This is a genomic window from Nocardia sp. NPDC001965 (assembly GCF_053594175.1).
In genome coordinates this window covers 1-57,671 of the sequence record NZ_JBSFDZ010000023.1, presented here as the reverse complement: position 1 = coordinate 57,671, position 57,671 = coordinate 1, and the positions used below count along the sequence as shown (strand labels likewise).

Here is a 57,671-nt window from a genome sequence, read left to right as displayed (position 1 = left end):
GAGACCGGTATATCCACCGCGGCGGTGATCTCCCGGACGCGACCGAGTACGTCGGCGAAGGCCATCCCCTCCCGGTCGGCTTTGCCGACCGAGTTGGCGAGCGGATGGCTGCCGACGGTGAGCGCCGGAAAACCGGCCTGCCGCACCAGATCCGCCGACCAGGCGTCCCATACCGTGGGCAGGATCACCGGGTCGCCGGGGCGATGGAGTTCGAGGAATGCGGTGGCCTTCTCGGGCAATGTGGTCACCACACCGATCCTGCCGCACCCGGGCGCGAGTTCGTACCCCCTTGTCGCGTGTCGCCGTGGCGCGCGCTCCCACCGGCGGCAATATGGGCAGGTGTGAACGTGCGCACCGGCTCGGCGGGTCACGGCGGTGCGGTGGATATCACCGCCCGGGTCTGCCATCTCGTGATCGCCCTCGTCATCACCGCCGCGTTGGTGACGCAACTGGCACTGCTGTTCACCGGTGGCGCGGACGCGAATTCCGGACGCGCGGACCCGGACACCGGTATCGCGACGAGACTCGTACGGCTCTTCAGCTACTTCACCATCCAGAGCAACCTGTTCGTACTGGTGGTTTCGGCCGGACTGGCGAGGCGGCCCGATCGGGACGGCCGGCTCTGGCGGGTGCTGCGGTTGGATGCCCTGCTGGGGATCGTGATCACCGGTCTGGTCTTCGCGCTGATACTCGCCGACGAGGTACATCTCACCGGCGCGGCATGGTGGGCGAATCTCGGCTTCCACTACCTCGCACCCTGGGCGACCCTCGCGGTGTGGCTGGTGTTCGGACCCCGGCCGCGGATCGATCGGGATACAGTCGCCGCGGCGTTCGTCTGGCCGGTGGCGTGGATCGGATACACATTCGCCCACGGCGCCGTGACCGACTGGTATCCGTATCCGTTCCTGGACGCCGCCCGGAAGGGATACGCGACCGCGCTGTTCAACACCCTGCTGGTGGTCGTTGTCGCGGTGGTGCTCGTCGCCGTGTTCGCGCTGCTCGACCGGCTCCCCACCGCCACCGGCCGGCCGGAGCCGGGCCGGGAGATCAGGCCGGGGTCGCCAAGGCGAACGGAAGAACGGCCGGAGCACCCGCCCGGCGCAGCGCCCACGCCGCGACGGTGAACGTCCAGCCGGTATCGGTGAGGGTGTCCACCAGCAGGATCGGACCGTCCGAGCCGCCGAGATCGGGGATCTCCCACGCATCGTGCAGGGCGGCGACCCGGTGGGCGGAATTGACGGCGGATACCGGCGGCCGGTCGGGGCGGGTGTGCAGGGTGCCGAGGTTACGGAGCCGGCCGATTCCGGCGAGACGCTCGGCCAGCGAACCCGTGAGCACCGGGTGGGTGGGCGATTCCAGCGCCAGCACCGCGGTGGGCCGCACGGCCCAGTCCCATTCCCGCAGTACCGGAATACAGGCGTCGACCACTTCGTCCGGCACCGGAGCGTCGGGACCGTCGAGGATCGGGCGCAACCGCCGACCCCAGCCGAGCGAGTTCAGCCGGCCCAGGACCCGGCCGGTCTCGGCGCCCGCGGAGATCTTGCCCGACAGCGATACCCCGAGTTTCGCCATCCCGGTCGGCCATTGCTTACGGGGCGCGAGATCGATACCGGGACGGTCGAGCCGGGCCCGCGTGGCATCCACGGCGGCGGTGTCGACGGTGGTGTCGCGGTGCTCGCCGGTGCAGTTGTCGCAGCGGCCGCAGGCACCGGTACCGGGTGCCGCGGCGTGCAGCGCCGGATCGTCGAGTTGCCGCCGCAGGAATTCCATCCGGCAGTCGGTGGTGCGCTGGTAATCGAGCATCGCCTGCTGTTCGGCGGTGCGCGCGGCATCGAGCCGTTCGTAACGGTCGGCATCGTAGGCCCAGGGCTCGCCGGTACCCAGCCAGCCGCCGCGGACCCGGCGGACCGCGCCGTCGACATCGAGCACCTTCAGGACCATGTCGAGGCGAGAGCGGTTGAGCTCGACCAGGGGCTCCAGCGCCGCGGTGGACTGTGGGCGCTCCCGGTCGAGCGCTTCCAGAACGGAACGGACCACATGTTCGCGGGGGAACGCCACCGAAGCGAAGTAACTCCAGATCCGGGTGTCCTCGGGCCCGGGCAGCAATACGACCTCGGCGCGTTCGGTGGCTCGCCCGGCCCGGCCGACCTGCTGATAGTAGGAGATGGGCGACGACGGGGCGCCCACGTGGACCACGAACCCCAGATCGGGTTTGTCGAATCCCATCCCCAGCGCGGAGGTGGCTATCAGTGCTTTGACATCGTTGTTCAGCAGGGCCGTTTCGAGTGCCTCCCGTTCGGCCGGATCGGTCTGCCCCGTATAGGCGGCGACCTTGTGACCGTGCGAATTCAGCACATCGGCGAGATCGTGGGCTCCGGCGACGGTCAGCGTGTACACGATCCCCGATCCCGGCAACCGGTCCAGATGACCGCTGAGCCAGGTGGTGCGTTCCACCGCGTCGTCGAACCGGACCACCGACAGATGCAGGGAGGCGCGATCGAGGTCGCCGCGCAGAACCAGGGTGTCGGTACCGATCTGCCCGGCCACATCGGTCACCACCCGGTCGTTGGCGGTGGCGGTGGTGGCCAGCACCGGCACCTCGCTGCCCAGGTCGGCGATGAGGGTCCGGATCCGGCGGTAGTCGGGACGGAAATCGTGCCCCCAGTCGGAGACACAGTGCGCTTCGTCGATGACCACCAGACCGGCGTCGGCGGCGAGCCGGGGCAGCACCTGATCCCGGAAATCGGGGTTGTTCAGCCGTTCGGGACTGACCAGCAGTACATCCACCGAACCGGCCGCGACCTGCTGATGGATCTCGTCCCATTCCGTGACGTTGCCGGAGTTGATGGTCGCCGCCACCACCCCGGCGCGCTGGGCGGACGCGACCTGGTTGCGCATGAGGGCCAGCAGCGGCGACACGATGACGGTGGGTCCGCGCCCCTGGGCGCGCAGCAGCTTCGCCGCGATGAAGTACACCGCCGATTTACCCCACCCGGTGCGCTGCACCACCAGTGCGCGGCGTTTACCGACCACCAGCGCTTCGATCGCGGTCCACTGGTCGTCCCGCAATCGCGCGTCCGGCCCGGCGAGCTCCCGCAGGAGCGCTTCGGCGTGCTCGCGTAGTCCGCCGGCGACTTCGCCGGCCCCGCCCATGGTGCTGCCCGGTGCTGTCGTCATGGCGCCCATCCTGCCGCAGGCCACCGACACCGGCAGCACGCAGGCAGGACACCTCCAGCGAACCCGCGGCGCCCGGGCCGGGCCGGTGGCTAACCGAGCAATTCGTCGACGTAGCACCAGCGCCACGCTTCGCCGGGTTCCACACTCCGCATCACCGGATGGCCGGTCGACGAGTAGTGCCCGGCCGCGTGGTTACCCGGCGAGGAATCACAGCAACCGATATTGCCGCAGGTCAGGCACATGCGCAGATGGACCCAGGTCAGGCCCTCCACCAGACATTGCGCGCACACATCCGGCCGGTCCGATTCGCATACCAGCGGGGACGACCGCAGATGTGCGCAGTCCTCGGCCGAACCGCCCGGCACCGCCAGCGTCTCGACCCGGTCCTCGTCGTCGCCCTCGTCGAACCGGTCGATCATCGACTCCTCCAGGTCCAGCCGGGCCAGCACATGCTGGAGGATCTCGTAGTCCACGCCCCCGGCGTCGCGGACCCGCAGCACCGTCTCCCGTTCGGCACGCAACATCTCCAGCCGCAGCCGCCGGTACTCGGCGGTCGGGGTCGCCAGTTCGGATTCCGGGCGGCCGAGCCGCTCCCAGGCCGCGTTGGTCCGCCAGGTGACCCGGTCACGCAGCGAGCGCACCACATCTTCCGGGGTATCGGGGCCGACTGCCGCGTCGAGCGCGGCCAGTCCCGCATTCGACGCCTGGGTCAGCAGATTCGCCTTCTGCAACGCGTCCTCGGCGCGACTCGGCCCGCGCAGGCGCAAGCGCCGCACCAGCCACGACAGCGAGGTGCCCTGGAGCAGCAGCGTGCCCGCGACGACGACCAGCGCCAGTAGTTTCAGCACCGGCAGTTGTGGGGTGTCGGCGGGGAGCAGCAGGACCGCCGCCAGGGTCACCACCCCGCGCATCCCGGCCCAGGAGACCACTGTCGGATGGGCCAGCGGTTCCGGGGCGCGGCCGAACGCGCGCTCCAGGAAGGTCCAGCCGAACACCCACACCGGTCGCGCCAGCATCACCGCCAGCAGCACCGCGATCGCGGCCACGATCAGGGTGCCGTGATCCAATCCGCTCGCCCAGGCGTCTCCGACGATCGTGTTCACCTGCAAACCGATGATCAGGAAGACCGCGCTCTCCAGGATGAACTGCACCGTGCCCCAGTTGATGCGTTCGGCGGTCCGAGAGGCTGCGCTCTGCCAGACCGGTGCACCGTGCCCCAGGATCATGCCGCAGGTGACCACCGCGATGACGCCGGAGGCGTGGATCTCCTCGGCGGGCAGATAGGCCAGGAACGGCGCCAGGAAGGACAGGGTGGTGTCCAGGACCGGATCGGTGATCCGGCGGCGCAGCAGGGCCAGGGCATAGGCGACCACGATCCCCACTACCGCGCCACCACCGGCCGCGAGCAGGAAATCCCCGCCGGCATTCCACACCGATACCGCTCCGGCCGAGGCGGCGATCGCGGTACGCAGTGCCACCAGCGCGGTCGCGTCGTTGAACAGCGATTCGGCTTCCAGGATCGAGACGATGCGCCGTGGCATCCCGATCCGCCGCGCCACCGCGGTCGCGGCCACCGCGTCCGGTGGCGCGACCACCGCGCCCAGGGCGACGGCCACCGCGAACGGCACCGGCAGCAGCCACCAGACGACCGCGGCGACCGCGAACGTGCTGAACAGCACCAACCCCACCGACAGTGAGGCGATCGCACCGATATTGGCCCGGAAATCGACCAGTGAGGTGCGGATGGCCGCGGTGTACAGCAGCGGTGGCAGCAACCCGAGCAGCACCACTTCCGGCTCCAGATGCACCTCGGGTACGAACGGCAGATACGAGGCGGCGATACCGGCCAGCGTCAGTGCCAGCGGCTCGGAGATTCCGGCCCGGCGCGCCAGTGCCGCCACCGCCGCCGCCGACGCCACCAGGACAACCAGGCCGATCGCGATGTGCATCCGGGCATTGTCGCAGGTGAGCCGTGACCGTCGGCGAGCACCGGAGCCAGGTGCCCGGCCGGCGCCGCCCGGCCCGCCGGTCGGCCGCGCTCAGGAGGCCGGTAACCCGGTGCTCAGCCGGCGACACCCATGGGCAGCACGTCCGCGCCCAGGACGATCGCGGACCACGAGTCGATATCCAGTCCGGCGGTCAGGGCGCGGGTCAGGATCGCGGCGCAGGCGCCGGCCGAACCGGCGTCGAAATCCGCCGGGGCGGGCGCGCCCGCCCGATCCAGATCGCGCAGGATGCGGTCCAGTGCGACCGTCTTGTCGAAGGAGCGGCACGGCGTCCGGGCGTAGAGGCCGTCGGCGAGAGTCCGGGCGGCTTCGGCGCTGTCGGCGCCGGTGTAGGCGCGGGAGATGGCCTCGGCACGACGCTTCTCGGGGAAGTAGATCGCCAGTTCCCGCAGGACATCGGCCGGATCACCCGGGAGATGGACGGGGTCGAGTACCGCATTGCGCTGCCCGAGCAGATGACGCAATTGGCCCGGCCGCCGCTCGCGCGGGTCGTCCGGACCGGCGGCCCGGGCCAACCGGACCGGCGCGGGCTGCTCGCCGTCGGGCCCGGATACCACCAGCAGCATCGCTTCCGAGATCCCGGCCAGCAGATCGGTGAGCCGGCGCCGCTCCGGGGAGACGTCGTTCCAGCTGTAGCGCCACAGTGCGCGGATCAGATGACGGTCGAGTCGCACGGCGGCCGCGTCCACCACCCGGAAACCGTTTCCGGACAGCCATTTCAACGTAGGATCCACCGCCCGCGAGACGATCCCGCCCGGGGTGAGCAGTAGGAGCGAATGGCGGGTCGCGAAGCCCGCCGGATCGATCCGCATCCGCCGCAACTGTTCGACGCTTTCCAGCACATAACTGTCGTCGAGATAGGCGGCGGCCTTGTCCGGTGCCGGAGCGAGCGCACTCAGCAACTCCGGCAGCGGGAGGGGTGCCGCCGCGGGTCGCGCGGATTCGAGATCGGTCATACATTCCACCTCATTACGGGCCCACCCCCGACAACACCGTCACCGTACCCGCGGAACCGTCCACCCGGATCCGCATCCCGGTCCGCAATTTCGCGGTGGCCTCGGGGACCCGCACCACTGTGGGCACCCCGAGTTCGCGGGCGACGGTCGCCACGGCGGTGAGCGGGCCACCGTGTTCGATCACCAGGGCGGAGGCCGACGGCAGTGCGGCCACCAGGCCCGGGTCCGCGCTCTCGGTGACGAGAATCCCGGGAGTCGTATCAGGTAGCCGCCGTATCACCACCGCCGGACCCTCGACCACTCCCGCGGCGGACGCCGTCCCGGTGAGCGAATCACCGGTGCGGGCCGTCGCGATATCCGCGCGGGCCGCCCAACCCTGTTCGGCCAGTTCCATATCGGATACTTCCGCGCCCTCGGTGCTGAAACGCACCGGGGCGCACAGGCCTTCGGTGGCGGCCTGCGCATCCTTACGCGCCGCGATCGGAATCCGCAGATCCGGCATCGGGACCCGGTCGTAGCAACCACGTAGTTCCCCGGCGGTCAGATAGTCGATATCGCCCGGAGCGCGCAGGATTGCACGTGCGGCGAGATCGTCGCCCATCACCCGGATCATCGACTCGAGGATCGCGGCGGCGCGGGTCCGGCTCGACCGGACGAGTTCGCGGTGCGCGGCACAGCGGGCCGCGCGCACCCGCACCAGGTCGTACCAGCGGCGGCGGATACCGCCGAGCGTCTCGTCGAGGTAGGCGTCCGGATCGAATCCGGCGGCGTCCGGTCGCCCGGGCGGCGCGACGGCGGATCCGAGCGCCGCACTCGGCCGCACCGCGGCGTACCGGAACGGCCGCGGCGCCTGCGGCAGATAGGACTCGGTCAACGCCACTACGGCCCCCATGAGCGTGAGCTCCACGGCATCCAGCACCGCCAGCGGACCCCACAGCAGCACCAGTTCCCGGTCCAGCCGCCGATACTCCGCGTAGGCGTGTTCGCCGTGGACGTATTCGGTGGCCTCGTACCGGCGGCAGACGCGATCGAATTCGCCGCGGTACTCCCGCATCATCGTCTCGATCCGCAGCGCGCGGCGCAGGAAGGCACCGGTCGTCCGGATCCGCGACCGGATCCGGCGGGCCCGGGAATCGAAAGTGAAGGGCGACAGCGATTCCGCGACTTCCACCGGGACCGGATCGGTCGCGCCCAGCGCCACTTCGAGCGCTCTGCGGCTGAGCCGGTATCCCGGCGCGATACCCGCCAGCCGATACCAGTGCAGCAGGTTGCCGTACACCCGGCCGTGAAAACTGCCCAGCAGGTGGGGCGTCCACGAATCAGTCTGGTTCACTTGATCGTCGGGCACCCCGAGGGACCGGGCGTATTCCCGGCACATCCGCCCGAATATTCCGGCGGCGAGGGTGAAGGCCAACGGCGAGGTGATCCCGGGAAAGAGCTGCGCCACCGCGGCGTCGTCCCAGATCCGCGGCTCGCCCGGCGCTACCGGTTCGCCGGCGCCGCGGATCACGGCGGTCACGATGCCCCACTTCCCCCGGGCCGGAGCGGTTTCGCGCCCGGCTCCGGGCACCGCGCCGAACTCCGGGCGCCGGGAGCTGTTTGTCCCGGTAGTCGTCGCCCCGCGCCCGGCACGCACCGCGCATGGCCCCTGCCGCCGCACCGCGCCGCGATTCCCGTCTCGGTATCGTCAATCCCGAGCACCCGCAAGAACCGACCTCCAACCCGTTCACCGGAACAGGACACCGTTGTCCGTTCCGGACGAGTAAACCCGAGAAAGGCCTCGTCCACCGCGTATTCGGGGTTTGTGTCAGGCGAGAGAGAACCGGGTCCGCGCAGTGCCCGAGGTCAGGGCACTGCGAAGCAACCGATAGTCTGAGGTGGCCCGCGCAGGTTTCGGTGAGGATGTGATCCCGCGTGAGTTGGAGCCTGACCCCCGACGAGTTCGCGCATGTATGGCGCCGAGCCGACCTGGACCGGATCCCCTATCCGCTGCGGGTACTCGAAACGCCGCGCACCGAGCGCGATGCCCGGCTCCTGCGCGCCGAACTCACCCAGCGGTTCCCGGCCGACCCCGATCTCGAGGCCTGCCTGCGTATCCTCGCGCTCCCACATACCCGGGTCATCGCCATCGGCGGCCCCGCGGAACCGGGCCGGGAGCTGCGGATCTTGGGCTGTGTCGTCCACGACAGGGCGGTTCTGGCCGTCCAGGCGCCCGGACGTACCCGGGAATTCGGTGGACCGGTCCAGCTCTCCATCGGGCACAGCGGCAAACTCGGCGCCCGGCTGGCGGCGCTGCTGCCGAAGGCACCCGCCGGTCGTTATCCGGCCCGGACCGCCTCGGCCGCGGCGGTCCGCGATACCGAAACCGTCATTCAGGAGGAACGGGCCGCGCCGCTGATCCGGAAACTGCTGTACGCCCCGCACGCCGCCGACGGGCACATCCGGATCGAAGCGCATCTGGATCGGCCGAATCCGCCGCCGCCGCTGCACTACACCTGGCTCGATGTCGAGAACGACGGACGCTATCTGCTCAAGGCCGACGAGAACGTGCACATGGTGCCGGCCTCCGCCGAACAGCTCGCCGCGCATCTGCAGAAACGTATTCCCGTCTGATCCACGATCGCCCCGGACCGGCTGCCCGGACCACCGGTTGCGGCTACGCTGGGCGTGACCGACGGAGGGGTACGCCAGTCATGAAGATCGAAGACAGTCGAGCCGAGATCGTCCGGTTCCGCCAGGCAGCCCATGCGGGAACGGTCAAGTTCGATCCGGAAGCCGCACGCCGTTGCGCGGAACTCTACGACCGCCAGGCCGACCGGCTCATCCATCTCCGGCAACGGCTGGCGGATGCGTCCGATCCGCACGGGTTCGGCGGTCTGATCTCCGCGGCGCAGTTGCAGGCCGGATTCGGGCACAAGGCCCGCGACGCCGCGGCCCTGCTTGACCATTACATCGAAGCGGCCTACCGCATGAAAGAAGCGTTTCTGGTCAGTGGCGGGCTCTACGACGAAGCCGACGCGGCGAACGCCGCCGCGGTACGCGCTGTCGAAACAAGGCTCGAACGCTGATGCGATTCTGCGCTACCCCCGTCTTCGCTACGGCCGCCGCGGGCCCCATGTCATCTGCGTCGAGGGAGGTTCGGTGAACGGCACGGATCCCGATTACATCAGCGCCATGGAGCATTTCGAAGCCATGCGCCACGAGGACATCCACCGGGCCACGCAGCAGATCGATGCCGGTGAGATCCTGCGGATCTCGGGTACCTGGATCCACGCCGCGACCACCCTGCAGACCTCGCTCCCGCTGACCCGGGCGGGCGCGGACCGGGTGATGAACGCGATGGAATGGGACGGCGAGGCCGCCGACGCGGCGTTCGCCAGCACCCGGAGTTTCGCCGATTCGGTGGAGGAACTGGCCGGGGTACTCGGTCAAGTAGGGCTACGCCTGGGCGCGGTGGCCGCGGCCGCGGAGGCGGTGAAGATCGCGGTGGTTCCACCCGGCGATTCCGGCCCGGTCGGCGCACTCGCCCGGTTGCTGGAGGCGGCCAAGGTGATCGATGCGCAGATGGTGCAGGAGGTACTGCGCCAGGAAGCGATCCTCACCATGAACATGGTCTACAAACCCGCCTATCTCGCCGCGGGCACCGCGGTGCCCGCGCTTCCGGTACCGCCGGAGGCGCCCGGTCCGCTGCCGCCGCTCGGCCCGCCACCCGCACCCCGGGCGCAGGTCGACTCCGCCGTCGGTGTGGATTCGGCGCCCACACCGGACGGTTCGGATTCCGCGTCGCCCCGGCCCGACGAGAGCGCTCCCGATTCCGGTGCCCCGGCCGATCCACCCGCACCGCAGCACGGTTCCGGCCCGGCGGCGCCCTCGGTCCCGCCGGCTCCGGAGAACTCCCCCGCGCCGCCCCCGGAGCCGCCACGACCGCCCGTGCCGGAGGTCCCGGAACCGACCGACCGCTCCTCCCCGCCACCTGCACCGGCCGAGCCCGCACCTGCGCCACCTGCCCGGCCGCCCGCGGCCGAGCAACCACTGGCTCCGCCCACGGCACCGGCGCCACCGGAACCCCCGGCAGCCTCCGAACCCCCGGCGCCACCCGCGCCGAACCCGACCGCGGTGCCGCTCTCGGATCCGGCCGGCCAGCCCGGTATCACCGGCCCGGTACCCGGTCAGCGCGCGCCGGACCAGCCCGGTGTCATCCCACCGCCGCGCCCATGAACACGGCCTATCGGCCCGGATAGTCCTGTACCCAGTGGAACCGGGGACCGTTCAGCGGAAAGCCGCCGGGATCGGTGGCCCGCAGGCTTACGATCACCGGTCGGCCGTTCAACTGCCCGTCCAAGCGCAGCACATCGGGTTCCGGCCGGGCGACGGTGAAGTTCGCGATCGTCGTGCTCGCCGCGCCCGGGGCCGGTGGGCCGGTGACGGTGAGGCTGTGCGCCGGACCGTCGAACTGCGCCGGCGCCGATATCAGCGTCCCGTCCATCCGCTGCCAGGTCACGACGCCCTCGGTCTCGAAGATCAGCCGCTGCCAACGGGTCTCGTCGGTGAGCAACGGCGGTACCGGTCGCCCGTCCATACGGAACTCGGTAACCTCCCAGAGCCCGTACAGCTCCGGTTTCCGGGCCCCGCCGCCGTAATCCTGCCAGCTGAACCAGCCGAGTACCGCCACACCCACGACCAGCCACAGACCGATCGCGGCCTGGGCGAATCCGGCGATCCGCGCGGCTCGGCGATTCGTGAACAACGGCGGCGCAACCGCGGGGTCGGCGCGCCGGGCGAGCAGGAAGAAATCCGCGAAACGACGGGCCTGCGGGGCCAGCAGGATCAGCGAGAAGACCAGCAGATGGAACGACAGGATCTTGACCGGCACATCGAAGGTCATATTCAGCACGAAGACCTGCGCCATGCTCACCACAGCGAGCATGGCCCCGAGGGTGGCGGTACGCGGTACCAGCAGTAGTAGACCGGCGGCCAGTTCTGCCACTCCGAGCAGGATCTCGTAGACCGGGGCGCTGCCCACCTGTAGCCACAGCACCGTCATCGGCGTGAACTGCCCGTAGGGCTGGACGAGCGCCGAGAACGGGGGTGGCGGCATCTGGGTGGGTACCGCTTTGGCGATCCCGTAGAACAGCATCTGCCCGGCGAGGCACAGCCGGAGTCCGGTCAGACACCACGCGGCCGCTCGTGGGTAGGCGGCCCGCCGACGGTCGAGCACCGACCAGAGCACTGCCGCGACGGCCGCCACGACCAGCACGCCGAAAACCATCAGCCAGATGATCGCCTGGTCACCGCTGCCGGAGTTCCGGTGGAGTTCGGCGTCGATACCGAATACCGACTGCCCCAGCCATTTCAGCAGCGGTTCGGCCGCGATCAGCGGCCACATCGGTGCGGTGTCGGGCAGGAATCGGTGGGCGAATCCGGTGAAGACGAACAGGATCTGTCCGATCATCACGCCGAACAGCAGGCAGTAGACCACGCCGAACCGGAAAGCGAACCGGGCCGCGAACGGCCAGCGCGCGGTCGCCTCGGGTTCGGCTTCGACGGGTGTCCGCCCGGATCCGGCCACCGTTTGCACCGCGTTCACACCCGCACCTCACTGTCCGACTGGTCGATACCCGGCCGGCCGAGCCGCCCCTTGTCCTCGAACCTAGAGCAGCACCCCGACACTGCGCCTCCGTGACAACCCCGATTCCGCTGTCCTCCCTACGCACGACTCCGGTACCGAGGCGATGGGTATTTCGGACTACGCCACAGCGGACCGGGACTTTCCGTCGCTGGTTCGCGACGTACCGCCCATGCCGCGCGGCCGGCGGCTGCCTACAGTGGATCGGTGACCACGCCCGCGCCGGAGCCGCCACCGGAAGCCACCCCGATCGCCCGGATCGTGCTCGAGCTGCTCGGCGACGATCTGCTCGGCCTGTATCTCCACGGATCCGCGGTATCCGGAGGTCTGCAGTACGACAGTGACCTGGATTTCCTGGCGGTCACCGCCGCGCATCTCGATCCGGCGGTTCGAGATCGCCTGTCCGGCAGCCTTCTCCAGTGCTCGGGGCGTTGGCCGCGGTCGGGTCCGGATCGCCCGGTCGAACTGACGGTGGTCGTGCGCGACGATATCGTTCCGTGGCGTTTTCCGCCGCGGGCGGAGTTCGTCTACGGCGAATGGCTGCGGGCGGAGTTCGAGCGAGGCGATATTCCCGCCGCCACCGCCGATCCCGACTTGGCAATCCTGCTCACCGCCGTGCGTTCCTGGTCGCTGACCCTGGCCGGGTCCCCGGCCCACCGGATACTGGATCCGGTGCCGCCGGACGACCTGATCCGGGCGATCGCGCAGAGCCTGCCCACGCTGACCGGCAGTGTGGCGGGCGACGAGCGCAATGTCGTGCTCACTCTCGCGCGGATGTGGATCACCGCGGACACCGGGACGCTGGTGTCCAAAGCCGTAGCGGCACAGCGCCTCGCGCCCCGGCTGCCGGCCGAGCACGCCGAGGTGCTGCGCCACGCCCGGGACGGCTATCTCGGTGTCGAGGCGGACGACTGGGCCCGGCACACCGAGGCAGTCGAATCCTTCGTCCGCCACGCTAGGTCTGCGATCACGGCTGCCTGCGCCGCGGCGCGACCCCGGGACCGTTAGCGCGTCGATGCCTCGGCCGGGGATCCAGCTCCGGATACCCGCCCCCGGCTACTCCTACCAGGCGATGGGGCCGTTCGCACCGACGAAGGCCCCGTCGGCGGGCGTATCCGCCGCCTCCGCCGCCGCGAGAACGACAGCAGCGGCCTGCTCCGGTGTGGTCGGCGCGTCGGCCGCCGCCGGGGCCAGTTCGGTCGCGACGAAGCCGGGGCATACCGAGATCACCCGGACGGCGGTATCGGCCAGGGTTTTCGCCAGCCCCACCGTGATGCTGTTCAGGGCCGCTTTCGAGGCCTGGTAGCCCGGCACCACCATCGAGTAGTACGCCGAGTCCGGGTTGCGCTGTTCGGTGAGCGAACCCATCTCGGTGGAGATATTGACGATCCGTCCCGCCGGAGCCCGGCGCACCAGTGGCAGCAATGCCTCGATCACATTGGCGGGACCGAAGGTGTTGGTCATCAGCGTCTCGGTGAACGCGCCGGGGTGCGCGAAGTTCACCGTGCCCGTCGCGGTCGCCTCGGGCAGGATGCCTGCATTGTTGACGAGCACATCGATGTGCTCGTACCGATCGGCGATCGAATCGCGTAGGCACCGCGCACTGTCCACCGAGCACACGTCGAGGAGTTCGCCCTCGGCCGCGAGTCCCTCGGCCCGCAGTTCTTCCACAACTGCCGCCACGGCCCGGTCGCGGCGCCCGGTGACGATCACCCGGTGACCTTTCCGGGCGAACGCCGTCGCGGTGGCACGTCCGATTCCGCGGGTCGCCCCGGTGACCACCACGATCTTCTCCGACATATCGATCCTTTCGCGATTCCGCTGTTACTCCATGAGCATCCGTGAGCGCACCCCGGGCGTGCTGGCAGAAAATCGCCGTCGCGTTCGCCGTCACCGCACCACGGGATGAGCCGGACGTAGGTCCAGTTCACCGGCGGGATAGCATGACCGCGGCCGCTCTGCGGTCGCGGCGCGGTGAGGGAACCCGGTGGGAATCCGGGACTGGCGCGCAACGGTGACACCTGTGCGGTGAAGTCCGATCACTCACCCGCCGAGCTCGGTTCCGGCCTCGCGCACAGGCCCAGACGCAAGGAGTCCACGCCGTGACGCGGTCCATTCCACTGACGGTGACAACCATCGTCTGCACGCTCCTACTGGCCGGATGCGCCGGTACGAACAGCTCCGGCGATACGGCGGAATCCGCCGGTGGCGCCGGTTATCCGATGCGGATCGGCAACTGTGGGACCGAGGTGACCGTGGACGCGCCGCCGCAGCGGGCCGTGGCGCTCAACCAGGGCTCGGCCGAGATCCTGCTCTCACTCGGCCTGGCAGACCGGATGGTGGGCACCGCCACCTGGACCGACCCCGTACGCGCGGATCTCGCCGCCGACAACGCGCGGGTGCCGCGGCTGGCCGAGAACAAACCCTCGTTCGAAGTAGTGCTCGACAAGGAACCGGACTTCGTCTCGGCATCGTTCGGCGGCACCCTCGGTCCCGGCGGGGTGGCCGAACGTGAGCAGTTCGCCGAGCTGGGGGTCCCCACCTATCTGTCGCCGACCGACTGTGCCGGCAAATCCGATCTCAGTGTGAACGCCGACGGGGCCCGCACCGAACCGCTGACCATGGATTCGATCTACCGCGAGATCCGCGAACTGGCCGCGATCTTCGATGTGCGCGAGCGCGGCGAACAGTTGGTCACCGGCCTGCGTGACCGCTACGACACCGCGGCCGGGCGAATCGCGGCGACAGGGGTGTCGCTGGCGTACTGGTTCGCCGATACCTCCACACCGTATGTGGCGGGCTGCTGCGGCTCCTCTGGGATCATCACCGACGCGGTAGGCGCGAAGAACATCTTCGACGACACCACCGACGAATGGCCGCAGGTCAGCTGGGAGACCGTTCTCGACCGCGACCCGACCGCCCTGGTGCTGGCCGATCTGAGCCGCCGCAGTCTCGCCGGGGACGCACTGGACAGCAAGATCTCGTTCCTGGAATCGGATCCGGTGACCGCGAAACTGTCCGCGGTACGCGATCGCCGCTACATCGTGGTCAGCGGAGCCGACCTGAACCCGTCGATCCGGACGATCGACGGTATCGAGAAGGTGGCGGACGCCCTGGAGCGGTGGGGCCACGGCTCGTGAGCCGGGCAGAGCCGGCACTCACCACGGCCCGGGCGGTTCGCGTACCGGCGACAGCCGCGCTGGTCATGTCCGGGCTGGTCGTGCTGGTCGCGTCGATGGCCTTCACGATCACCGTCGGACCGGCGGACCTTTCGGTGGGCGAGGTGTACGCCGTGGTGTTCGAGAAGCTGGGGGTCGGCACCGCCGGCGTATCACCCATCCGGGAGGGCATCGTCTGGCAGTTACGACTGCCGCGCACGCTGCTGGCCGCGATCTGCGGGGCCGGCCTGGCGGTCTGCGGGGTGGTCATGCAATCACTGCTGCGCAACCCGCTCGCCGACCCGTTCGTGCTCGGTATCTCCTCCGGTGCGTCCACCGGCGCGGTGATCGTTGCCGTACTGGGTGTGGGCGGGGGCCTGGTCTCGCTGTCCACAGGGGCGTTCGTCGGCGCCCTCGTATCGTTCGTACTGGTACTGGTGCTGGCCGCGGGCGCCGGCGGCGGCACCGCGAAAGTGGTGCTGGCCGGTGTGGCCGGGACACAGTTGTTCTCCGCGCTCACCTCGTTCATCGTGCTGTCCTCGGCGGATGCCGAGCGCACCCGCGGAATCCTGTTCTGGCTGCTGGGCTCGCTGGCGGGCGCCGGTTGGACCGACGCGGGTACCACCGCCGCGGTCTGCGCCGCCGGGACGGCGCTGTGCTGGTGGTACGCCTCGGCGCTGGACGCGTTCACCTTCGGCTCGTCGGCGGCCGCCACGCTCGGTGTCGCGGTCGGCCGGACCCGGCTGCTCCTCCTCGTGACCACCGCTCTCATGACCGCGGTACTGGTCAGTGCCGCCGGCGCGATCGGTTTCGTCGGCTTGGTACTCCCGCACGCCGCGCGCTTTCTCGTCGGCCCCCGGCACAGCCGGTTGCTCCCGGTTTCCGCGGTACTGGGCGCGGTTCTGCTGGTCTGGGTCGATGCGCTGGCGCGTACGGTTTTCGCGCCGCAGGAGGTCCCGGTCGGTGTCGTCACGGCACTCATCGGGGTGCCGGCGTTCGCGCTTCTGCTGTTCCGCACCCGGAGTACGCCGTGACGGGAACACGTGACGACCGTCCCGCGGCGCCTGCCGGAGTACGCGTGGAGCATTCGTCGACACTGAACGCACAGCACCTGTGCTGGTCCCGCGGCGGCAACCTCGTCGTGGACGATGTGACCGTTCGCCCCGAACCCGGGCAGACAGTCGGTCTGCTCGGGCCGAACGGATCGGGCAAATCGTCGTTGCTCCGGCTGCTGGCCGGTATCTCGCGGCCGGACCGGGGCAGTGTCACGCTCGACGGTACCCCCCTGCACCGACTGGGCCGGCGGCCGCTGGCCCGCCGGGTCGCGATGGTCGGCCAGCACGCACACACCGATATCGATATCACCGTGCGCGATGTGGTGCGCCTCGGGCGCATTCCGCACCGCGATCTGTTCGGCCAGGACACGGACGAGGATCCGGCGATCGAGCGGGCGCTGCGTGCCACCGATCTCATCGGCCACGCACGGCGCCCGTGGAGCACCCTGTCCGGCGGCGAACGGCAGCGGGCCCAGATCGCGCGAGCCCTGGCGCAGGAACCCGGCGAGCTACTGCTCGACGAGCCCACCAATCATCTCGATATCGCCCACCAGCTCGATCTTCTCGAACTGGTCACGCGGCTGCCGGTGACCACGGTCGTCGCCCTGCACGATCTCAATCTCGCCGCCATGTTCTGCGACCACGTCCTGGTCCTGGACCGGGGCCGGGTCGCCGCCCACGGCACGCCCGCCGAAACGCTCACCGAGCAGCTCGTCCGGCAGGTGTACGGCGTGCCCGCGACCATCACGATCGACGACGGTGTCCCGGTCGTTCGCTATCGGCGGTCGGCACCGGACCCTCGCGTCACTCCCTGACCGAGCCGGCCCCGGGGCGCGCCGGCCCGGTGTCGACCGGAAAACACGGGGCCACAGTGGTTTCCCGCGCGCGGGATCACAGCCCCGAGAAACCCGGATGACTGACCGGCGCGCTCAGCAGGCCCGCGCACGCGTCGGTGAGGAAATAGCCGAGCGCCGTCCACTGTGCGGGTTCGGTTCCGGCGCCGACCCGCGCCTCGTACTCGGCACAGATATCGGTGACCATCCGGGCGACGATCCGTTCCCGTCCGGACTGGACCGTCGGCGGAACGGCCGACAGCAATTCGTCGATTCGCGCGATGATCTGCTCGGAAACCCGGTCGGAGCGGGCGGATTCGGCGAGCATGCCGGCGGTGGACGGTGTGGTGGCCAGCTGCCGCTGGAACCTGGCCCGCCAGGTCGGGCCGGGCAGCTCGGCGATATGGCCGGTGACCGGCAGGATCAGACATTGCAGATATTCCGCCAGACCGGGTTCGGGCGGCAGTTCGGCGAACAGTCGCGCGCGGATCCGGCCCACCGGTTCCCGGTAGCGCTCGACCAGCGCGCGGAGCAGTTCGTCGCGGCCGCCGAAATGGTAGGCGACAGCGGAATGGTTGGACTGCCCGGCGTGTTCGGCGATGCGCCGGTTCGACACCGAGTCGATGCCGTGGGTCGCGAACAGTTCCTCGGCCGCATCCAGTAGCGCCTGTCGCGCCAGCTCACCACGCCGTCCCACTGTGTCTCCTCGTGCCGTCGAGCCGTCCATATCTTCCGATATCCGCCTGCGAGCAGTATCACAGCACACCGATCGGACCATTTTAAGTCAAGTGGCGTAAATTGGGCCACATCCCCGGTGAGCGGTGTGCGGGCATCGATGACGCCACCCCGCCGCTCCACGCCACCGCACCGGTCCGGACCGCCGGCCCGGACCGGCCACAACAAGGAGTACGTCGGTGACCGCTGCCCCGACCGAGACCGCGAGTCCGAACACGGACCCGGACCGACCGGAGAAAGACCGGCTCGCCCGGGAGAAGAAGGAGAAGATCGGCCGCGTCGTCGGCATGTTCGTCTTCCCGTTCCTGATGGTCTCCATGATGATCACCGGCTATCTGGCCGCCATGCACGCGCCGGCGCCGAATGATATGCCGGTCGCCGTGGCCGGACCGGGAGCCGCCGAATTCGCCACCGCGCTCGAACGGGATCAGGGTGCGGCCGTGGACGTCCGGGTCGCCCGCAGCGCCGAGGAAGCCCGCGCGCTGGTATTCGATCGCGAGGTCACCGGCGCGACTGTCCTGCCCGACGCCGGAACGAACACAGCGGTGATCTACACGGCGAGCGCCGCCGGCGCCTCCCAGGCGTCCACCGTCGGGCAGGTGCTCTCCGCGCAGATCATCACCGGCGAACTACAGCCCCGCACCGAGGATCTCGCACCGTTGCCCGGGCACGACACCGCCGGCATGTCCGTCATGTTCATGACCACGGCACTCATGTTGGCCGGATACATGCCGCTGAGCCTGATGTTGTCCTCGGCCCCCGAACTGTTGCGCTTCCGGCGTTTCGTCCCGCTGCTGGCGGGCTGGGCGGCACTCATGGCGGGGCTGGTCTGGACGGTGGCCGGTCCGATTCTCGGTGCGGTCGAGGGACATACCGCGGAGATACTCGGAATCGGCTGGCTCGCGGTGTTCGCCGTGGGATCGGTGCAGTTCTTCCTCACCCGGATCCTCGGACCGCTGGCCGTCCTGGTCGGCATGCTGTTCCTGATGGTCTTGGGTGTCCCCGCGTCCAACCTGGGCATGTCGGTGTTCACCCTGCCCGGGCTCTACCCGCTGCTGCACGGATTCCTGCCCACGCCCGCGACGGGTGAGGCGTTGCGTTCGGTGGTCTATTTCGGGGGTAACGGATCGGCCGGTCATCTGATCGTCCTGGCCGTGGGCGCGGGCCTGGCACTGACGGCGACGCTGGGTATCGACGCGTTGCGGCGGCGCCGCGATCCCGCGGCCGCGCTACCCGACCGGACCGTCGAATCCCTGCTCCCCGGGCCCCGGCCGCGCACCCGGGTGCACTACGCGCTGCTGGCGTTCTTCCCGTTGGCGATGGTCGGAATGATGCTGACCACCATGCTCGGTGCCATGTATCAACCGGCGCCCGAGAAGATGCCGGTCGCGGTGGTGGCCGCCACTCCGCAGCTGGCCGACCAGGTAGTCGGCGGCCTCGAACAGAACATGACCGGGCTGTTCGAGTTCCGCGCGCTGACCGATACCGCGCAAGCTCGCGAACTGGTTCGCGATCGCACGGTCTCCGCCGCGTATGTGCTGCCCTCGGCGGGTAGTCCGCACGCCACGCTGATCACCAACGAGGCCGCGGGAATTAGCCAGCAACAGGTCGTTCGGACCGTATTCGGCCAGGTGGCGGCGGGTCAGCAGGTACCGCTGGAAACCGAGAACGTGGCCGTCCTCGCCGATACCGACACCATGGGCACGGTGAGTATGTATCTGGCGATGGGCTGGATCATGGCCGGGTTCATGATCATCGTCGTCGGCTCGACCGCGGCACCGATGGTGATGGGTCTGCGCACCCTGCTGCCGATCCTGGCCGGCTGGGCACTGGCGATGTCGGCCGTGGTCTGGGTCATCGCGGGACCGATCGTCGGCGCGATCGAAGGACATTTCCTCGCGCTCACCGGAATCGGCGCGGCGGCGATATTCAGTACCGCGCTGTTCACGACGATTTTCGTCCGTGTTCTCGGCATGCTCGCGGTATTGCCGGTGATCGCGGTACTGATGTTCCTGGGCGTACCGGCCTCCAACGGCGCGATGTCGATCTACCTGGAACCGCAGCTGTTCCGGATGCTGCACGAGGTACTGCCGATGCCCGCTGCGGTCGAATCGGCCCGCTCCATCCTGTACTTCGACGCGGATATCGTGGGCACCCATCTCACGACCTTCGCAGTCTGGGGCGTGATCTCCCTGGTCGTCGTGGCATTGATCGACCGATTCCGGCCACGGCCGGCGCTCGCGCCGGCCGCGGCCGAATCCTGAACCGCGCAACCGCCGCCCGGCGGCGAGTTGCGCCGCGATCGCCCGGCGGTGGGCGCGGGCCTGCCGCCGCCGGGCACATGTGGCCGGGAAACCGGTTCGGGCGATGGCGCACAAACGCCACCGCCGGTGTGCGAGTCGGAGTTGCCCTCCGATTGCCGATATCATCGCAGGCGCCCGATCGAATCCTGAAGTACAGGTAGTACCGATGACACGCCAGCCGCACACTGTATCCCCCGATATACCGAAGGTCGTCGAGGGGCCGGACGCGGTGGCCGACCCGGGCACGACGCCGGTCCGGAACTATTTCCCGCCACCACGCGAACTGCGCGGCAATCTGAACGGCTGGACCTATCCGGCGGTGTTCCTGGTGGCCGTCCTCGCCACTTTCCTCCTGGCCCAGGCGGCACTGGCCCTGGATTCCGGCCAGCCGCTGCAACCGGCCATCCATATCGCCGCGGCCGCCTGGATCGCCTCCTATCTGCCGATGCTCTCGGCGACCTCACGCGGCCGGTCACGGATCCGGATCGAGGGCGCGCGGTTCGGATGCGACCAGGACGCCCTGGTCGTCCGCCGTTCTCTCGGATACGAGGTCGCGCTGGTGGTCTGTTTCCTCAGCCTGGCTGCCCTGTGCGCGATCTTCGGGATCGGCACCTGGACCGGCACACTCACCCTGAACCCACAGCCACCGGTTCCGCCGTGGGCGGCGTCGGCCGCCGCCGGCGCGGTCCTGCTCTACCTCTGCCTGTACGCCCGGCGACCGGAGATCCGCCGCCTGGTGCTCACACCGATGCATATCGTGCTGCCCACCAAGACATCGGTCGCGAACATGGTCAGCTGGACCTCGATCGAGAAAATCGAGGTGGTCTCCCGCAACAACTCCAAGGGCACGATCCGGATCTCGCGCCCCGGCCGGAAGCCGGGCCGCAGCGTCACGAAACGGATCCACGCGGAGAAACTCTCGATCGGTTCGGCGGCCACCTACTGGCTGATCCGCTTTTACCACGAGAACCCGGACCTACGCGTCGAACTCACCGACGAGCGGGCCGCCGAACGGTTGCGCACCTACGCGGTAGTTCCCGAATTCGGAAGCTGAAGCTCGAGGCCCGAGCATCCGGATGGATCGCCGGCGGTGCCGGGCCCGATAGGCTTCGAGCATGGTGCGGGTGCGGCAGATGCACGAGTGGGCGGTGAGCGAGGACGAGGCCGTCGCAGTCCAGCGGCGGCTGCGGGATCTGGTCCAGGTGGGTGACGACCACGGCCCGGTCCGGTGGGCGGCCGGACTGGATGTGGCCTATCGCGATCCCGATATCGCGATAGGGGTGGTCACCGTACTCGATGTAGAGTCCCTCACCGTCGTGGACCAGGCGGTTGTCCGGGAACGTATCGAATTCCCCTACATCTCTGGACTTTTCGCCTTTCGCGAGATCCCCCCGCTGACCCGCGCACTGGAATCACTGCGAATCGAACCGGATGTGCTGGTCTGCGACGGTCACGGCCTGGCCCATCCGCGCCGCTTCGGACTCGCGGCCCATCTCGGCGTACTCACCGACCTGCCCAGTATCGGCGTCGCCAAGAAACCCTTCGGCGACCACACCGAACCCGGCCCGGCGCGCGGTGATTCGAGCCCGGTCACCTCCGACGGTGAGACGGTCGGCCGGGCCCTGCGCACCCAGCCCGGAGTCAAACCACTGTTCGTCTCGGTCGGACATCGCTTCACCCTGGCATCCGCCTGCGCGCTGGTATTACGGCTCGCCCCGCGCTACCGCCTGCCGGAAACCACCCGCACCGCCGACCATCTGGGCCGCATCGCCTGAGCCCGCGCGGTTACCGGACGGCTCCGGCGTCACCGAGCTACCGGAGAACGCGCCGTCAGACCCGTACCAGATCGTCGGCGTGGATCACCGGGCGCTGCATACCGTCCGGCAGTTCCCGGGTGGACCGGCCCAGCACGGTGGCGAGCTCGGCGGCGTCGTATTCCACGACACCACGGGCCACGACCGTCCGATCCGGGCCCACCAGATCCACCACGTCTCCGCCGTGGAAACGCCCCCGGACTCCGACTATTCCCGCCGCGAGCAGGGACCGCCGGGCACCGGCCACCGCTTCGACAGCACCCGAGTCGATGAGGATCGCGCCCCGGCTGTCGGCGGCGTGCCGCACCCAGAACCGGCGGGCCGACAACCGCACCGAGCGGGCCGCGAAGGCGGTTCCGACCGAACCGGTTCCGAGCGCTTCGGCCGCCTCGGCGGCCGCGGCCAGCAGTACCGGCACTCCGGCGTCGGCCGCCAGCCTGGCCGCCGATAATTTGGAGGCCATCCCACCGGTCCCGAGTACCCCGCCGCTACCGGCGATCACCCCGTCGAGATCGGCGCTGCTGCGCACTTCGCCGATGAAATTCGCACTGCCTTTACGCGGATCACCGTCGTAGAGACCCGCCACATCGGAGAGCAGGAACAGCGCGTCGGCACCCACCAGATGCGCCACCAGCGCGGCGAGCCGGTCGTTGTCGCCGAATCGGATCTCCTCGGTGGCGACGGTGTCGTTCTCGTTCACCACCGCGACCGCACCGAGCGACCGCAACCGGTCGAGGGTCCGCTGCGCGTTGCGATGGTGTTCCCGGCGGGCGAAATCGTCGGCACTGAGCAGAATCTGGCCGACAGTGCGGTCGTAGCGGGCGAACGAGGTGCCCCAGGCATGGACGAGCGCGAGCTGCCCCACACTGGCCGCGGCCTGTTTCGTGGCGAGGTCACGCGGGCGACGCGCCAATCCGAGCGGAGCCAGGCCCGCACCGATCGCACCGGACGATACGACGACCACATCGGATCCGGAGCGCATCCGGGCCTCGATCGCATCGGCGAGCCGGTCCAGGCGGGCGATATCGAGTCCGCCGGACAGACTGGTGAGGGCCGAGGAGCCGATCTTCACCACTACGCGCCGGGCGCCGGCAATCGAACGCCGCGCCTCACTGAGTTCTGCCGGAACCAAGGTCACGGCCGTGCCCCTGCCCCGCGGTTACCCTGGTTCACCTGCCTACTCCTCGCCTTCCTCGTCCACCAGTCCGCGCCGCACCCGCGACGCGTGCTTACGTTCGGCCGCACTCACACGGTCGGTCTGTTCGAGCCGGATATCGGTCCCCCGGCCGGTGGGCACCATATCGGTGCCCGCGGCGATCTGCGGTTCCCAGTCGAAGGTCACCTCGCCGATGGTCACCGGCGCGCCCGGCTCGGCCCCGAGTCGCACCAGTTCGTCCTCGACTCCGAGACGAGCCAGCCGGTCGGCGAGATATCCGACGGCCTCGTCGTTGTCGAACTGGGTCTGGCGCACCCAGCGTTCGGGGCGGGTACCGCGCACGATGAAACCGCCCGGCTCGTCCGGATCGGCCCGGACGGTGAATCCGGAATCGTCCACCGGTACCGGCCGGATCACCGGCCGCTTGGGCTCGGCGGCGGGATGCGCGTCCCGATAGGCCTGCACCAGTTCGGCGAGCGCGAAGGTCAGTTGTCGTAGCCCGGAGTGCGCGACGGCGGAGATCCGGAACACCGGCCAGCCGCGTTCCTTCAGCTCGGGCGTCACCAGATCGGCGAGGTCCTCGGCATCGGGCACATCGACCTTGTTGAGGATCACCACGCGAGGCCGGTCGGCGAGATCGCCGAGGCTCACATCACCACGCAGGGCCGGTTTGTAGGCGGCCAGTTCGGCCTCGAGGGCGTCGATATCGGAGAGCGGGTCGCGACCCGGCTCCAGGGTCGCGAGATCGACCACATGTGCCAGCACCGCGCAACGTTCCAGATGGCGGAGAAAGTCCAGCCCCAGACCGCGACCGTCACTGGCACCCGGGATCAGGCCGGGCACATCGGCGACCGTGAAGGTGGTATCGCCCGCGCTCACGACACCGAGATTGGGCACCAGGGTGGTGAAAGGATAGTCGGCGATCTTCGGTTTGGCGGCGGACAGCACCGAGACCAGCGAAGACTTTCCCGCGGAGGGGAACCCGACCAGCCCCACATCGGCGACGGATTTGAGTTCGAGCACCACATCGTGGGCCGCGCCCTCCTCGCCGAGCAGCGCGAACCCGGGCGCCTTCCGGGCACGGGAGACCAGGGCCGCGTTCCCCAGCCCGCCCCGACCACCCTTGGCCACGACGAACCGGTTACCGTCGCCCACCAGATCCATCAGGACCTCGCCGTCGGCATCCAGGACCACGGTCCCGTCCGGAACCTTCAGCAGCAGCTCCCCGCCCTTCTTCCCGTCCCGGTTCCCGCCCTCACCGGGTTTACCGTTACCGGCCTTGGCGTGCGGATGGAAGTGGAAGTCCAGCAGAGTGTGCACATTGGCGTCCACCTCGAGGATCACGTCCCCGCCGTTACCGCCGTTACCGCCGTCGGGCCCACCCAGCGGTTTGAACTTCTCCCGGTGCACCGACGCACAGCCGTGCCCGCCGTTACCGGCACGGACATGAAGAACGACACGGTCGATGAACTTGGCCATGGCCGGATCATCCTCCTCAGGGGGATCGGGGGGTGGAAACGCGAAAAGCGGGCCGAGGGTTTGTCACCCTGACCCGCTCGCTGTGGTGGAGTCGTCAGCCGGTCAGGCTTCGACCGGCTCCGGAACCACGATGTTGACGGTCTTACGACCCCGCTTGCTACCGAACTCGACGGCACCCGCCTCGAGCGCGAACAGGGTGTCGTCACCGCCGCGGCCGACATTGACGCCGGGGTGGAAGTGGGTGCCGCGCTGCCGCACCAGGATCTCGCCGGCCTTGACCGACTGCCCGCCGAAACGCTTCACGCCGAGCCGCTTGGCATTGGAATCGCGGCCGTTCCGGGAGCTGGATGCGCCCTTCTTATGTGCCATTGCTGATACTCCTTCAGCGCGGGACTGTGCAGCCCTGCGGGGGTGGTTACTTGATGCCGGTGACCTTCAGGACCGTCAGCGGCTGACGGTGGCCCTGGCGCTTGTGGTAGCCGGTCTTGTTCTTGAACTTGTGGATGCGGATCTTCGGGCCCTTGGTCTGCTCGACCACCTCGGCCGACACCGAAACCTTCGCGAGCTTGTCGGCTGCGGTGGTGAGCTCGGCGCCATCGACGACGAGCACCGGCGACAGTGCCACGGAGGTGCCCGGCGCACCCTCGATCTTCTCGACCTTCACCAGGTCACCGACCGCGACCTTGTACTGCTTTCCGCCGGTCTTGACGATCGCGTACGTTGCCATCGGTCGGCTGCCCTTCTTCCTTTAGTGCTCGGCACTCGTTCACACGGTAGTACCTCGGTTTCGCACCGGGGTTCACCGCACGACTGGTCTGATAATCCGCCGCCTCGGCCACTGGTGGCTCTCGGTATCGGGAACCGGCCACGGAACAGCACATGCTGTCGCCGGGCAGCGACTGCCAAGATTACAGGATGCCGGTACATGCGACCAAACCGGTCCCCTGCTACCCCCCGGCCGGACCGCCGTACCGCGGGAACCGATGTGGCGCGGCCACCGGGCCGGGCTCGGCAGCACCCTGCCGTACCCCGACGCGCGAGTGCCCGGCCCGCATTCCGCGGGCCGGGCACTCGGCGCCCGAATCAGTTCTGCTCGTCGACCGGCGGCCCGGACGGACGTCCCGCGGCCCGCCGGCGCACCCGGCGCACCGGGACCTCGGGCTCGGGCACATCGGCCACGAAATCGGCGGCCGGCGCGGCGGGCTGATCGGCCGCGGACAGGACGAATACCGCTCCCGCGCTGTCGGCGGCCGGAGCCGAGGTCGAGCGGGCGACGCGACGCCGCCTGGTCCGGCTCTCCGGAACACCGTCACCGGCCGTTTCCGGTACACCGGTATCCGCGTCGACCGGCGCCGCGGCGGGCTCCGCCGGGTGGGCAGTACCGTTCGACGCCGCGGCCAGACCGTTGCGCTCGGCGACGGGTGCGATCTCATCGGCCGCCGCACCCGCTGCGGGGCGCTCCGCCGCTGCGGACGCCGCGTCCTCGGCGGCCTCCGGCTCGGGAGCGGTCGGCCCGCTCTCGGCGACGGTCACCGCCGGTTCGCCGACGGCGGATTCCTTCGTAGCGGACTCGGCCACCGCGGACTCCGCGGTGGCGGGCTCGGTGACAGCGGACTCGGCGGCTGCCGGCTCGGCACCCTCGGCCCCGCCCGCACCACTGCCGTTCAGTTCCGCGGCCGACGTCCGGCCGGCCGCGCCGGCCGACCGCCGGACCCGGCTCCGGCGGCGACGCGGTTCGGGCGCCGCCTCGGCGTCCTTGTCGCCGCCGGGCGCGGTCTCGGCCGATTCGGCCGCCGACTCGGCACCCTCGGCTTCGGCCCGCGAAGCCTTCTTCGCGGAATCCGGCTTCCGGGTCTCGGCCGGTGCCTCCTGGGTCTCGTCGCCCTCCGGATGATGAGCGGCCATCGCCAGCGCCACGGGATGGGCGCGTTTGGCCGCCGCCTCCTCCTCCGAGAGCTCCGGCGCGGCGGTCTGCTGCTGGGCAGCGGGTGCCGCGGCGGCCGGCTTGTCCCGGTTGCGGCGACGCCGCGAACCCGATTCACGGCCACGGCCGGATCCCTCGTCCGAACCCGACGGCTCCACGGGATAGCTGTGCACCAGGATGCCGCGGCCGTGGCAATGCTCACAGGTCGAGGAGAACGCCTCCACCAGCCCGGTCCCGAGCTTCTTGCGGGTCATCTGGACCAGGCCCAGCGAGGTCACCTCGGAGACCTGATGGCGAGTGCGGTCGCGGCCCAGTGCCTCGGTGAGACGGCGCAGCACCAGGTCGCGGTTGGACTCGAGCACCATATCGATGAAGTCGACCACGATCATGCCGCCGATATCGCGCAGCCGCATCTGGCGGACGATCTCCTCGGCCGCCTCCAGATTGTTCCTGGTGACCGTTTCCTCCAGGTTGCCGCCGCCGGAGCCGGTGAACTTGCCGGTGTTGACGTCGACCACTGTCATCGCCTCGGTGCGGTCGATCACCAGGGTGCCGCCCGAGGGCAGCCACACCTTGCGGTCGAGTGCCTTGGCCAGCTGTTCGTCGATCCGGAAGGTCTCGAACACGTCGGCGCCGGTGCTCTCGTGCCGGGAGACCCGGGCGAGCAGATCCGGTGCGACGGTCCCGATGTAGTTCTCGACGGTGTTCCACGAGCGCTCGCCCTCGATCACCAGCTTCGAGAAGTCTTCGTTGAACAGATCCCGCACGACCTTGACCAGCAGGTCCGGCTCTTCGTAGAGGGTCTTCGGCGCGCCCGACTCGTTCTCGGCCGCCGCGGTGATCTTGCGCCACGCCGTCTGCAGCCGTTCCACGTCGCGGGTGAGCTCGGCTTCGCTCACACCCTCGGATGCGGTCCGGATGATGACTCCGGCGTCGGCCGGGACGATCTCCCGCAGGATCTCCTTGAGCCGTTTGCGCTCGGTATCGGGCAGTTTGCGGCTGATCCCGGTGGAGGTGCCGCCGGGCACGTACACGAGGAAGCGCCCGGCCAGGCTGATCTGTGTGGTGAGCCGGGCGCCCTTGTGGCCGACCGGATCCTTGCTCACCTGGACCAGCACCTGGTCACCGGGTTTGAGAGCCTGTTCGATCTTGCGTTCCCGACCGCCCAGCCCGGCGGCCTCCCAATTGACCTCACCGGCGTAGAGCACACCGTTGCGGCCCCGGCCGATATCGACGAACGCGGCCTCCATACTCGGCAGCACGTTCTGCACCTTGCCCAGGTAGACATTGCCCACCATGGATGCCGAGCCGGTACTGGTGACGAAATGCTCGACCAGGATGTTGTCCTCGAGCACAGCGACCTGGGTGGCGGCCGGATGTCCCGGGAACTCCTTCTCGCGGACGACCATCACCCGGTCCACGGCCTCACGCCGGGCCAGGAACTCCGATTCGGTGAGGATCGGCGGGCGGCGGCGACCGGCCTCGCGGCCGTCGCGCCGACGCTGCCGCTTGGCCTCGAGCCGGGTGGAACCGGTGATGCCCTGGACTTCGTCCACGGCCGGACGAGAACGGGTCTTGTTCCGCGGTTCCCGCTCGTGGACGACCGTATTGGGCGGATCGTCCTCGGACGGCTCGCTCTCCCCGGACTCGCCGCCGACTTTACGGCGGCGCCGCCGCCGGCGCCGCCGGCTGGCACCGCTCTCGGAGTCCTCCCCCGCACCGCCGGACTCCTCGGCACCGGATTCGTCGCTCTCACCGGCTTCGGCGGTCGTCTCGCCGGTTTCGGTGGACTCGTCGGAGTCGGTGCTCGCGTCGTCCTCGGTATCGGTGTCATCGGAGTCGGACTGCTGCTCGCCCCGGCCCCGGCCGCGGCCGCGGCGGCCACGACGGCGACGCCGCGGCTGGTCGTCGGAATCACCCTGATCGGACTGGTCGTCGGAATCGGCACCGGTGTCGGTATCCGATTCGGTACCCGATTCGGATTCAGGCTGCGGTTCCGGTTCGGGCTTACGCCGGCGGCGCGGCTGTTCGGCCGCGGCGGCGTCAGGGGACAGGAACAGCGGTGCCGCGACGAAGGCGGACTCGAAGACGACAGGTTCGACCGAGGCGGGTTCGTCGGGAACCGGGCTGGCGAACAGGTTGAACGCCGCAGTGAAGGCGGGCGGCGGTGTGATCGGCGCGGCGGGGGTAGTGGCCGGGGTCTCCGCCGGCTCGGCCGACGCCGTAACGGGCGTCGCGGCCTCCCCGGCTTCCGCGGCGGCAGCCGGGGGCTGCTCGGGCGTGGCGGTGGCGGTGGTATCCGAGCCCGCGGCGACACCCGCGGCCGCGGGTGTCGCGGCAGCCGGTGACACGGCCGGTTGCGTCTCGATGCCAGGGGTTTGCCCGGCACCGGCGCCCGACTGCGCGGCCGGGGTCTGTTCCGGCTCCTCGGCCAGCGGGGCGGGCGGCACTGCGCCCGCTGCGGCAGGCACAGCGCCTCCGGCGGTATCCGGGCCCGCCGTCGTACCGGTGGGCTCGAACAGACCGGGTTCGGCGGGGGTGAGTTCGGGCGGAGCGGTCAGTGATTCGCGCACCGACTCCGCGACGGCCCGGTCCACGCTCGATTGCGGGCTACGGGCCTCGGTCCCGAGTTCGCTGAGTTTGGCCAGGATGCGCTTACTGGTCACGCCGAGCCGTTTGGCCAGGGCATGTACTCGGATTCGCTCCGGCAAGTGATCGTCGTCCTGTGATGTTGTGTCCAGCGGCTCTTGATCGGCCACGAAGTCTCCTCGGGCCCCCGGGCGCGTTCCTCAACGAGTGACGCGGCCGTCGCGGGGACGCTTTCCGTCCGCCTCGCGCGGTTGGCACGAGGTCAATGGTCTCGCCCCGCGTGCCCGGTTATCTCCACTATCGAACGTCGGTCGGGCTAACTGGCCACGCGGCGCCTGGCATCTGGCTGAACTCCGCGGTACGAGCCCTCGCCCAGCGCGCCGGGCAGACGCAGCCCAGAAATCCGGCTGTACGTCCGCGGCAGCGGTGGCGGCATCGTTCCGCAGTGTGTCATCCGGCCGCGCCCACTCTGAGCGCAACCGAGTACCAGTATCCCATACCGTGCGCCAGGTGTTCGCCGTGGCGCCGTGCGAGGTACTCGCGCGGCTCCGGTCGGCCCGACGCCGGACAGTGATCAGAGCGGGAATTCGGGGAACCAGAGGGAGATTTCGCGCTTGGCGGACTCGGGCGAGTCCGACCCGTGCACCAGGTTGTACTGGGTCTCGAGACCCAGGTCGCCACGGATACTGCCGGGCGCGGCCTTCTCCACCGGGTCGGTGCCGCCGGCCAGCTGCCGGAAGGCGGCGATGGCGCGCGGCCCTTCCAGAACGGCCGCGACCACCGGGCCGGAGGTGATGAACTCGATCAGCGAGCCGTAGAACGGCTTCTCCGCGTGCTCGGCGTAGTGGGCGCCGGCCAGTTCCTCGGTCACCTGTTTGAGCTCGAGGGCCGCGATGGTCAGACCCTTGCGCTCGATACGGTTCAGCACTTCGCCGACGTAGCCACGGGCCACACCGTCCGGTTTGATCAGAATCAATGTCTGCTCTGTCACGCGGTCAGCCTAATGGGCGACGGCAGGCGGGGCCCAACCGCAGTCCGCACCCGGCGGCTACGCCGATCGCGGCCCGCCTGACCGGGCACCTCCCCGGCCGGCCCGCACCCGTCGCGAGATACGTACCGGATGCCCGGTCAGGAACCGCCGGGAGCCTGCTGGCTGGGCAGCGTGCCGGCCTCCAGCCGCCGTTTCACATCCGCGCGCAACAGCAGAATGCCCGCCCAGACCGCGAGGAAGACCACACCGATGACCGCGATCGAGAGATGGAACACCCCGGCGATCAGCACCAGCACCTGCAGGCCCAGGTTGAACGGGATCGCCCAGGAACGGCGCTGCAGCCCCGCCCCCGCGATCATCAACAGCGCCAGCACCACGAGATAGGTGCCCGATACCCAGGTGACACCACCGGCGATATCGGCGACGACGGGCAGCGCCAGCAGCACCGTGATCGCCTCGAGCACCAGGGCGCCGGCCATCACACCCCGCAGCCCCTTCCAAGGGTCGGGCGGGGCCGGGGCGGCCGCCGCCGCGGGGCCGGGCGTTTCGGGCTCACTCATGCTGTTCCTTGTCGTCGGCGTCGCCTCGGGCGGCGCGGGGCCGGGGCAGCCGCGCGCTCGGGCCTCGCGGGGTCCGCTCCCCGGCCGCGATCGGGCCGGAAGCCGGGATCGGCACGGGCACCGGGTGGCATATCGCACGGCCACCGATCACCCGGGCGGCCGGTGACCCCGGCCGTGACCCGAACCCGGGTCCGGGCGAACCGGGACGGTCCGCTCGGTCACCGGTCGGCGACATCACGCCGGTTCCTTCCCGAACAGCGCTCGCGCGGCTCCTGCCGTCACCACCGACCCGGTGACCACCACACCCGCGCCGGACACCATCTCCCCCGCCTCACCGACCTCCTCGGCGAGCGCGACGGCGGTTTCCAGCGCATCGGGTAGCGAGTTCGCGGTGACCACGCGTTCGTCGCCGAATCGCTGGACGGCCAGGTCGGCCAGCTGGTCCACCGGCAGCGCGCGCGGGGACCCGTTGGTGGTCACCACGATCTCGTCGAACACCGGTTCGAGGGCACCGAGGATTCCGGCGACATCCTTGTCCGCCAGGACCGCGACGACCCCGACCAGTTTGCGGAAATCGAACTCGGAGGTCAGCGTCGCGGCGAGGGCCGCGGCACCGGCCGGATTATGGGCGGCGTCGATGAAGAGGGTGGGTGCGTTGCGCATCCGCTCGAGGCGACCGGGGCCGGTGACGTCGGCGAAACCCGCGCGGACCGCGTCGATATCCAGCTGCCGTTGCGCCCCGGCACCGAAGAACGCCTCCACCGCGGCCAGCGCCAGGGCCGCGTTGTGGGCCTGGTGCTCACCGTGCAGGGGCAGGAAGATCTCGTCGTACACCCCGCCCAACCCCTGCAGTTCCAGCTGCTGCCCACCCACGGCGATCCGCCGCCCCAGCACCTGGAACTCCGAACCGGCCCGCGCCACCGCGGCGTCGACCTCGACGGCCCGGCGCAGCAGTACCTCCAGGGCTTCGGGATCCTGCTCGGCGATGATCGCGACCGTATCGGTGGGAACCAGCGATTCGGGGGCGCGTTTGATGATCCCGGCCTTCTCCTTGGCAATCGAGGTGAGATCGGGGCCGAGATAGTCGGTGTGATCGAGGCCGATGGGAGTGATGACCGCGACCTGCGCGTCGATCACATTGGTGGCATCCCAGGTACCGCCCATTCCGGTTTCCACCACTGCCACGTCCACCGGCGCCTCCGCGAACGCCGCGTAGGCCATGGCGGTGAGCACCTCGAACTTGCTCATCGCCGGGCCGCCCGCGGTCGCCGACTGGGCGTCGATCATCTCGATATAGGGCTGCATCTCCCGGTACAGCTCGACATAGCGGGCCGGGGAGATCGGCCGGTTGTCGATACTGATCCGCTCGGTCGCCAACTGAAGATGAGGGCTGGTGATCCGGCCGGTGCGGCGGTGCAGGGCGGTGAGCAGCGAATCGATCATCCTGGTCACCGACGTCTTACCGTTGGTGCCGGCGATATGGATCGCCGGGAAGCCGTGCTGCGGTGCGCCCAGTACGTCCATCAGGGTGGCGATCCGGGTCAGCGACGGTTCGATCTTGGTTTCCGGCCAGCGCCGATCGAGTTCGGCCTCGACCAGCGCCATTTCCGCCAGCTCCACCGGCGAGGGCCCGGTGCCGAGCCGGGCGCCCCCGTGCAGGGGCTCCGGCTCGGAATTGTCGCCGTGGGCGTTCATTTGCCGCTCAGCTCGGCCAGCCGGGACCCGATCCGTTCCACCTCGGCCGCGGCGACCTCACGCCGCCCGCGGATCTTGTCCACGACCGGTTCCGGAGCCTTGGCGAGGAACGCCTCGTTACCGAGTTTGGCCTCGGTACCCGCCAGCTCCTTCTGCGCGACCGCCAGATCCTTCTCCAGCCGGCGACGCTCGGCCGCGAGATCCACCGTGCCCGAGGTGTCGACCTCGACGGTCACCGTGGCACCGCTCAGTCGCACCTCCACCGAGGCGGTGGCCGCGAAATCCGTGCCCGGTTCGGTGAGCCGGCCCAGCGCGCTCACCTCGGGATACAGATGCGCCAGACCCGCCGAATCCAGGCCGAGCACCCGGGCCGCGACCTTCTGCTTGTCGTTCAGACCCTGATCGCTGCGGAACCGGCGGATCTCGGTGACCAGCCGCTGCAGGTCGGCGATCCGTTGCGCGGCACCGCTATCGGCCGGTGTCCCGGTGCGCTGCGGCCACGCCGACACGACCACCGATTCCGCCCCGGTCAGCGCCTGCCACAGCGATTCGGTGACGAACGGGATCACCGGGTGCAGCAGCCGCAGCACCGCGTCCAGCACCGCGCCGAGCACGATCCGGGTGGATTCGGCCCGCTCCTCGCTCTCCGCGAACTGGACCTTGGACAGTTCCAGGTACCAATCGCAGAGCTCGTCCCAGGCGAAGTGATAGAGCGCCTCACAGGCCTTGCCGAACTCGTAGGCGTCGAACGCGGTATCCACCTCGCCGAGCACTTCGTCGAGCCGGTCGACGATCCAGCGATCGGCATCGGTCAGGGTGTCCCTGGCCGGCACGGTCCCCGGACGGGCTCCGTTCATGAGCGCGAACTTCGTCGCGTTGAACAGTTTGGTGACGAAGCTGCGCGAGGCCAGGGCGTGTGGTTCGCCGACCGAGAGATCACCGCCGGGCTGGGCACCACGGGCCAGGGTGAACCGCAACGCGTCGGCACCGTAGCTGTCGATCCACTTCAGCGGGTCGATCCCGTTGCCCCGGGATTTCGACATTTTCTTCCCGAACTGGTCGCGGATCAGGCCGTGCAGGAACACATCCCGGAACGGGACCTGATACGCGTCGTCCTTGCCGGTGGTCAGCGCCGGATCATCGGCGACGAAGGTGCCGAACATCATCATCCGGGCCACCCAGAAGAACAAGATGTCGTAACCGGTGACGAGCACACTGGTCGGATAGAACTTGGCCAGCTCCGGAGTGGCGTCCGGCCAGCCCATGGTCGAGAACGGCCACAGCCCGGAGGAGAACCAGGTGTCGAGGACATCGGGGTCCTGCACCCACCCCTCGGGAGCCTGCTCGTCCGGGCCGACGCACACGATCTCGCCCTCGGGCCCGTACCAGATCGGGATCCGGTGCCCCCACCACAGCTGCCGCGAGATACACCAGTCGTGCATATCGTCCACCCAGTCGAACCAGCGCGGTTCCTGGCTCGGTGGATGGATCACGGTATCGCCGTTGCGGACCGCGTCGCCCGCCGCCTTCGCCAGCGATTCGACCTTGACCCACCACTGCATGGACAGCCGCGGTTCGATCGCCTCCCCGCTCCGTTCGGAATGACCGACACTGTGCAGGTAGGGGCGTTTCTCGGCGACGATCCGGCCCTCGGTGGCGAGACGCTCACGGATCTTGACCCGCGCTTCGAAGCGGTCCATCCCGTCGAATTCGGTACCGGTATCGGCGATCCGGCCGCGTTCGTCCATGATCGTGGGCATCGGCAGGTTGTGCCGCAGACCCATCTCGAAGTCGTTCGGATCGTGGGCCGGTGTGATCTTCACCGCGCCGGAACCGAACTCGGGATCCACATAATCGTCGGCGATGATCGGGATCTGCCGCCCGGTGATCGGATGCTCCAGGGTGGTGCCGATCAGCGCGCGGTACCGCGGATCCTCCGGATGCACCGCGACCGCGGTGTCACCGAGCATGGTCTCCACCCGGGTGGTCGCGACCACCACATGCGGTTCGGAATCGTCGAGCGACCCGTACCGCAGCGACACCAGTTCACCTTCGACGTCCTCGTACTTGACCTCGATATCGGAGATGGCGGTGCGCAGTTCCGGCGACCAGTTCACCAGTCGCTCGGCCCGATAGATCAAACCGGCCTCGTAGAGGCGTTTGAAGATCGTCTGTACGGCGCGCGAAAGTCCCTCGTCCATGGTGAACCGATCCCGTGACCAGTCCACACTGTCGCCGAGTGCGCGCATCTGCCACTGGATCGCGCCGCCGGATTCGCGCTTCCAGTCCCAGACCTTCTGCACGAACAGTTCGCGGCCGAACTCCTCTTTGGTCTTACCGTCCACCGCGAGCTGCTTCTCCACCACGGTCTGGGTCGCGATACCCGCGTGATCCATCCCGGGCAGCCACAGCACCTCGAAACCCTGCATACGCTTGCGGCGCGCCAGGGTGTCCATCAGCGTGTGATCGAGCGCATGGCCCATATGCAGCGTGCCGGTGACATTGGGCGGCGGCAGCACGATCGAATACGCGGGCGCGGAACTGTGCGCATCCGCGGTGAAGTAACCGGCGGCTACCCAGCGCTCGTACAGGTCGGCCTCCACTTCGCCGGGATTCCAGCTCTTGGGGAGGTCATCGGCACGATTACGCGTGTTGTCAGGGGCTGCGCTGGTCACGCCGCGATTCTAGTATCTATGGCCATACCTGCGGCGCTGCGGGTCGAAGCCCTCGTAACCCCGACGCGGTGTTCACCGGCGTCGCCTCCGGCAACGCAGGCCGCAGCCCTCGTAACCCCGACTCTTCCCTCCTCCGCTCCTCCGCTTCGCTCCCCCGCTCCGTCGGTCCAGAGTCGGGGCGGGCTCCGGCCATGAATGTTCGCCGTTGAGAGAGGACGGAAGGTGGCCGGGCCCGAATCGTCACCTTCTACGAAAGACCTTCTACGAAAGTTGGCGATCGGGCGCCGGGTGACAGCATCGGCATCGAGTCGGGCCGTGAAGGCTCGGGGTACGACATGCCGGGACGCCGGTGGGCCGGGCAAGTCTCCCGGGGGCGTCCGCGGAGACCGCGTATCGATGTCCGGACCGCGCGCTACCCGCGGAGAGCCTGGAAAAAGAAAGCCGAAGGCGGAGCCTTCGGTGGATGAGGGACACCGAAGACTCCGCCTACATCAGTAAGACTACCGCCGATCCCGGCCGTCGCTACCCATCCATAAGCAATTCTCAGCTTGAGCACCGGAATTCTCAGGTGGCGACCGGTGCCGCGACCATGGCCGGACCACGCCCGGAGCCTGTGAACTTCACCGGACAAAGGCGACAATCTTGCCGAATCCGGTCCGACTGGGGACCCTGGACGGGGTGAACCCCCCGCTCGACTCCGTTCCGTTGAACCCCGCGGAATCCATCTTCCCCGAATCGGATTCGGAAATTGTCCGCCCGCGTGCCGTCGACGATCTACGGGGCCGGGCGACTCGGGAGCTCCGGTACCCGGCGAGCGCGGCCGTGTTGTTCGCCGGCATTCCCGGCGCGGGCAAGAGCACCGCGCTGCACCGGCTGTTCGGTTCCGATCCCGACGCCGAGCACGCGATACCGGGTCCCGATCACTCGATCGTGCTCGATTCCATCCATGCCCGGAACTCGTGGCGACCCCGGCTGTCCTGGGTGCCCTACCCGCTGTGGCGGCCGGTGGTGCACGTCGTGCATTTCGGCCGGATCTGGGTGGCGCTGCGTGATCACCGCGGTCCGGTGGTGATCCACGATTGCGGCACCATCGGTTTCACCCGCCGGATGCTCACGCGGTGGGCCGTGCGGCACGGCCGCGAACTGCACATGGTGCTGCTCGATGTACCGGCGACCGTCGCCCGCGCCGGGCAGTACGCGCGCGGCAGGCGGGTCGGGCGGCTGTCGTTCAACTGGCACGTCCGGCGCTGGGGGCAGATCCTGCGACGGCTGGAGAGCGGTGCCGGCCCGCGGCCGGCTCCGACCTCGGTCGTGGTACTCGACCGCGACGGTATCGACCGGCTGCGGATCCGGTTCGCCGCCTGATCCGCAGCGGTCAGGGGGTCAGCACGGTGAGCGCGCGGGGTTCGACCTGTGCGGTCAGCGGCAGCCGGCCCGCGGGTTCGCCGTCGGCGGTGGCCGGGGCACCCGGCGCGCTCAGGCTGAGGGATTCGGCACGGTACTGGGTCACCGCGGGGTGGTCGATCCGTTTACCCGCCGACAGCGCCGGCAGGATCCGCAGCATCTCCAGATGCGAGACCTTCCCGACAACTGTCACATCCAGCAGACCGTCGTCACAACGGGCGTCCGGGCAGATCAGCATCCCGCCGCCGTAGGTGGTGGTGTTCCCCACCGCCACGAGCAGTGCGTCGGTGGTGATCAGCTGCGCCGACGGCCCACCCAGTTCGATCCGGTAGGGCACGGCGATACCGTGCGCGATCTCGGCGACCGCGGCGAAGGTGTACCGGGACCGGCCTCGGGGGTAGCGCATCCGGTTGGCGCGCAGAGTGACCCGGGCGTCGAAACCGGTGCAGGTGACGGTGGCGAACCACATCGGATCGTGGCCGGCGGGCTCCAACCGGCCCAGATCGATGGTGCGCACCCGGCCGCGCCGGACGAGTTCCGCGGCGCGACCGGGCTCGTCGGCGATACCCAGCTCACGCGCCAGGTCGTTGCCGGTACCGGCCGGGACCAGAGCCAGCGGGACGCCCGAACGCGCCAGTGGATCCAGGATCGTATTGACCAGCCCGTCGCCGCCCACACAGACGACCGCGTCGGGCGCATCACCGGCCACCACCTCGCGCACCTGCTCGCGGGTGCGGGCCGCGGAGGGGGCGTGGATCTCGACGACCTCGATATCCGCGCAGGTGAGCCGGTCCACCACGGTGCGGGCGGCCTCGCGGGCCCGGCCCTGCCCGGAGGCCGGGTTGGTCACCACGGCGACCGTGCGCACCTGCCGGGGGTCCGCGTCGTTGCGGGCAGTCATGGCAGCAGTTTGCCAGGGTTGAGGATCCCGGCCGGGTCGATCTCCTTTTTCACCGCACGCAACACCCGGATGCCCAGATCGCCGATCTCGGCGGGCAACCAGGCCCGATGATCGGCACCCACGGCATGGTGGTGGGTGATGGTGGCACCTGCGGCGGCGATGGCATCACCCGCGGCGGTTTTCGCGGCCTGCCACTGGGCGATCGGCTCGTCGAGCAGCTTGGCGACCACCGTGAAATAGAGGGACGCGCCGGTCGGATAGGTATGCGAGATATGGCACATCACCAGTGCCGGTGCACCCTGGGCGGTCAGCGATTCGGTGAGAGCGGCCGTCACTTTTGTCTTGAGCTCGGCCAGCGCACTCCAGGTGGTGGCGGTTTCGAGGGTTTCGCACAGTACCCCGGCGTCGAGCAGGGCGTCGCGCAGATACGGTGCCGCGAATCGGCCGTGCTGCCACTCCCGGGCCGGTTCCGGACCGAGTTCGGTGCCACCGGCGGCGCGCAGCAGGGCCCCGGCTTCGGCGGCGCGAGCGGCGGTATGAGCGGCAGTGCCCTCGAAGGTCGTCACCGCGAGACACCCGGAAACCGATGTGCCACCGACATTCCCGGCCCGGGCCAGGTTCAGGCCGGTTTCGGCTTCGTCGGACAGGCGCAGCACCGTCGGCGCGGCACCGGTCTGCACCACCGTGCGCAGGGCAGCCGCCCCGGTCGCGAAATCCGGGAACGACCAGGCCATATGGGTGGTGGTATCCGGGGCCGGGTGGACCCGGGCCGTGACCTCGGTGAGCACCCCGAGCGCACCCTCGGAACCGACGAACAGCTCCCGCAGATCGGGACCGGCGGCCGAGGCCGGTGCCCGGCCCAGCTCGACGTCGCCGGTGGGAGTGGCGACCCGGATGCGCTGGACCATATCGTCGAACCGGCCGTAGCCCGCGGAAGCCTGGCCGGAGGACCGGGTGGCGGCGAATCCGCCGATGCTGGCGAATTCGAAACTCTGCGGGAAATGTCCGAGCGAGAGCCCGTGTTCGGCGAGCAACTGTTCGGCACGTGGACCGGTGACCCCCGCGCCGAAGGTCGCGGTGCCGGATACCGGATCGCAGTCCAGCAGCGCGTCCAGCCGCCGCAGATCCAGCGCGATCACGGTGTCGAAATCGCCACGAACCGGGTCGAGGCCGCCGACCACGCTCGTCCCACCGCCGAAGGGGACGACGGCGATGCCCTGGTCCGAGCAGTAGGCGAGCACGGCCGCCACTTCGTCGTGATCTGCGGGAAGGACCACCGCGTCGGGCGCGTCCTGCGGGGCGGGATCGCGTCGTCGTAGCAGGTCGAGAGTACTTTTTCCGCCGGCGTGCCGCAGCCGGTCGACCGATTCGGTGGAGATGCGCTCCGGGCCGACGATCCCTGCGAGACCGGCTCGCCGGTCCGGGGTGAGGACCGGCGGCCGGAGCGGCACATCGCCCTCATCGCGACGCGTCGCCGACTCCCCGGGGACTCCGAACACCTGCGTCAACAGGCCGCGGATCTGCTCGGGCAGCGGTGTGTGCCCGGAGGCGACACCCCAGGCGTCCCACACCATATCCGGTCGTTGCGCGCTCGACGCCGAGTTCACCACACGTTCGCCTTGCTCACTGGTCATGCGTTACAGTTTGACATACAATGTCAAGCAGTAACTATCAGTATGCTCAGATCGTGATCGGAGATGAGGTCGAGTCCGTGTCCACCCCCGACTCCGGCACCACGCCCGTCGAGCAGACGATCCTCGACGCGGCCCGCGATTGCGTCGCGGAATTCGGAGTCCGGCGCACCACGCTCACCGAGGTCGCCCGCCGAGCCGGTGTCAGTCGGCCGACGGTCTACCGGCGCTGGACCGACAGCCGCACCCTGGTAGCCGAGCTGCTGGTACGCGAACTGCGCGGGATCATCGCCGAGGCCATGCCGGCCGCCGGCCCCGCCCGGGACCGGCTGGTCACCGGGGTGGTGACCGGCGCCGCCGAAGTCCGGTCGAACCCGCTGTTCGGCAAGATCTTCCGCACCGATACCGACCTGATGCTGACCTACGTCTTCGGCCGGCTGGGCCGTAACCAGCGGCAATTGCTCGACCTGTTCGGCACGGGGATCCGCGAGGGCCAGGCCGACGGTTCGGTGCGCGCCGGGGAACCCGATCGGCTGGCCGCCATGGTGCTGCTGATCACCCAGTCGGCGGTGCAATCGGCGGCCACGGTCGCCCATCTGCTCGACGGGCCCGCGCTCGACACCGAACTGCGGTACTCGCTCGACAGCTATCTCGCCCCGTGATCCCACCTTCGAGGAAGGAGTAGCGCCCGGCGTATCCGGTCGCGGCCACCGGCCGCGATCTGCCCTTTCCGTCCGCCGGACGGGCGCCGTGCCGAGAACCAGATGGCCGAGAACCCATTCCCCACAGCGGGACCCGCGTTGAACGCATACCGCCGGAGCCGTGAACTCACTGCCCTCGGCGACGATCCGGATATCGACCTGTTGGTGATCGGCGGCGGCGTGACCGGCGCCGGGGTCGCACTCGACGCGGTTACCCGCGGCCTGCGCACGGTGCTGGTGGAACGCCACGATCTCGCCCACGGGACCAGCCGCTGGAGTTCGAAACTGGTGCACGGCGGCCTGCGCTATCTGGCGAGTGGGAAGGTCGCGATCGCGCACGAGAGTGCGGTGGAACGCGGAATCCTGCTGCGCCGCACCGCACCCCATCTGGTGCGACCGCTACCGCAGCTGGTCCCCCTGCTCCCGGAGATCGGGTTCGCCACCCGGACCCTGATCCGCGCGGGCTTCCTCGCCGGTGACGCCTTGCGTGCCGGCGCAGGTACCCCGGGCGCGCTGCTACCGCGATCCCGGCGGGTGACCCGGGCCGAGGCCATCCGGCTGGCGCCGACCGTACGGCAGCACGGACTTCGCGGCGGTCTGCAGGCCTGGGACGGGCAACTCGTGGACGACGCGCGACTCGTGGTGGCGCTGGCGCGCACCGCCGCCGCCCACGGCGCGACGGTACTGACCCGGGTCGCTGCCGAGGAAGCCACCGGGGACGGTGCGGTACTGCGCGACACCCTGACCGGCGAAACCCTGACGGTGCGCGCCCGTGCGGTGGTGAATGCGACCGGTGTCTGGGCGGACCAGGTCGATACCCGCATCGAGCTGCGCCCCAGCCGGGGCACCCACCTGGTCTTCGACGCCGCGGCCTTCGGCGGGCTCACCGCCGCACTGACCGTCCCGGTGCCCGGCACCATGGGCCGGTTCATCTTCGCCCTCCCGGCACCGCACGGACGGGTCTACCTGGGATTGACCGACGAAGACGCCCCGGGCCCGGTCCCCGACGAACCACGGCCCACCGGCACCGAAATCGATTTCCTGCTCGAAACCGTCAACACAGTGCTGCGGATCCCACTGACCCACAGCGATATCCGCGGTAGCTACGCAGGCCTTCGACCGCTACTGCGGACAGCGGACGACAGTACAGCCGATATCTCGCGGGAGCACGCCGTACTCACCGCACCGAACGGACTGGTGACGGTAGTCGGCGGCAAACTCACCACCTACCGCAGGATGGCGCAGGACGCCCTCGACACAGCCGTCGCGGCCGCCGGACTGCACGCGGGACCGTGCCGGACGAGAGCCCTCCCACTGGCCGGTGCGGTCGGCGGGGTGGCGCGGGACCGGCTCGCCGCACCCCAGCTCCTGATCGAACGCTACGGCGCCGAAGCCCCGGCTGTCGTCGCATTGGCCGCGGCGAATCCCGGACTTGCCGAACCAGTCGCGCCCGGCGCCGACGTACTGGCCGCGGAGTTCGCGTGGTCGCTGGAGCAGGAGGGCGCTCTCGACGCCGCCGACCTCGTGGACCGCCGCACCCGCATCGGTCTGGTTCCGGCCGACCGTACGGCGGCCCTGGCCACGGCCGAGGCGGCCGTGGCCCGGTTCACCGCCTGAGCTCAGGCGTATTCCCAGGTCTCGACCGTGGCCCACATACAGGAGCGGGGCCACCGGTCGAGACCGTGCGCGATCTCGGCCGCCCGTAGGGCGTGCAACTGCGGGGTCTCCGCCGCCGGATCGAGATAGCGGAAACCCAGCCGCTGGTAGTAGGGCCCGTTCCACGGCACTTCGGTGAACGTGGTGAGGGTTATCGCGGGCAACCGGTGGTCGGCGGCCCAGCCCACCGCCCGGTCGATGAGCCGACGGCCGATACCCGAACCGCGATAGCCGGGCAGTACCGATACCTGGTCGATATGGGCGTTGCCGTCGACGACGCTCGCGATGAGATAGCCCACCGGACCACGGCCCTCGTCCTCCCAGACCCAGGCGCGGTCGTCCAGCACGAACTCACCCAGCACCTCGGCCGACATCGGTTCGTCATCTGCGATCTCGTCCATCCCCAGCGCGGCGAACGGTTCCCCCGCCTGCACCTCGATCTCCCGCAGCACCGGGATATCGGCCGCACCGGCCACCCGGATCACACCGCACCCGACCGGGAAGTGCGCAACAGTTCCAGGACCTCGGCCGTGGTCCCGGTCTCGCCGAGCAGCGGAAAAATGCGCTCGACACTGTTCGTATGGGCCTCGGCGCGGATATCGGTCATCGCGTCGACGGCGAGTGTCACGTGATAGCCGTGTTCGTGCGCGGCCCGCGCGGTGGATTCCACACCGAGGCTGGTCGCGACACCCGTGAGCACGACTTGGGTGATCCCGCGACGGCGTAACCGCAGGTCCAGGTCGGTGCCGTGAAACGCGCCCCAGGTGCGTTTCGGCACGACGACATCGAGTTCGTTGCCGGCCAGGTCGGGGATGATCTCGTCCCAACCGGCGGGTGGGGCCGGCTGCTGTCCGGCGAGCGCGGACATATCGGTGCGTCCCGGGGTGGCATCGGTCCCGGCGGCAGTGGTCATTCGCACCAGCACCACCGGAAGCCCGGCGGCCCGGAAGGCGGCGGCCAGCTCGACGGTGCGGGTCACGACGACCGGCACCGGCTCCGGCGCGACCGGGCGGGACAGCACCCCGTTCTGCAGATCGACGACTATCAGCGCGGTGCGCTCGTCCAGTGCGCTGAGCGGCATGGAGCCCTTCTTCCTGTTCCGTGCGACACGGATATCCCGGTCTTCCCCGCTCGCGCGGTGATCCGTCGCAACGATCTCATACGCCGGGTAACGGATCCGCATCTATGCTGGATCCGGTAGTGCGCCAGGAAGGAGCCGCGGGTGCGCGTCGATACGTCCACCATCGGGATCGCACCGGGCGAAGGCCTGGTCGCGCGATTCGGTGATGTCGTGATCTATCTCGTGGGAGCCAACGCGTCCACCGAGCGGATACTCGGCGCTGTCGAAGCTGTGGCGGACGCGGAGCATCCCGGTGCGGCCATCGCACAGCGGCTCGCGGCGGTCGTCTTCGGCACCGGGTCGGAGCCACCACCGTTCGGGCTGGTCGCACCCACCGCGGACGGCACCCTCGTACTGCTGCGCGGCCCGGTCTCCGCGATGATCTCCGGTGCGGAGGGTTCCCGGCGCCTCGTCGGAGCCCGCGCCTTCACCTGGGTGGACGAAATCGTGCGCGACCCGGTGCGCACGCTGACCGTGGGCCCCGGGACCGACGGCCGGGTCACGCCGTACCCACGAACAGACCTGCGCGCGGGCGTGGTGCCCGGCGGCGGTTTCGTCATCAAGGCCGCGGTGCGCCGTGGCAACAAGAACCAGAACCGCGCGGCCACACCGGCGAAGCAGAAGGCCGCATCCTACGAACCCGTGGCGACCGCCCCGGCCGGAATGGTGGCGAGCGAACCGGAACCGGATACCCGGTCCGGCCCACGCACCGGCCCCGGCGAGGCCCCCACCCCCGAGCCGCTACCCGGAACCCGGGCCTGGTCGGCCGCACCGGCGTCGATGCGCGCCGAGGCCCAGCCGATCCGGCTGCGCAAGGAATCGCCCCGTTCACATCCGCACACCCCCGCTTCCACCGCCGAGCCGCAGCACGCCGCTCCCGCCCTGGTGGCCGAGGACGGCACCACCTACCCGCTCGACCGCGCCTACGTCATCGGACGCGGCCCCTCGGTGGACGAATCGGTACGGCGCAAAACCGCCGCCCCGCTGGTCCTGCAGCGCGACCGGCATATCTCCCGGGTACACGCCTACCTGTCGGTGGATTCGGGAAAGGTCTTCCTCCGCGACGCCGGAACCGCCGCCGGAACCTTCGTCTCCACCCCCGGCGAACCCCGCTGGACCCGGATCAGCCAAACCCCCACCGAACTTCCCCCCGGCGGCCGGATCCGCATCAGCGAACAGGTCCTCACCTACAGTGTTTGATTGCGTCGCCTCCGGCGCCGCGGGGTCGGGGCCCTCGTGACCCCGGTTCTTCACTCCTGCGTTCCTCCGCTTCGCTCCCCCGCTCCGTCGCTCCAGAACCGGGGCGGGCCCCGACCATTGAGTGGACCATCCGGAGAGGCGGGGGCGCTGTGCAGCCCGACCGGACCGGGTCATCGCATCGTCATGACCAGCGCTCTTTCACCAGTGTCCCACCGCACGCCACCCCGAGCGGAGTCCGCGAACCCGCGCAATCCGGAGCAACGCGGGGAATCCGCGCCCACAGGCAACCGGGTGACCAGGCCGACCAGGCCGACCAAGGCGACCAGGCCGACCAAGGCGACCAAGGCGACCAAGGCGACCAAGGCGACCAAGGCGACCAAGGACAGAATCGCAACATCGCATGGACGCCCCTCCCCACCTGCCACCCGCACAGTCCACCGAATTCCGCACCAGAAAAACCAAGGCCCACCTGGGTAGGATCACGACACTGTAAGTGCTCGACGGCCACCCCTCTATGGATGGCCCACCGCACGTCGCAGAATGGACGGTATGCACCGCAAAGCCCCGACCGACGATATCGACGAGTCCGCGCTCACCGTCACTCCGCCGAAGGAGCGGGCGGCCGGGGTCCGGGCGGTCGCGGTCGCGTTGCAGCGTGCGGTGTCCGATATGGGGGTGGTCCGCACCGCGCGGACGCTGGCACGGGTCAATCAGGTGGACGGGTTCGATTGCCCGGGTTGTGCCTGGCCGGAGCCGAGCGGTCGTCGACGGCCCGCGGAGTTCTGCGAGAACGGCGCCAAGGCCGTCGCCGAGGAGGCGACGCTCGAAACGGTGGGGCCGGATTTCTTCGCTCGGTATTCGGTCTCCGATCTCGCCGACCGGTCCGGGTATTGGCTGGGCCGGCAGGGCCGGCTGACCCATCCGATGGTGCTGCGGCCCGGCGATACCCACTATTGCCCCATCTCGTGGGCGGATGCCTATCGGCTGATCGCCGGGCAGCTCCGCGATCTGGATTCCCCCGACGAGGCCGTTTTCTATACCTCGGGCCGGACGGCCAACGAGACGGCGTTTCTCTATCAGTTGCTGGTGCGCAGCTTCGGGACCAACAATCTGCCCGACTGCAGCAATATGTGTCATGAGTCCTCGGGCACCGCGCTCACCGGCTCGATCGGTATCGGCAAGGGTTCGGTGACCGTCGACGATTTCGCCGCCGCGGATCTGATCCTGGTCGCGGGCCAGAATCCGGGCACGAATCATCCACGGATGCTCAGTGCCCTGGCCGATGCGAAGAAGGCGGGCGCGCGGATCGTCGCGATCAATCCGCTGCCCGAGACCGGGCTGATCGGTTTCCGCGATCCACAGACCGTGCGCGGTCTCACCACCGGTGTGGATATCGCCGACGATTTCCTGCAGATCCGCCTCGGCGGCGATATGGCGTTGTTCCAGGGTTTGGCGAAGCTGCTGTTCGAGGCCGAGGACCGCGCCCCGGGGACCGTTCTGGATCGTGATTTCGTCGATGGCCACACCGCGGGTTTCGCCGAGTACGAGCGGCATATCCGCGCCGTCGATCTCGATACGGTGGTCACCGCCACCGGACTGTCCCGCGACGAATTGGACCGCACCGCCGGACTCCTGGCCGGTTCGAAGAGCACCATCGTGTGCTGGGCCATGGGCCTCACCCAGCACACCCATGCTGTGGCAACCATCGAAGAGGCGGCCAATCTGCTGCTCGCCCGGGGCATGATCGGGAAGCCGGGCGCGGGTCTGTGCCCGGTGCGTGGGCATTCCAATGTGCAGGGTGACCGCACCATGGGGATCTGGGAGCGGGTACCCGAATCCTTCCTCGACGCCCTCGATCGCGAATTCGGTATCACCAGTCCACGAGCGCGCGGATACGACACGGTCGCCGCGATTCGGGCGCTGCGCGACGGCCGGGCCCGCGTCTTCTTCGGTATGGGCGGCAATTTCGTCGCCGCCACCCCGGATACCGCGGTCACCGAGGCGGCGTTGCGCGGGTGCGCGCTGACCGTGCAGGTATCCACCAAACTCAACCGCAGCCATATCGTCCACGGGGCCACCGCCCTGATCCTGCCCACGCTGGGCCGTACCGATCTGGATATCCGGAACGGGGTCCGGCAACAGGTTTCGGTGGAGGATTCGATGTCGATGGTGCATCTGTCCACCGGCCGGCTGAATCCGGTGAGCCCGGAACTGCGCAGCGAGGTCGCGATCGTCTGCGAACTCGCCCGCGAACTGCTGGGCCCCGCCCACCCGGTGCCGTGGGAGCGGTTCAGCGGTGACTACGACCTCGTACGCGACGCCATCGCCCGGGTGGTGCCCGGCTGCGCCGACTACAACGTCCGGGTGCGGCAGCGCAACGGTTTCGTCCTCCCGCATCCGCCGCGCGATGCCCGGGAATTCCGGACCGCCACCGGGAAGGCCAATTTCGCGGTGAACGAGCTGAGCTGGATCACGGTCCCGCCGGGACGGCTGATCCTGCAGACCCTGCGCAGCCACGACCAGTACAACACCACCGTCTACGGTCTCGACGATCGCTACCGGGGTGTGCATCACGGACGCCGGGTGGTGCTGGTGAATGCCGCGGATATCGCCGAACTCGGTTTCCGGGACGGCGACCTGGTCGATCTGGTGTCCGAGTGGACCGACGGAATCGACCGCCGCGTTACAGGTTTCCGGGTGGTGGCCTATTCGACGCCCCGGGGTAACGCTGCCGCCTATTACCCCGAGACGAACGCGCTGGTACCTCTCGACCATGTGGCAGCGCGATCGAACACCCCCGTATCCAAGGCCGTCACCGTCCGGCTCGAGCCCCATACCCACGGCACGCGATGAGCAGAGTCACCGCACGCCGCCGGATGCGGCGAATCACCCCGTCCGGCGAAATCATCCGTCCCGACACCCTGGCTGTCGAAGAACCGCTGGAGATCCGGATCCGCGGCGAATCGCTGACCGTCACCATGCGCACGCCGGGACACGATATAGACCTGGTGCACGGTTTCCTCTTCGGTGAGACCCTGATCGCCGGGGCCGCCGATATCCACAGCGCCCGCTATTGCGCCGGTACCGACGACGAGGGACGCAACACCTACAACGTGCTGGATGTGGGTCTGCACGCGCCGATCGTCCTGCCGGACCGGCCCTTCCTCACCACCGGCGCCTGCGGACTCTGCGGGCGAACCGCGCTGGACGAGATCCGGATGCGCACCCGCTACCCGCTGCCGCGGCCCGAACCGTTGCTCGGCGCCGAGTTGCTGGCCGCGCTGCCGGATCGGCTGCGCAGCCACCAGTCGGTGTTCGATGCCACCGGCGGACTGCACGCGGCGGGCCTGTTCACCGCGGCCGGGGAAGTCCTGGCGGTACGCGAGGACATCGGCCGGCACAATGCCGTGGACAAGGTGATCGGCTGGGCGCTGCGCGAGAACCGGATCCCGGGTTCCGATCTCGTGCTGGTGGTGAGCGGGCGCGCTTCGTTCGAGCTGGTACAGAAGGCGGTGCTGGCCGGTGTTCCCGTGCTGGCCGCCGTCTCGGCGCCCAGTTCGCTGGCCGTCGATCTGGCCGAGGAATCCGGTCTCACTCTCGCGGGTTTCGTGCGGGGGCAGACGCTGAACATCTACAGCCACCCCGAGCGGATCCGCGGCGCCGCAGCGGCCGGGTGACTGTGACCTGTTCCGGAGTGGTGTCCGTGTGCCTCGGCATCCATCGGGCCGGGCACGTTTCGGGCTCCGGCTGTTATCGCGATACCACGTCGGCGTAGTCGGCCAGCTCGATATCGTCTTTGGCGTCCCCCGCGAACTTGTCCATCATGTCGAACCACCGCGAACCCAGGAACCAGTTACGCAATCGCAGGCCCCAGGCCGTTTTCGGGGCAAGGAACGGACCCGGGCTGCTGCTCCCGCCGAGCTTCGCGTAGCGGCGCATGATCTGGTCGTAGCGGGCGAAGGCGGTGGTGTGATCGCCCACGGCGGCCGCCAGCTCGCCGGCCAGCACGTAGGCCCCCACCAGCGCCAGGCCGGTCCCGAAACCGGCGAGTGTGTTCCCGTAGGCGCTGTCGCCGACGAGGGCCACCCGGCCCGACGTATAACTGGGCATCCGTACCCGGGCCAGGGCGTCCAGGTAGAAATCGTCGTATTCCGTGAGTTCGGCGAGCATTTCGGGTACCGCCCCACCCATACCGGTGAACCGGTCGATGAGGATGCGGTGTTTCTCCGCATCGTCGGCGAACCCCATTTCGGGCGCGGCGAACATGTACAGGTGCTGGGCCTTGGGCCCACCACGCACGGCGAGCCGCCCCGGTGCGCTGTATGCCAGTGACGTCCGGCGGCGCGGGCCGCTGGTGTGTTCCAGCGGTTCACCGGCGATGGCGTAGTAGTAGCCGCGGTGCCGGACGAACTCCGCTTCCGGTCCGAATGCCAGCCGCCGCACCCGCGAATGGATCCCGTCCGCACCGATCACCAGATCGAACCGGCGTGCCGGTGCGTGTTCGAATTCGACCTCGACACCGTCGCCGGTATCCCGCAGTGCGCTGATCGAGTCGCCGAACAGATAGGTGCAGCGTCGGGCCGTGAGCCCGTAGAGGATCTCGGCGAGGTCGCCCCGCAGGATCTCCACATCGCCACCGCTGAAGTCGCCGGATATCCGGGCTTTCTCCTGCCCGCCGGCATCGACGAAGACCATATCGGTGGCGCCGGTGCTGCGCCGCTGGATCTCCTCGTGGATACCCATCCGCTCCAGCACCGTGCGCTGTACGGACCCCTTGAAGTCGACGGCCTGGCCGCCCGGCCGCAGGGCCGGAGCCCGCTCGACCACGGTGACGTCGAATCCGTAGCGGTCGAGCCAGTACGCGACAGCGGGGCCGGCGATGCTGGCGCCGGAGACGAGAACGGTGCGGTTCTGCATGACGAACTCCATCCATGATAAGCGTCCATCGGAAACTGTTTCCATCGGACGCTAATCAGCGTATGGTAGACACAGTTCCACGTCAACCCACCTCCGAAAGGCACTTCATGGCGACGCCGACCGTGCTGGAGCTGCTCTGGGGAACAGATCGGCGACCGACCCGGGGCCCCAAACCCACCCTCACCCGGTCCGCGATCGTCGCCGCCGCGGTCGAACTGGCCGATGCCGAAGGGCTGGCCGCCCTGTCCATGCAGCGCCTGGCCGACCAGCTCGGCTATACCAAGATGTCGCTCTACCGCCACCTGCCGGGCAAGGCCGAACTCACCGCACTGATGGTGGAGCAGGCCTTGAGCGACCTACCGGCACTGGATATGTCGGGCCCCGAGCCGTGGCGCAGCGGCCTGCGCTCATGGGCGCTACTGACCTTCGAGCGCTACCGGCGCCACCCCTGGATAATGGAGTTGCTGGCCGGCGCGCGGCCGATGGGCCCCAACGAGCTGGGCTGGACCGAAGCCGCACTGGAAGCCGCGGCCGATATCGACCTGACCGGACCGGAACGGCTCGATACTCTCGTCGTCCTCAACGGGCACGTGCGCAGCCTGGCACAGCAGGTCGTGGGCCCCGGAGCCACCGAGGAAGAATTCACCGGCGCGATGGCCGCGGCCCTGAAGTTGGCGGACGGCCGGTTCCCGCGGCTCCTCTCGGCGATATCGGATGCGCCGGCCCCCACCGAATCGCCCGCACGCCCACCACAACGCGATGCCGGGCTCGAATTCGGAACGGATCGCATTCTCGACGGTATCGCGGCGCTATTGGCCGAACGCGGCTCCTCGCCCGACTGACCCGTCCGGCCCCGCCGATCGGCTCCGATTTCCGGACCGGACCGTTAGATTCCCGGACCGGACCGGACCGTTATCGGTATCGCAAGGACGCGGCGCTCACATTCCCGGCAGCCGGACTCCTCGTTCGGCCGCGAGCCGGGACAATTTCTCCGCCTCGTCGATGGCGACCGCGACATAGGTACGCAACCCGTCGTCGTCGCGGCGCAAGATGTACTCGTAATCGCTGTCGGTGAGCAGCTCGTCGTCACTGTCGTAGAAATGCCAGCGCACTCGCGCCCGGACCAGCGAATCGGTGAGCTCCGCGTAATCGACCACGGTGTGGTCGACCCGCGCCAGCCCGAGCATCTGATAAATGGGATGGGCCTGCGCCAGCCCCTGGGCCATCTCTTCGCGCGAATGCAGCGAACCGACGAAATCGTCGCCGACGACAGTGCCCGGGGTCCCCCACAGCGCGGCCGTACGTTCGGCGTCGTAGGCGCTCAGAGTGGATTGGTATTCGTCGAGGAACGCTTCGAGTTCTTCGCGGACGGCCATACGGCCACGGTAGTCACATTCCCCGATCCGGACCGCGAACCGCCCCGAACCGACACGCCCGTTCGGCGCCCGTGATCGCGTACGGCGGCTCGCGACAGCCGCCCGCCGGGCCACGCCGGTCGTTTCACCGACCGGCTCGGCCACGGCCGGAGTTCGGAGCGTCCGAGCCGGACGCTCCCCCTCCTCAGTTGGCCAGCGCCTCCAGCAGCGCGGCCCGCTGACGGGCACCCAGCCCGCCGATCCGGCGATCTTCCGGAATATCCGCCTGGTCCATCAGCTTGGCGGCCTTCACCGGGCCGACGCCGGGCAGCGCCTTGATCACGGCGACGACCTTCGTCTTCTTGACCAGTTCATCACTATCGGCCTTGCGCAGCAGGTCGGCGACAGAGACTTTGCCGTCTTTCACCTGACCGATCAGTTCGGAGCGCGCCTTGCGCACCGCCGCCGCTTTGGCCAGAGCCTCCGTGCGTTGTTCTGCGGTCATCGTTGGCAGTGCCATATCTCCTCCGCTTTCACTCATCACTCGAACATCTGGTTGACCGGGTCGATTCAACATCACAATACCGACACCGAACGATCGACACACCGTCCGGACCTGCAGTCATAGCAATGTTTTCTGATTCGCTCCCCCGGTGGGTACCGGGATCACGAGCGCCCGGTCAATGGGATCCGGTGCAGAATTTCTCCTGGAACACGTAACACTCGGAGCGTTCACTGCGAAATTCCTTGCAGATGCACAACTGCACAGCGGCGGTTCAACGGCGAACCGAGGGGTCAGCGGCGATACCCGCCCGCCATGCAATTTCAGCGTCTTCACCAGGCATTTCCCCGCCACAGCGCGGTGGCGGGATATATGCGAATATCCTGTTGCGCCCCAGATACCGATACCGGTAGCGCACACAACTGCTACGCTTCCGAACCTAGAACACGTTTCATTTTCGGTAGGAGTGGTGATGGCCCGGGAGATCCGCGACGTAGTCGAGAAGTACGTAGAACTCGTCGGCGCGGGTCCGACCGCCGCTATCGTCGATCTCTATGCTCCCGACGCCGTGATCGAGGACCCGATCGGCACCGAGCCCAAACAGGGACACGACGCCATCCGCGAGTTCTACGACGTCATCGCGAGCCTCGAGCGGGAAACGAGCCTCGCCCCCGAGACCGTGCGGATCGCCGGAAACCACGCTGCCTTCGTCTTCACCCTCGTGACCAAGGCGGGTGGGCACCGGATGACGCTGAGCCCGATCGATGTCATGGAGTTCGACGACGAAGGCCGGATCACCCGGATGCGCGCCTACTGGAGCGCCGACGATATGTCCGTCGAACCCGAATGAGCCGCGATACGGCGACTCGACTGCGCTGAGTCGCCGTATCGCTTTGCCCGGAGCCGTCTACGACCGGCCTGGCCCCCACCGCGCACCCGGCATAGCCTGGTCACAGGGCACGAGTGCGCTCGGCCGTCACCGTAGGCGCTCCGGTGCGTCACGTTCCGGGCCGCTGTCTCGTCCGAGTTGCAGGGACAACAAACCCCATCTCAGGAGGAGACCCGATGAGCACTTCCCGCATCCCCGCCGTGGCCCCCGAGAACGCCGGGCCGCTCACCAGAGCGCTCTACTGGTTCGCCAAGCGCAAGGTCGGTGAAGTCCCCGAACCCTTCGCTGTCGGCGCGCACCACACCGGAATCCTGATCGCCGGTGGGGTGCACGAGATGCTCGCCGAGAAAGTATCGAAGAAACTGCCGGCCAATATCCGGGAGATCGCGGTCTACCGCACCGCGTGGACCGTCGGTTGCTCGTGGTGCGTCGACTTCGGCACCATGCTGCAACGGCTGGACGGCCTGGACATCGACCGACTCCAGCACATCGCCGACTACGAGACCTCACCCCACTACACCGACGACGAACGCGCGGCCATCGCCTATGCCGACGCCATGACGGCCACCCCGATGACCGTCACCGACGTACAGGTGGCCGACCTGGAGAAACGATTCGGCCGCGCGGGGGTCGTCGAACTGACCTATCAGATCGCCCTGGAGAACTCCCGGGCCCGCAACAACCACGCCCTGGGTATCACCGCACAGGGATTCAGCACCGATTCCTGCCGGGTGCCCTGGGCGTGAGCGGCCGAGTTCGATGCCGCGAGTGCCTGAAACCCGATGGGCGTGAGTTTCCCGAACTCGATGGGGGTCCGCTTCGCAGGTTCGATGAGCGTGAGCTCCCCGGCCGGCGCGTGAGCTCTTCGGCTCGGCGGGCATGAGCGTCCCGGGTTCGGTCGGCGTGAGCCCGGCTCAGATGACCCAGCACGCGTAACCGATGTGCTCCCCGCGGCCGACGAACACCCGCACATAGGGTGCCTGATCGTTCCCACCGGTCGGCTGGACCGCCTGCAGGGTGTGCTCACCCTCGTAGGCGGGCACCCAGTGCACCAGCCCGAGTCCGCCGCCGGCGGGCGGCACCGTCGCGAACGGAACCCCGTTGTCCAGGAAAGTCACCTCCGTGACCGCCTCACTGAGCCAGGCTCGCACGGTGTAGCTGCACCCGGTGCCGTAGTTCGTCCGGATACCGGCATTCAGGTCCGGTGTCACACTGACCTCCCGCACCGTCGCACCGGCCGGGGCCGCGGTGCACAGCCACGGAACCAGCACCGCTGCCATCACCGACGCCGATACGCCCACGCGGAACGACCGCGTGGGCGTATCGGCGTCGGTGCGCCGCTCGAACCGTATGCCCTGCGCAAGCAGCCGAGCCACCATGACCTGCTCCTACATCGCACAAATGTCGGGGGCCACCGAGATTACTGCGAGCCGGCTCCGGACCGGAACCGTTCACGCATCGGAACGATTGCGGTATAGGTCAGGCCGACTTGTCGCGGCGCTCCGGGCGCTCCCGCTTGCGCGGCACGATGGTGGGCAGCACATTGTCGTTCACCGTATCCGCGTCGACGACGACCTTGGCGACATCGTCCCGGCTCGGGATATCGAACATCACCTGCTGCAGGACTTCCTCCATGATGGCGCGCAGACCACGCGCCCCCGTCCCGCGCAGGATGGCCTGATCCGCCACGGCCTCCAGTGCGTCCCGGGTGAACTCCAGATCCACACCGTCCATCTCGAACAACCGGATGTACTGCTTCACCAGAGCGTTCTTGGGTTCGGACAGGATCTTCACCAGGGAATCCTTGTCCAGGTTGGTCACCGAGGCCACCACCGGCAACCGGCCGATGAACTCCGGGATGAGCCCGAACTTGATCAGATCCTCCGGCATCACCTCGGAGAAGTGATCGGTGGTGTCGATCTCGGCCTTCGAACGCACCTCGGCGCCGAACCCGATCCCGCGGTGGCCCGTACGGTCGGAGATGATCTTCTCCAGACCCGCGAACGCACCCGCCACGATGAACAGCACATTGGTGGTGTCGATCTGGATGAACTCCTGGTGCGGATGCTTGCGGCCACCCTGCGGCGGCACACTCGCCTGAGTGCCCTCCAAGATCTTCAGCAGCGCCTGCTGCACACCCTCGCCCGAGACATCGCGCGTTATCGACGGGTTCTCGCTCTTGCGGGCGATCTTGTCGACCTCGTCGATATAGATGATCCCGGTTTCGGCGCGCTTCACGTCGTAATCGGCGGCCTGGATGAGTTTCAGGAGAATGTTCTCCACGTCCTCACCGACATAACCGGCTTCGGTGAGCGCGGTGGCATCGGCGATCGCGAACGGGACATTCAGCATTTTCGCCAGCGTCTGCGCCAGATAGGTCTTGCCGCAGCCGGTCGGGCCGAGCATCAGAATATTGGACTTCGCCAGCTCGACGCTTTCCCCGCGCGCATCACGACCCTTGTCCCCGGCCTGAATACGCTTGTAATGGTTGTACACCGCGACAGCGAGAGTGCGTTTCGCCGTATCCTGCCCGATTACGTAGTTCTCCAGGAAATCCCGGATCTCCGCGGGTTTGGGCAACTCATCGAGTTTGACCTCGCTGGACTCGGCCAGCTCCTCCTCGATGATCTCGTTGCACAGATCGATGCACTCGTCGCAGATGTACACCCCTGGTCCCGCAATGAGCTTCTTGACCTGCTTCTGGCTCTTTCCGCAGAACGAGCATTTGAGCAGATCGCCGCCGTCGCCGATGCGCGCCATCTCGTGGGTCCCTACTTCCTTGTTCGCGTGCAACCATCCGTCCAGCTTCCAGCCGACCGCCGCCTGCGGTGGAGCGAAATCCGGACCGATCACCCGGATCGAAGGGCGGTGCTGTCAACCGGGAACAAAGGTCCCTGGGTTTGACCGTACCCGGTGTGTGCGATGGAGGTCGACAACTCGGGCAGGTTTCTCGTCGCGGTTGTGCGGGGATTCACGCGGATACCGCGTCGCGGCACGTTTTCTCCGACACTCGGCGATTGCGGGTGTGTCGAAACGCGTCGCGGCGAATCCACCGCGGCCGGGCCGCCGCCCGGCCGGTCCGGCGTACCGCTCACACGGCGCGCCGGACCCGGGCACGCCTCACTTCTGCGCGCTGAGCTTGCGGTAGTCGAACACCGTATCGATGATCCCGTACTCCTTGGCCTCTTCGGCCGTCAGGATCTTGTCCCGGTCGGTGTCCTTACGGATCACATCGGCTTCCTTGCCCGTATGCCGGGCCAGAGTCGACTCCATCAACCGGCGCATCCGCTCGATCTCGGCCGCCTGGATCTCCAGATCCGAGACCTGCCCCTGGATACCGCCCTCGACCGACGGCTGATGGATCAACACCCGCGCATTGGGCAGGCAGGCCCGCTTACCCGGAGTACCGGCCGCCAGCAGCACCGCCGCCGCCGACGCCGCCTGCCCGAGGCAAACGGTCGCGACATCGGCACGCACGTACTGCATGGTGTCGTAGATCGCCATCAGCGAGGTGAACGAACCACCCGGCGAATTGATGTACATCGTGATATCACGATCGGGATCCAGCGATTCGAGCACCAGCAACTGCGCCATGATGTCGTTCGCCGAAGCGTCGTCGACCTGCACGCCGAGGAAGATGATGCGTTCCTCGAACAGCTTGTTGTACGGGTTGGATTCCTTGACGCCGAAACTCGAATGCTCGATGAACGACGGCAGGATGTAGCGCGACTGCGGACCCGCCGGGGCGCTACCGCCGAGGCCGCGAGAATCGATCGGATTGGGCATATTCGTCTCCAAGTCTGTGAGTGAGCTGTCCGCTGGACGGATCGGCGAACCGGCCGGAGCCCGGCCCGATTTCACCGGCGACGCCCTAGTTGCCCGTGCCGCCCGCCTGGCGCGCATTGGTGATCACGCGGTCGATGAAGCCGTACTCCAGCGCCTGATCGGGCGTGAACCAGCGGTCGCGATCCGCATCGGCATTGATCTGCTCCACCGGCTTCCCGGTGTGCATCGCCTGCAGCTCGTTGAGCTCACGCTTGGTGTAAGCGAATTGCTCTGCCATGATCGCGATATCCGCGGCCGAACCGCCGATACCGGCCGACGGCTGATGCATCATGATCCGGGTGTGCGGCAGCGCGAAACGCTTTCCCGGCGCACCCGCGGTCAGCAGGAACTGACCCATGGACGCGGCCAGACCCATCGCGGTCGTCGCGATATCGCATTCGGCGTACTGCATGGTGTCGTAGATCGCCATACCAGCGTTGACCGAACCACCCGGCGAGTTGATATAGAGCGAAATATCCTTGGTCGGATCCTCCGCCGACAGCAGCAGGATCTGCGCGCAGATCTTGTTCGCGATGTCATCGTCGACCTGGGTGCCGAGAAAGATGATGCGCTCACGCAGCAGGCGCTCGTACACCGAATCGCTGAGATTGAGCCCAGCGGTCGGAGCTGTCATGACCTCGGCTTGGTTGATTGTCACGGATACCTGCCTTCTCTCGCCGGCTCGTTGCTGACACAAACATTAACGAAGCAGGGCGGCACCGAACTCCCGGTACCACCCCGATTCGCTCAGAGCGCAATATCTATCGCGGCGCCTGCGGCGTCGCGGGGTCGGAGCCCTCGTGACCCCGGTTCTTCACTCCTGCGCTCCTCCGCTTCGCTCCCCCGCTCCGTCGCTCCAGAACCGGGGCAGGCCCCGACCATGGACGACGACCTCGAGAACGAGACATGGGGCCCACTTCGTCGGGCACCACGGCCTGCCCGGACGCGTATCGCGGCGATCTCCGGGCAGCTCGGTGTGGAGCCGTGTCGCGGGAACGAAGAAACCCCGAGACCGTCGGCGTGCGCACGCCGGGGACAGATGTCGATCGTGTTCTGTCTCCGGATGGCAAACACCGCCTCAGGTCCCAGGGCTTCCTGCACGCAAATCCTCGGGTCGGGTTACTCCGCCTCGGCAGTGGACTCGTCGGTCGCCTCGTCGGCGACATCGGATTCCGCGGCGTTACCGAACATCTCGTCGGTATCGACCTTGTTGCCCTCGGAATCGGTGACCGTCACCCGGCCGACCACTTCCGCCAGCGCCTTACCGCGGCGGACGTCGGCGAAGACGGCGCCGAGCTGGCCGGCCTGCTGCACCTGCTGGATGAACTGCTCGGGGGCCATCCCGTACCGCTGGGCCTGGAACAGGATGCGCTCGGTGAGCTCTTCCTGACCGACCTGGGTGCCCTCGGCCTCGGCGACCGCGTCCAGCAGCAGCTGGGTCTTCACCGACTTCTCGGCGGCTTCCTTGGTATCGGCGTCGAACTCCTCGCGGCTCGAACCCTGCGCCTGAAGCGCCTCGGCGAACTTCGCCTCGTCGTGGTCGAAACCGTGGATGGCGTCGTGCTCCACCGCGTCGATCTCGGCCTTCACCACGGCCTCGGGCAGGGGTACCTCGACGCTGTCGAGCAGCTGCTCCAGCACCTTGTCGCGGATCTCGCCGGCCTGCGTCACCTTCTTGACCCGCTCGACGCGCGAGCGCAGATCGCCCTTCAGCTCATCGATGGTGTCGAATTCGCTGGCGAGCTGCGCGAATTCGTCATCGGCCTCGGGCAGTTCGCGTTCCTTGACCGAACCGACGGTCACTGTGATCGCGGCCTCCCGGCCGGCGTACTCACCGGCGACCAGGGTGGAGGTGAACTCCTTGGACTCGCCGGCCGACAACCCGATCAGGGTCTCGTCCAGACCCTCGATGAGCTGACCCGACCCGACCTCGTGCGAAAGCCCGGTGGTCGCGGCCTCCGGCACTTCCGCACCGTCGACGGTGGCGGAAAGATCGATGGAGACGAAATCGCCGTCCTGAACGGCCCGTTCGACGCCGTTCAGGGTGCCGAAGCGCTGGCGCAGCGACTGCAACTGCTCATCGATATCGGCATCGGTGATCTCGATGGCGTCGACGGTGACCGCGATGGTGCTGTAGTCCTCGGGCAGGGTGATCTCCGGCCGCACATCCACCTCGGCGGTGAACGCCAGCTCCTGGCCGTCCTCGATCTTGGTGATCTCGATTTCCGGCTGGCCGATGACCTTCACCTCGGAAGTGGTGACAGCCTCGCTGTAGCGACCGGGCAGGGCGTCGTTGACGACCTGCTCCAGGACCGCCCCGCGGCCCAGGCGCGCCTCGAGCAGCTTGGCCGGCGCCTTGCCCGGACGGAAGCCGGGAATGCGCACCTGCTTGGCCAAGGCCTTGTAGGCGCGATCGAAGTCCGGCTTCAGCTCCTCGAAGGGCACCTCGACATTGATCCGGACCCGGGTCGGGCTCAGCTGCTCGACGGTGCTCTTCACGGACATGCTCCTCGTTCTCGTCGGTTCGTGTTCGCCGGCCCGCACGATATTCGTGCTGGTGGCCGGTTGATGGCGCGTGGTCTGGCGACGACGCGCGGGTACGCGCCCTCGGCGTACCGTCCGAAGCGGCGAGCACCTGCGGTTTCACGCGCCCGGGATACGCATCCCGACCAGGGTAGTTGACCGGGTCGCAGCCGCTGCAGCCCGGTAGCTGTGTTGGATGGCCCCGCCTCCGGCGGGGCGAGGTCGGGGCCCTCGTGACCCCGGTTCTTCACTCCTGCGCTCCTCCGCTTCGCTCCCCCGCTCCGTCGCTCCAGAACCGGGGCGGGCCCCGACCAC

Annotated in this window: 50 protein-coding genes (1 of these 50 running past the window's edge); 20 read left to right on the top strand and 30 right to left on the bottom strand. The window is 68.8% G+C overall.

The window, feature by feature from the left end; all coding sequences use genetic code 11:
- Positions 1 to 248 carry the 5' portion of an isocitrate lyase/PEP mutase family protein gene (locus ACWCPQ_RS25960; RefSeq protein ID WP_449903371.1) on the bottom strand. It extends 505 nt beyond the left edge of the window, so the window shows 248 of its 753 coding nt (coding positions 1-248); the start codon lies at positions 246 to 248; the stop codon falls past the left edge of the window.
- Between the two features lie 93 nt (positions 249 to 341).
- On the opposite strand from ACWCPQ_RS25960, the gene ACWCPQ_RS25955 reads away from it, so the two are divergent.
- Positions 342 to 1,124 (top strand): Pr6Pr family membrane protein, encoded by a 783-nt coding sequence (locus ACWCPQ_RS25955; RefSeq protein ID WP_449903369.1) that lies wholly within the window; start codon positions 342 to 344, stop codon positions 1,122 to 1,124.
- Here the strand turns inward: ACWCPQ_RS25955 and ACWCPQ_RS25950 are convergent.
- The 4 genes from ACWCPQ_RS25950 to ACWCPQ_RS25935 form a co-directional block, all read right to left on the bottom strand.
- Positions 1,048 to 3,153 (bottom strand): RecQ family ATP-dependent DNA helicase, encoded by a 2,106-nt coding sequence (locus ACWCPQ_RS25950; protein WP_449903454.1) that lies wholly within the window; start codon positions 3,151 to 3,153, stop codon positions 1,048 to 1,050. The genes ACWCPQ_RS25955 and ACWCPQ_RS25950 overlap by 77 nt on opposite strands.
- A gap of 113 nt (positions 3,154 to 3,266) precedes the next feature.
- Positions 3,267 to 5,126: a Na+/H+ antiporter gene (locus ACWCPQ_RS25945; RefSeq protein ID WP_449903367.1), complete on the bottom strand. Its 1,860-nt coding sequence runs from the start codon at positions 5,124 to 5,126 to the stop codon at positions 3,267 to 3,269.
- A gap of 113 nt (positions 5,127 to 5,239) precedes the next feature.
- The gene (locus tag ACWCPQ_RS25940; RefSeq protein WP_449903364.1) at positions 5,240 to 6,139 is read right to left on the bottom strand and encodes a nucleoside-diphosphate kinase; all 900 of its coding nucleotides are present in this window, start codon (positions 6,137 to 6,139) and stop codon (positions 5,240 to 5,242) included.
- A gap of 13 nt (positions 6,140 to 6,152) precedes the next feature.
- On the bottom strand, positions 6,153 to 7,658 hold the full coding sequence (locus ACWCPQ_RS25935) for a PEP-utilizing enzyme (protein WP_449903362.1): 1,506 nt from the start codon (positions 7,656 to 7,658) through the stop codon (positions 6,153 to 6,155).
- Between the two features lie 395 nt (positions 7,659 to 8,053).
- Here ACWCPQ_RS25935 and ACWCPQ_RS25930 point away from each other — a divergent pair, with 395 nt between their 5' ends.
- The 3 genes from ACWCPQ_RS25930 to ACWCPQ_RS25920 all read left to right on the top strand — a co-directional run bounded on the left by ACWCPQ_RS25930 (position 8,054) and on the right by ACWCPQ_RS25920 (position 10,357).
- Entirely contained in the window at positions 8,054 to 8,752 is a 699-nt protein-coding gene (locus ACWCPQ_RS25930) for an ESX secretion-associated protein EspG (protein WP_449903360.1), read from the top strand.
- An 80-nt stretch (positions 8,753 to 8,832) separates the two neighbouring features.
- Positions 8,833 to 9,207 (top strand): hypothetical protein, encoded by a 375-nt coding sequence (locus ACWCPQ_RS25925; protein ID WP_449903358.1) that lies wholly within the window; start codon positions 8,833 to 8,835, stop codon positions 9,205 to 9,207.
- Positions 9,208 to 9,280: 73 nt separating this feature from the next.
- Positions 9,281 to 10,357: a hypothetical protein gene (locus ACWCPQ_RS25920; protein WP_449903356.1), complete on the top strand. Its 1,077-nt coding sequence runs from the start codon at positions 9,281 to 9,283 to the stop codon at positions 10,355 to 10,357.
- A 7-nt stretch (positions 10,358 to 10,364) separates the two neighbouring features.
- On the opposite strand, the gene ACWCPQ_RS25915 is transcribed toward ACWCPQ_RS25920, so the two are convergent.
- Complete coding sequence (locus ACWCPQ_RS25915; protein WP_449903354.1) at positions 10,365 to 11,726, bottom strand: DoxX family protein; 1,362 nt, start codon at positions 11,724 to 11,726, stop codon at positions 10,365 to 10,367.
- A 246-nt stretch (positions 11,727 to 11,972) separates the two neighbouring features.
- Between ACWCPQ_RS25915 and ACWCPQ_RS25910 the strand changes: the two genes are divergently transcribed.
- Positions 11,973 to 12,773 carry an aminoglycoside adenylyltransferase family protein gene (locus tag ACWCPQ_RS25910; RefSeq protein ID WP_449903352.1) on the top strand — a complete coding sequence of 267 codons (801 nt, stop codon included), beginning with the start codon at positions 11,973 to 11,975 and terminating at the stop codon, positions 12,771 to 12,773.
- A gap of 54 nt (positions 12,774 to 12,827) precedes the next feature.
- Here ACWCPQ_RS25910 and ACWCPQ_RS25905 read toward each other — a convergent pair whose 3' ends face one another.
- On the bottom strand, positions 12,828 to 13,565 hold the full coding sequence (locus ACWCPQ_RS25905; protein WP_449903349.1) for an SDR family NAD(P)-dependent oxidoreductase: 738 nt from the start codon (positions 13,563 to 13,565) through the stop codon (positions 12,828 to 12,830).
- A 422-nt stretch (positions 13,566 to 13,987) separates the two neighbouring features.
- Here ACWCPQ_RS25905 and ACWCPQ_RS25900 point away from each other — a divergent pair, with 422 nt between their 5' ends.
- From ACWCPQ_RS25900 to ACWCPQ_RS25890, 3 genes are read left to right on the top strand one after another with little or no spacing between them, the layout of a single operon-like run.
- Positions 13,988 to 14,905, top strand: a complete 918-nt coding sequence (locus ACWCPQ_RS25900; RefSeq protein WP_449903451.1) for an ABC transporter substrate-binding protein — start codon at positions 13,988 to 13,990, stop codon at positions 14,903 to 14,905.
- Positions 14,902 to 15,957, top strand: coding sequence for a FecCD family ABC transporter permease (locus tag ACWCPQ_RS25895; protein ID WP_449903347.1), 1,056 nt, complete (start codon positions 14,902 to 14,904; stop codon positions 15,955 to 15,957). The genes ACWCPQ_RS25900 and ACWCPQ_RS25895 overlap by 4 nt, the downstream gene beginning before the upstream one ends.
- A gap of 44 nt (positions 15,958 to 16,001) precedes the next feature.
- Entirely contained in the window at positions 16,002 to 16,793 is a 792-nt protein-coding gene (locus ACWCPQ_RS25890; RefSeq protein WP_449903449.1) for an ABC transporter ATP-binding protein, read from the top strand.
- 76 nt (positions 16,794 to 16,869) lie between these two features.
- On the opposite strand, the gene ACWCPQ_RS25885 is transcribed toward ACWCPQ_RS25890, so the two are convergent.
- Positions 16,870 to 17,508, bottom strand: coding sequence for a TetR/AcrR family transcriptional regulator (locus ACWCPQ_RS25885; protein ID WP_449903345.1), 639 nt, complete (start codon positions 17,506 to 17,508; stop codon positions 16,870 to 16,872).
- Positions 17,509 to 17,725: 217 nt separating this feature from the next.
- Between ACWCPQ_RS25885 and ACWCPQ_RS25880 the strand changes: the two genes are divergently transcribed.
- The 3 genes from ACWCPQ_RS25880 to ACWCPQ_RS25870 all read left to right on the top strand — a co-directional run bounded on the left by ACWCPQ_RS25880 (position 17,726) and on the right by ACWCPQ_RS25870 (position 21,624).
- Positions 17,726 to 19,810, top strand: coding sequence for an ABC transporter permease (locus tag ACWCPQ_RS25880; RefSeq protein ID WP_449903343.1), 2,085 nt, complete (start codon positions 17,726 to 17,728; stop codon positions 19,808 to 19,810).
- A gap of 205 nt (positions 19,811 to 20,015) precedes the next feature.
- Positions 20,016 to 20,903: a hypothetical protein gene (locus ACWCPQ_RS25875; protein ID WP_449903341.1), complete on the top strand. Its 888-nt coding sequence runs from the start codon at positions 20,016 to 20,018 to the stop codon at positions 20,901 to 20,903.
- 61 nt (positions 20,904 to 20,964) lie between these two features.
- A complete protein-coding gene (locus tag ACWCPQ_RS25870; protein WP_449903339.1) occupies positions 20,965 to 21,624 on the top strand; it encodes an endonuclease V in 660 nt (219 codons plus the stop codon).
- Positions 21,625 to 21,679: 55 nt separating this feature from the next.
- Here the strand turns inward: ACWCPQ_RS25870 and proB are convergent, their stop codons facing one another.
- The 9 genes from proB to ACWCPQ_RS25825 form a co-directional block, all read right to left on the bottom strand.
- Entirely contained in the window at positions 21,680 to 22,795 is a 1,116-nt protein-coding gene (gene proB / locus ACWCPQ_RS25865) for a glutamate 5-kinase (RefSeq protein ID WP_449903447.1), read from the bottom strand.
- A 45-nt stretch (positions 22,796 to 22,840) separates the two neighbouring features.
- Entirely contained in the window at positions 22,841 to 24,298 is a 1,458-nt protein-coding gene (gene obgE, locus ACWCPQ_RS25860; RefSeq protein ID WP_449903337.1) for a GTPase ObgE, read from the bottom strand.
- Between the two features lie 102 nt (positions 24,299 to 24,400).
- Entirely contained in the window at positions 24,401 to 24,667 is a 267-nt protein-coding gene (gene rpmA, locus ACWCPQ_RS25855; RefSeq protein ID WP_030523232.1) for a 50S ribosomal protein L27, read from the bottom strand.
- A gap of 46 nt (positions 24,668 to 24,713) precedes the next feature.
- The gene (gene rplU, locus ACWCPQ_RS25850; RefSeq protein ID WP_068046299.1) at positions 24,714 to 25,025 is read right to left on the bottom strand and encodes a 50S ribosomal protein L21; all 312 of its coding nucleotides are present in this window, start codon (positions 25,023 to 25,025) and stop codon (positions 24,714 to 24,716) included.
- Positions 25,026 to 25,381: 356 nt separating this feature from the next.
- Positions 25,382 to 28,981: a translation initiation factor IF-2 N-terminal domain-containing protein gene (locus ACWCPQ_RS25845; RefSeq protein ID WP_449903334.1), complete on the bottom strand. Its 3,600-nt coding sequence runs from the start codon at positions 28,979 to 28,981 to the stop codon at positions 25,382 to 25,384.
- A 404-nt stretch (positions 28,982 to 29,385) separates the two neighbouring features.
- On the bottom strand, positions 29,386 to 29,802 hold the full coding sequence (gene ndk / locus ACWCPQ_RS25840; RefSeq protein WP_449903331.1) for a nucleoside-diphosphate kinase: 417 nt from the start codon (positions 29,800 to 29,802) through the stop codon (positions 29,386 to 29,388).
- A 137-nt stretch (positions 29,803 to 29,939) separates the two neighbouring features.
- Entirely contained in the window at positions 29,940 to 30,362 is a 423-nt protein-coding gene (locus ACWCPQ_RS25835) for a DUF4233 domain-containing protein (RefSeq protein WP_449903329.1), read from the bottom strand.
- A gap of 234 nt (positions 30,363 to 30,596) precedes the next feature.
- Entirely contained in the window at positions 30,597 to 32,057 is a 1,461-nt protein-coding gene (gene folC, locus ACWCPQ_RS25830) for a bifunctional tetrahydrofolate synthase/dihydrofolate synthase (RefSeq protein WP_449903327.1), read from the bottom strand.
- Complete coding sequence (locus ACWCPQ_RS25825; RefSeq protein ID WP_449903324.1) at positions 32,054 to 34,732, bottom strand: valine--tRNA ligase; 2,679 nt, start codon at positions 34,730 to 34,732, stop codon at positions 32,054 to 32,056. The genes folC and ACWCPQ_RS25825 overlap by 4 nt, the downstream gene beginning before the upstream one ends.
- Positions 34,733 to 35,374: 642 nt before the next feature.
- Here ACWCPQ_RS25825 and ACWCPQ_RS25820 point away from each other — a divergent pair.
- On the top strand, positions 35,375 to 36,097 hold the full coding sequence (locus ACWCPQ_RS25820; protein WP_449903322.1) for an AAA family ATPase: 723 nt from the start codon (positions 35,375 to 35,377) through the stop codon (positions 36,095 to 36,097).
- A gap of 10 nt (positions 36,098 to 36,107) precedes the next feature.
- On the opposite strand, the gene ACWCPQ_RS25815 is transcribed toward ACWCPQ_RS25820, so the two are convergent.
- Positions 36,108 to 37,037, bottom strand: coding sequence for a diacylglycerol kinase family protein (locus tag ACWCPQ_RS25815; RefSeq protein ID WP_449903319.1), 930 nt, complete (start codon positions 37,035 to 37,037; stop codon positions 36,108 to 36,110).
- A complete protein-coding gene (locus ACWCPQ_RS25810; protein ID WP_449903445.1) occupies positions 37,034 to 38,611 on the bottom strand; it encodes an FAD-binding oxidoreductase in 1,578 nt (525 codons plus the stop codon). Before ACWCPQ_RS25810 ends, ACWCPQ_RS25815 begins: the two co-directional genes overlap by 4 nt.
- An 80-nt stretch (positions 38,612 to 38,691) precedes the next feature.
- Between ACWCPQ_RS25810 and ACWCPQ_RS25805 the strand changes: the two genes are divergently transcribed.
- Together ACWCPQ_RS25805 and ACWCPQ_RS25800 are read left to right on the top strand one after the other, a co-directional pair.
- Positions 38,692 to 39,330, top strand: a complete 639-nt coding sequence (locus ACWCPQ_RS25805) for a TetR/AcrR family transcriptional regulator (protein ID WP_449903316.1) — start codon at positions 38,692 to 38,694, stop codon at positions 39,328 to 39,330.
- A gap of 102 nt (positions 39,331 to 39,432) precedes the next feature.
- Positions 39,433 to 40,986, top strand: coding sequence for a glycerol-3-phosphate dehydrogenase/oxidase (locus ACWCPQ_RS25800; protein WP_449903313.1), 1,554 nt, complete (start codon positions 39,433 to 39,435; stop codon positions 40,984 to 40,986).
- Between the two features lie 2 nt (positions 40,987 to 40,988).
- Here ACWCPQ_RS25800 and ACWCPQ_RS25795 read toward each other — a convergent pair whose 3' ends face one another.
- Complete coding sequence (locus ACWCPQ_RS25795) at positions 40,989 to 41,510, bottom strand: GNAT family N-acetyltransferase (protein ID WP_449903311.1); 522 nt, start codon at positions 41,508 to 41,510, stop codon at positions 40,989 to 40,991.
- Positions 41,507 to 42,106, bottom strand: a complete 600-nt coding sequence (locus tag ACWCPQ_RS25790) for an isochorismatase family protein (protein WP_449903308.1) — start codon at positions 42,104 to 42,106, stop codon at positions 41,507 to 41,509. Before ACWCPQ_RS25790 ends, ACWCPQ_RS25795 begins: the two co-directional genes overlap by 4 nt.
- A gap of 141 nt (positions 42,107 to 42,247) precedes the next feature.
- Here ACWCPQ_RS25790 and ACWCPQ_RS25785 point away from each other — a divergent pair, with 141 nt between their 5' ends.
- Positions 42,248 to 43,345 (top strand): FHA domain-containing protein, encoded by a 1,098-nt coding sequence (locus ACWCPQ_RS25785; RefSeq protein WP_449903306.1) that lies wholly within the window; start codon positions 42,248 to 42,250, stop codon positions 43,343 to 43,345.
- A gap of 170 nt (positions 43,346 to 43,515) precedes the next feature.
- Here ACWCPQ_RS25785 and ACWCPQ_RS25780 read toward each other — a convergent pair whose 3' ends face one another.
- The gene (locus tag ACWCPQ_RS25780; RefSeq protein WP_449903303.1) at positions 43,516 to 43,725 is read right to left on the bottom strand and encodes a hypothetical protein; all 210 of its coding nucleotides are present in this window, start codon (positions 43,723 to 43,725) and stop codon (positions 43,516 to 43,518) included.
- A 169-nt stretch (positions 43,726 to 43,894) separates the two neighbouring features.
- Between ACWCPQ_RS25780 and ACWCPQ_RS25775 the strand changes: the two genes are divergently transcribed.
- Positions 43,895 to 46,198 carry an FdhF/YdeP family oxidoreductase gene (locus ACWCPQ_RS25775; RefSeq protein ID WP_449903300.1) on the top strand — a complete coding sequence of 768 codons (2,304 nt, stop codon included), beginning with the start codon at positions 43,895 to 43,897 and terminating at the stop codon, positions 46,196 to 46,198.
- Positions 46,195 to 47,022, top strand: a complete 828-nt coding sequence (gene fdhD, locus ACWCPQ_RS25770; protein ID WP_449903298.1) for a formate dehydrogenase accessory sulfurtransferase FdhD — start codon at positions 46,195 to 46,197, stop codon at positions 47,020 to 47,022. Before ACWCPQ_RS25775 ends, fdhD begins: the two co-directional genes overlap by 4 nt.
- A 73-nt stretch (positions 47,023 to 47,095) precedes the next feature.
- Here the strand turns inward: fdhD and ACWCPQ_RS25765 are convergent, their stop codons facing one another.
- The gene (locus ACWCPQ_RS25765) at positions 47,096 to 48,262 is read right to left on the bottom strand and encodes an FAD-dependent monooxygenase (RefSeq protein ID WP_449903295.1); all 1,167 of its coding nucleotides are present in this window, start codon (positions 48,260 to 48,262) and stop codon (positions 47,096 to 47,098) included.
- A 107-nt stretch (positions 48,263 to 48,369) separates the two neighbouring features.
- Here ACWCPQ_RS25765 and ACWCPQ_RS25760 point away from each other — a divergent pair, with 107 nt between their 5' ends.
- Positions 48,370 to 49,104, top strand: a complete 735-nt coding sequence (locus tag ACWCPQ_RS25760) for a TetR/AcrR family transcriptional regulator (protein WP_449903292.1) — start codon at positions 48,370 to 48,372, stop codon at positions 49,102 to 49,104.
- Between the two features lie 96 nt (positions 49,105 to 49,200).
- Here the strand turns inward: ACWCPQ_RS25760 and ACWCPQ_RS25755 are convergent, their stop codons facing one another.
- Positions 49,201 to 49,638 carry a hypothetical protein gene (locus ACWCPQ_RS25755; protein WP_449903289.1) on the bottom strand — a complete coding sequence of 146 codons (438 nt, stop codon included), beginning with the start codon at positions 49,636 to 49,638 and terminating at the stop codon, positions 49,201 to 49,203.
- A gap of 184 nt (positions 49,639 to 49,822) precedes the next feature.
- Positions 49,823 to 50,137 carry an integration host factor, actinobacterial type gene (gene mihF / locus ACWCPQ_RS25750; RefSeq protein WP_030523251.1) on the bottom strand — a complete coding sequence of 105 codons (315 nt, stop codon included), beginning with the start codon at positions 50,135 to 50,137 and terminating at the stop codon, positions 49,823 to 49,825.
- Between the two features lie 454 nt (positions 50,138 to 50,591).
- On the opposite strand from mihF, the gene ACWCPQ_RS25745 reads away from it, so the two are divergent.
- On the top strand, positions 50,592 to 50,969 hold the full coding sequence (locus tag ACWCPQ_RS25745; protein ID WP_449903287.1) for a nuclear transport factor 2 family protein: 378 nt from the start codon (positions 50,592 to 50,594) through the stop codon (positions 50,967 to 50,969).
- 215 nt (positions 50,970 to 51,184) lie between these two features.
- Positions 51,185 to 51,754: a carboxymuconolactone decarboxylase family protein gene (locus ACWCPQ_RS25740; RefSeq protein ID WP_449903285.1), complete on the top strand. Its 570-nt coding sequence runs from the start codon at positions 51,185 to 51,187 to the stop codon at positions 51,752 to 51,754.
- A gap of 168 nt (positions 51,755 to 51,922) precedes the next feature.
- Here ACWCPQ_RS25740 and ACWCPQ_RS25735 read toward each other — a convergent pair whose 3' ends face one another.
- The 5 genes from ACWCPQ_RS25735 to tig form a co-directional block, all read right to left on the bottom strand.
- Entirely contained in the window at positions 51,923 to 52,387 is a 465-nt protein-coding gene (locus tag ACWCPQ_RS25735) for a hypothetical protein (protein ID WP_449903282.1), read from the bottom strand.
- 100 nt (positions 52,388 to 52,487) lie between these two features.
- Positions 52,488 to 53,768, bottom strand: a complete 1,281-nt coding sequence (gene clpX, locus ACWCPQ_RS25730; RefSeq protein ID WP_058856531.1) for an ATP-dependent Clp protease ATP-binding subunit ClpX — start codon at positions 53,766 to 53,768, stop codon at positions 52,488 to 52,490.
- Positions 53,769 to 54,128: 360 nt separating this feature from the next.
- A complete protein-coding gene (locus tag ACWCPQ_RS25725) occupies positions 54,129 to 54,794 on the bottom strand; it encodes an ATP-dependent Clp protease proteolytic subunit (protein WP_449903280.1) in 666 nt (221 codons plus the stop codon).
- An 85-nt stretch (positions 54,795 to 54,879) separates the two neighbouring features.
- Positions 54,880 to 55,467 carry an ATP-dependent Clp protease proteolytic subunit gene (locus tag ACWCPQ_RS25720; RefSeq protein WP_449903441.1) on the bottom strand — a complete coding sequence of 196 codons (588 nt, stop codon included), beginning with the start codon at positions 55,465 to 55,467 and terminating at the stop codon, positions 54,880 to 54,882.
- A gap of 485 nt (positions 55,468 to 55,952) precedes the next feature.
- Complete coding sequence (gene tig, locus ACWCPQ_RS25715; RefSeq protein WP_449903278.1) at positions 55,953 to 57,332, bottom strand: trigger factor; 1,380 nt, start codon at positions 57,330 to 57,332, stop codon at positions 55,953 to 55,955.
- Positions 57,333 to 57,671 lie beyond the last annotated feature (339 nt).

Coding starts and splice junctions, on each gene's coding strand:
- ACWCPQ_RS25950 (WP_449903454.1), bottom strand. CDS start 3,153: ATGGGCGGGGCCGGCGAAGTCGCCGGCGGACTACGCGAGCACGCCGAA.
- ACWCPQ_RS25945 (WP_449903367.1), bottom strand. CDS start 5,126: ATGCACATCGCGATCGGCCTGGTTGTCCTGGTGGCGTCGGCGGCGGCG.
- ACWCPQ_RS25940 (WP_449903364.1), bottom strand. CDS start 6,139: ATGACCGATCTCGAATCCGCGCGACCCGCGGCGGCACCCCTCCCGCTG.
- ACWCPQ_RS25925 (WP_449903358.1), top strand. CDS start 8,833: ATGAAGATCGAAGACAGTCGAGCCGAGATCGTCCGGTTCCGCCAGGCA.
- ACWCPQ_RS25905 (WP_449903349.1), bottom strand. CDS start 13,565: ATGTCGGAGAAGATCGTGGTGGTCACCGGGGCGACCCGCGGAATCGGA.
- ACWCPQ_RS25900 (WP_449903451.1), top strand. CDS start 13,988: ATGCGGATCGGCAACTGTGGGACCGAGGTGACCGTGGACGCGCCGCCG.
- ACWCPQ_RS25875 (WP_449903341.1), top strand. CDS start 20,016: ATGACACGCCAGCCGCACACTGTATCCCCCGATATACCGAAGGTCGTC.
- ACWCPQ_RS25870 (WP_449903339.1), top strand. CDS start 20,965: ATGGTGCGGGTGCGGCAGATGCACGAGTGGGCGGTGAGCGAGGACGAG.
- obgE (WP_449903337.1), bottom strand. CDS start 24,298: ATGGCCAAGTTCATCGACCGTGTCGTTCTTCATGTCCGTGCCGGTAAC.
- rpmA (WP_030523232.1), bottom strand. CDS start 24,667: ATGGCACATAAGAAGGGCGCATCCAGCTCCCGGAACGGCCGCGATTCC.
- rplU (WP_068046299.1), bottom strand. CDS start 25,025: ATGGCAACGTACGCGATCGTCAAGACCGGCGGAAAGCAGTACAAGGTC.
- ACWCPQ_RS25835 (WP_449903329.1), bottom strand. CDS start 30,362: ATGAGTGAGCCCGAAACGCCCGGCCCCGCGGCGGCGGCCGCCCCGGCC.
- folC (WP_449903327.1), bottom strand. CDS start 32,057: ATGAACGCCCACGGCGACAATTCCGAGCCGGAGCCCCTGCACGGGGGC.
- ACWCPQ_RS25815 (WP_449903319.1), bottom strand. CDS start 37,037: ATGACTGCCCGCAACGACGCGGACCCCCGGCAGGTGCGCACGGTCGCC.
- ACWCPQ_RS25810 (WP_449903445.1), bottom strand. CDS start 38,611: ATGGTGTGGGACGCCTGGGGTGTCGCCTCCGGGCACACACCGCTGCCC.
- ACWCPQ_RS25805 (WP_449903316.1), top strand. CDS start 38,692: ATGTCAAGCAGTAACTATCAGTATGCTCAGATCGTGATCGGAGATGAG.
- ACWCPQ_RS25800 (WP_449903313.1), top strand. CDS start 39,433: ATGGCCGAGAACCCATTCCCCACAGCGGGACCCGCGTTGAACGCATAC.
- ACWCPQ_RS25790 (WP_449903308.1), bottom strand. CDS start 42,106: ATGCCGCTCAGCGCACTGGACGAGCGCACCGCGCTGATAGTCGTCGAT.
- ACWCPQ_RS25775 (WP_449903300.1), top strand. CDS start 43,895: ATGCACCGCAAAGCCCCGACCGACGATATCGACGAGTCCGCGCTCACC.
- fdhD (WP_449903298.1), top strand. CDS start 46,195: ATGAGCAGAGTCACCGCACGCCGCCGGATGCGGCGAATCACCCCGTCC.
- ACWCPQ_RS25765 (WP_449903295.1), bottom strand. CDS start 48,262: ATGCAGAACCGCACCGTTCTCGTCTCCGGCGCCAGCATCGCCGGCCCC.
- ACWCPQ_RS25760 (WP_449903292.1), top strand. CDS start 48,370: ATGGCGACGCCGACCGTGCTGGAGCTGCTCTGGGGAACAGATCGGCGA.
- ACWCPQ_RS25755 (WP_449903289.1), bottom strand. CDS start 49,638: ATGGCCGTCCGCGAAGAACTCGAAGCGTTCCTCGACGAATACCAATCC.
- mihF (WP_030523251.1), bottom strand. CDS start 50,137: ATGGCACTGCCAACGATGACCGCAGAACAACGCACGGAGGCTCTGGCC.
- ACWCPQ_RS25745 (WP_449903287.1), top strand. CDS start 50,592: ATGGCCCGGGAGATCCGCGACGTAGTCGAGAAGTACGTAGAACTCGTC.
- ACWCPQ_RS25740 (WP_449903285.1), top strand. CDS start 51,185: ATGAGCACTTCCCGCATCCCCGCCGTGGCCCCCGAGAACGCCGGGCCG.
- ACWCPQ_RS25735 (WP_449903282.1), bottom strand. CDS start 52,387: ATGGTGGCTCGGCTGCTTGCGCAGGGCATACGGTTCGAGCGGCGCACC.
- clpX (WP_058856531.1), bottom strand. CDS start 53,768: ATGGCGCGCATCGGCGACGGCGGCGATCTGCTCAAATGCTCGTTCTGC.
- ACWCPQ_RS25725 (WP_449903280.1), bottom strand. CDS start 54,794: ATGCCCAATCCGATCGATTCTCGCGGCCTCGGCGGTAGCGCCCCGGCG.
- ACWCPQ_RS25720 (WP_449903441.1), bottom strand. CDS start 55,467: ATGACAGCTCCGACCGCTGGGCTCAATCTCAGCGATTCGGTGTACGAG.